The sequence below is a fragment of the Novosphingobium resinovorum genome, from assembly GCF_001742225.1.
GTDB lineage: Bacteria > Pseudomonadota > Alphaproteobacteria > Sphingomonadales > Sphingomonadaceae > Novosphingobium > Novosphingobium resinovorum_A.
The window spans coordinates 1240083-1297043 of sequence record NZ_CP017075.1 but is presented as its reverse complement, the minus strand read 5'-3'; the positions used below and the strand labels follow the sequence as shown (position 1 = coordinate 1297043).

General features: G+C 61.9%; 56 protein-coding genes, 1 tRNA gene, 3 pseudogenes and 1 other annotated feature (2 of these 61 running past the window's edge). Of the genes and pseudogenes, 14 read left to right on the top strand and 46 right to left on the bottom strand.

Going from position 1 to position 56961, the window contains the following annotated elements; translation table 11 throughout:
- The 7 genes and pseudogenes from BES08_RS06030 to BES08_RS06000 all read left to right on the top strand — a co-directional run.
- Positions 1-3392, top strand: the 3' portion of a protein-coding gene (locus tag BES08_RS06030) for a DEAD/DEAH box helicase family protein (protein WP_069707819.1). 1771 nt of this gene lie to the left of the window's left edge; only the last 3392 of its 5163 coding nucleotides appear in the window; its start codon lies beyond the left edge, outside the window; it ends in the stop codon at positions 3390-3392.
- A complete protein-coding gene (locus tag BES08_RS06025) occupies positions 3392-6181 on the top strand; it encodes a DEAD/DEAH box helicase (protein WP_069707818.1) in 2790 nt (929 codons plus the stop codon). The genes BES08_RS06030 and BES08_RS06025 overlap by 1 nt, the downstream gene beginning before the upstream one ends.
- A complete protein-coding gene (locus BES08_RS06020; RefSeq protein WP_069707817.1) occupies positions 6181-10548 on the top strand; it encodes an Eco57I restriction-modification methylase domain-containing protein in 4368 nt (1455 codons plus the stop codon). Before BES08_RS06025 ends, BES08_RS06020 begins: the two co-directional genes overlap by 1 nt.
- Positions 10532-12448, top strand: a complete 1917-nt coding sequence (locus tag BES08_RS06015; protein ID WP_069707816.1) for a hypothetical protein — start codon at positions 10532-10534, stop codon at positions 12446-12448. The genes BES08_RS06020 and BES08_RS06015 overlap by 17 nt, the downstream gene beginning before the upstream one ends.
- A 59-nt stretch (positions 12449-12507) precedes the next feature.
- A complete protein-coding gene (locus tag BES08_RS06010; RefSeq protein ID WP_069707815.1) occupies positions 12508-14454 on the top strand; it encodes a DUF262 domain-containing protein in 1947 nt (648 codons plus the stop codon).
- Positions 14451-15233 carry an HNH endonuclease gene (locus BES08_RS06005; RefSeq protein WP_069707814.1) on the top strand — a complete coding sequence of 261 codons (783 nt, stop codon included), beginning with the start codon at positions 14451-14453 and terminating at the stop codon, positions 15231-15233. The genes BES08_RS06010 and BES08_RS06005 overlap by 4 nt, the downstream gene beginning before the upstream one ends.
- A 311-nt stretch (positions 15234-15544) precedes the next feature.
- Positions 15545-15855, top strand: a pseudogene (locus BES08_RS06000) (transposase); the annotation flags it as partial.
- Between the two features lie 86 nt (positions 15856-15941).
- On the opposite strand, the gene BES08_RS05995 reads toward BES08_RS06000, so the two are convergent.
- On the bottom strand, positions 15942-16550 hold the full coding sequence (locus tag BES08_RS05995) for a hypothetical protein (protein WP_231958178.1): 609 nt from the start codon (positions 16548-16550) through the stop codon (positions 15942-15944).
- Between the two features lie 182 nt (positions 16551-16732).
- Here BES08_RS05995 and istA point away from each other — a divergent pair, with 182 nt between their 5' ends.
- Positions 16733-18286: an IS21 family transposase gene (gene istA / locus BES08_RS05990; protein ID WP_069707813.1), complete on the top strand. Its 1554-nt coding sequence runs from the start codon at positions 16733-16735 to the stop codon at positions 18284-18286.
- 15 nt (positions 18287-18301) lie between these two features.
- The gene (istB, locus tag BES08_RS05985; protein WP_069707812.1) at positions 18302-19078 is read left to right on the top strand and encodes an IS21-like element helper ATPase IstB; all 777 of its coding nucleotides are present in this window, start codon (positions 18302-18304) and stop codon (positions 19076-19078) included.
- A gap of 107 nt (positions 19079-19185) precedes the next feature.
- Here the strand turns inward: istB and BES08_RS05980 are convergent.
- Positions 19186-20187: pseudogene (locus BES08_RS05980) on the bottom strand (integrase catalytic domain-containing protein); the annotation flags it as partial.
- Between the two features lie 89 nt (positions 20188-20276).
- Positions 20277-20392: a sequence feature (AL1L pseudoknot), on the top strand.
- Here BES08_RS05980 and BES08_RS05975 point away from each other — a divergent pair.
- The 3 genes and pseudogenes from BES08_RS05975 to BES08_RS31665 form a co-directional block, all read left to right on the top strand.
- Positions 20285-21223, top strand: a pseudogene (locus BES08_RS05975) (IS3 family transposase); the annotation flags it as partial. It overlaps the preceding feature by 108 nt.
- 651 nt (positions 21224-21874) lie before the next feature.
- Positions 21875-23197 carry a group II intron reverse transcriptase/maturase gene (gene ltrA, locus BES08_RS05970; RefSeq protein ID WP_069707810.1) on the top strand — a complete coding sequence of 441 codons (1323 nt, stop codon included), beginning with the start codon at positions 21875-21877 and terminating at the stop codon, positions 23195-23197.
- A 356-nt stretch (positions 23198-23553) separates the two neighbouring features.
- Positions 23554-23745 carry a helix-turn-helix transcriptional regulator gene (locus BES08_RS31665; RefSeq protein ID WP_083274596.1) on the top strand — a complete coding sequence of 64 codons (192 nt, stop codon included), beginning with the start codon at positions 23554-23556 and terminating at the stop codon, positions 23743-23745.
- A 38-nt stretch (positions 23746-23783) separates the two neighbouring features.
- Here BES08_RS31665 and BES08_RS05965 read toward each other — a convergent pair whose 3' ends face one another.
- Together BES08_RS05965 and BES08_RS05960 are read right to left on the bottom strand one after the other, a co-directional pair.
- A complete protein-coding gene (locus tag BES08_RS05965; RefSeq protein WP_069707809.1) occupies positions 23784-25022 on the bottom strand; it encodes a tyrosine-type recombinase/integrase in 1239 nt (412 codons plus the stop codon).
- A gap of 234 nt (positions 25023-25256) precedes the next feature.
- A tRNA-Pro gene (locus BES08_RS05960) sits at positions 25257-25333 on the bottom strand.
- 236 nt (positions 25334-25569) lie between these two features.
- On the opposite strand from BES08_RS05960, the gene BES08_RS32695 reads away from it, so the two are divergent.
- Together BES08_RS32695 and BES08_RS05955 are read left to right on the top strand one after the other, a co-directional pair.
- On the top strand, positions 25570-25734 hold the full coding sequence (locus BES08_RS32695; RefSeq protein WP_156799780.1) for a hypothetical protein: 165 nt from the start codon (positions 25570-25572) through the stop codon (positions 25732-25734).
- Positions 25731-25979, top strand: coding sequence for a hypothetical protein (locus tag BES08_RS05955; protein ID WP_069707808.1), 249 nt, complete (start codon positions 25731-25733; stop codon positions 25977-25979). Before BES08_RS32695 ends, BES08_RS05955 begins: the two co-directional genes overlap by 4 nt.
- A 187-nt stretch (positions 25980-26166) precedes the next feature.
- Here the strand turns inward: BES08_RS05955 and BES08_RS34850 are convergent, their stop codons facing one another.
- The 42 genes from BES08_RS34850 to BES08_RS05770 all read right to left on the bottom strand — a co-directional run.
- Positions 26167-26316 (bottom strand): hypothetical protein, encoded by a 150-nt coding sequence (locus BES08_RS34850; protein ID WP_156799779.1) that lies wholly within the window; start codon positions 26314-26316, stop codon positions 26167-26169.
- Between the two features lie 49 nt (positions 26317-26365).
- Complete coding sequence (locus tag BES08_RS05950) at positions 26366-26758, bottom strand: hypothetical protein (RefSeq protein WP_156799778.1); 393 nt, start codon at positions 26756-26758, stop codon at positions 26366-26368.
- Positions 26755-27120 carry a phage holin family protein gene (locus BES08_RS05945; protein ID WP_069707806.1) on the bottom strand — a complete coding sequence of 122 codons (366 nt, stop codon included), beginning with the start codon at positions 27118-27120 and terminating at the stop codon, positions 26755-26757. Before BES08_RS05945 ends, BES08_RS05950 begins: the two co-directional genes overlap by 4 nt.
- Before the next feature lie 3 nt (positions 27121-27123).
- Entirely contained in the window at positions 27124-27732 is a 609-nt protein-coding gene (locus BES08_RS05940) for a lysozyme (protein ID WP_231958177.1), read from the bottom strand.
- 60 nt (positions 27733-27792) lie between these two features.
- On the bottom strand, positions 27793-30855 hold the full coding sequence (locus BES08_RS05935; RefSeq protein ID WP_069707805.1) for a GDSL-type esterase/lipase family protein: 3063 nt from the start codon (positions 30853-30855) through the stop codon (positions 27793-27795).
- 50 nt (positions 30856-30905) lie between these two features.
- Entirely contained in the window at positions 30906-31646 is a 741-nt protein-coding gene (locus BES08_RS05930) for a gp53-like domain-containing protein (RefSeq protein ID WP_069707804.1), read from the bottom strand.
- Positions 31646-32278, bottom strand: coding sequence for a DUF2612 domain-containing protein (locus BES08_RS05925; protein WP_083274594.1), 633 nt, complete (start codon positions 32276-32278; stop codon positions 31646-31648). The genes BES08_RS05930 and BES08_RS05925 overlap by 1 nt, the downstream gene beginning before the upstream one ends.
- Entirely contained in the window at positions 32275-33483 is a 1209-nt protein-coding gene (locus tag BES08_RS05920; protein ID WP_069707803.1) for a baseplate J/gp47 family protein, read from the bottom strand. Before BES08_RS05920 ends, BES08_RS05925 begins: the two co-directional genes overlap by 4 nt.
- Entirely contained in the window at positions 33480-33815 is a 336-nt protein-coding gene (locus BES08_RS05915; protein ID WP_069707802.1) for a hypothetical protein, read from the bottom strand. Before BES08_RS05915 ends, BES08_RS05920 begins: the two co-directional genes overlap by 4 nt.
- Before the next feature lie 11 nt (positions 33816-33826).
- The gene (locus BES08_RS05910; RefSeq protein WP_069707801.1) at positions 33827-34513 is read right to left on the bottom strand and encodes a Gp138 family membrane-puncturing spike protein; all 687 of its coding nucleotides are present in this window, start codon (positions 34511-34513) and stop codon (positions 33827-33829) included.
- On the bottom strand, positions 34510-35379 hold the full coding sequence (locus BES08_RS05905) for a baseplate hub protein (protein WP_069707800.1): 870 nt from the start codon (positions 35377-35379) through the stop codon (positions 34510-34512). Before BES08_RS05905 ends, BES08_RS05910 begins: the two co-directional genes overlap by 4 nt.
- Complete coding sequence (locus BES08_RS05900) at positions 35379-35672, bottom strand: phage baseplate plug family protein (protein ID WP_069707799.1); 294 nt, start codon at positions 35670-35672, stop codon at positions 35379-35381. The genes BES08_RS05905 and BES08_RS05900 overlap by 1 nt, the downstream gene beginning before the upstream one ends.
- Positions 35669-36286, bottom strand: a complete 618-nt coding sequence (locus tag BES08_RS05895) for a hypothetical protein (protein WP_069707798.1) — start codon at positions 36284-36286, stop codon at positions 35669-35671. The genes BES08_RS05900 and BES08_RS05895 overlap by 4 nt, the downstream gene beginning before the upstream one ends.
- Entirely contained in the window at positions 36286-37779 is a 1494-nt protein-coding gene (locus tag BES08_RS05890; protein WP_069707797.1) for a phage tail tip lysozyme, read from the bottom strand. Before BES08_RS05890 ends, BES08_RS05895 begins: the two co-directional genes overlap by 1 nt.
- A gap of 45 nt (positions 37780-37824) precedes the next feature.
- Complete coding sequence (locus BES08_RS32685; RefSeq protein ID WP_156799777.1) at positions 37825-38592, bottom strand: hypothetical protein; 768 nt, start codon at positions 38590-38592, stop codon at positions 37825-37827.
- A 164-nt stretch (positions 38593-38756) separates the two neighbouring features.
- Positions 38757-39296 (bottom strand): hypothetical protein, encoded by a 540-nt coding sequence (locus BES08_RS05885; RefSeq protein ID WP_069707796.1) that lies wholly within the window; start codon positions 39294-39296, stop codon positions 38757-38759.
- 9 nt (positions 39297-39305) lie between these two features.
- A complete protein-coding gene (locus BES08_RS05880; protein WP_069707795.1) occupies positions 39306-39752 on the bottom strand; it encodes a phage tail fiber protein in 447 nt (148 codons plus the stop codon).
- 12 nt (positions 39753-39764) lie between these two features.
- Positions 39765-41252 carry a DUF3383 domain-containing protein gene (locus BES08_RS05875; RefSeq protein WP_069707794.1) on the bottom strand — a complete coding sequence of 496 codons (1488 nt, stop codon included), beginning with the start codon at positions 41250-41252 and terminating at the stop codon, positions 39765-39767.
- 1 nt (position 41253) lies between these two features.
- A complete protein-coding gene (locus BES08_RS05870; protein ID WP_083274593.1) occupies positions 41254-41817 on the bottom strand; it encodes a phage neck terminator protein in 564 nt (187 codons plus the stop codon).
- A complete protein-coding gene (locus tag BES08_RS05865) occupies positions 41814-42221 on the bottom strand; it encodes a hypothetical protein (RefSeq protein ID WP_083274592.1) in 408 nt (135 codons plus the stop codon). The genes BES08_RS05870 and BES08_RS05865 overlap by 4 nt, the downstream gene beginning before the upstream one ends.
- Positions 42221-42748 carry a hypothetical protein gene (locus tag BES08_RS05860; protein ID WP_156799776.1) on the bottom strand — a complete coding sequence of 176 codons (528 nt, stop codon included), beginning with the start codon at positions 42746-42748 and terminating at the stop codon, positions 42221-42223. Before BES08_RS05860 ends, BES08_RS05865 begins: the two co-directional genes overlap by 1 nt.
- Positions 42736-43173, bottom strand: coding sequence for a DUF4054 domain-containing protein (locus tag BES08_RS05855; protein ID WP_069707793.1), 438 nt, complete (start codon positions 43171-43173; stop codon positions 42736-42738). Before BES08_RS05855 ends, BES08_RS05860 begins: the two co-directional genes overlap by 13 nt.
- A 9-nt stretch (positions 43174-43182) precedes the next feature.
- Positions 43183-43563 carry a hypothetical protein gene (locus BES08_RS05850; protein ID WP_069707792.1) on the bottom strand — a complete coding sequence of 127 codons (381 nt, stop codon included), beginning with the start codon at positions 43561-43563 and terminating at the stop codon, positions 43183-43185.
- Positions 43564-43566: 3 nt separating this feature from the next.
- Complete coding sequence (locus BES08_RS05845) at positions 43567-44601, bottom strand: major capsid family protein (protein WP_069707791.1); 1035 nt, start codon at positions 44599-44601, stop codon at positions 43567-43569.
- Between the two features lies 1 nt (position 44602).
- Positions 44603-45100, bottom strand: coding sequence for a structural cement protein Gp24 (locus BES08_RS05840; RefSeq protein ID WP_069707790.1), 498 nt, complete (start codon positions 45098-45100; stop codon positions 44603-44605).
- Between the two features lie 3 nt (positions 45101-45103).
- A complete protein-coding gene (locus BES08_RS05835; protein ID WP_069707789.1) occupies positions 45104-46381 on the bottom strand; it encodes a DUF2213 domain-containing protein in 1278 nt (425 codons plus the stop codon).
- A gap of 40 nt (positions 46382-46421) precedes the next feature.
- The gene (locus tag BES08_RS05830) at positions 46422-47222 is read right to left on the bottom strand and encodes a phage head morphogenesis protein (RefSeq protein WP_083274590.1); all 801 of its coding nucleotides are present in this window, start codon (positions 47220-47222) and stop codon (positions 46422-46424) included.
- Positions 47223-47224: 2 nt separating this feature from the next.
- On the bottom strand, positions 47225-49123 hold the full coding sequence (locus tag BES08_RS34615) for a phage portal protein (RefSeq protein ID WP_069707788.1): 1899 nt from the start codon (positions 49121-49123) through the stop codon (positions 47225-47227).
- A 149-nt stretch (positions 49124-49272) separates the two neighbouring features.
- A complete protein-coding gene (locus BES08_RS05820; RefSeq protein ID WP_197524425.1) occupies positions 49273-50781 on the bottom strand; it encodes a PBSX family phage terminase large subunit in 1509 nt (502 codons plus the stop codon).
- Positions 50778-51047: a hypothetical protein gene (locus tag BES08_RS05815; RefSeq protein WP_069707787.1), complete on the bottom strand. Its 270-nt coding sequence runs from the start codon at positions 51045-51047 to the stop codon at positions 50778-50780. Before BES08_RS05815 ends, BES08_RS05820 begins: the two co-directional genes overlap by 4 nt.
- Positions 51044-51178, bottom strand: coding sequence for an HNH endonuclease (locus BES08_RS34655; protein WP_420873464.1), 135 nt, complete (start codon positions 51176-51178; stop codon positions 51044-51046). Before BES08_RS34655 ends, BES08_RS05815 begins: the two co-directional genes overlap by 4 nt.
- 107 nt (positions 51179-51285) lie before the next feature.
- The gene (locus BES08_RS34470; RefSeq protein WP_268957457.1) at positions 51286-51417 is read right to left on the bottom strand and encodes a hypothetical protein; all 132 of its coding nucleotides are present in this window, start codon (positions 51415-51417) and stop codon (positions 51286-51288) included.
- A complete protein-coding gene (locus BES08_RS05810) occupies positions 51414-52046 on the bottom strand; it encodes a hypothetical protein (RefSeq protein ID WP_069707786.1) in 633 nt (210 codons plus the stop codon). The genes BES08_RS34470 and BES08_RS05810 overlap by 4 nt, the downstream gene beginning before the upstream one ends.
- Before the next feature lie 105 nt (positions 52047-52151).
- The gene (locus BES08_RS05805; protein WP_069707785.1) at positions 52152-52649 is read right to left on the bottom strand and encodes a DUF2280 domain-containing protein; all 498 of its coding nucleotides are present in this window, start codon (positions 52647-52649) and stop codon (positions 52152-52154) included.
- A 1-nt stretch (position 52650) separates the two neighbouring features.
- Positions 52651-53280, bottom strand: a complete 630-nt coding sequence (locus BES08_RS05800) for a putative metallopeptidase (protein WP_197524424.1) — start codon at positions 53278-53280, stop codon at positions 52651-52653.
- A gap of 49 nt (positions 53281-53329) precedes the next feature.
- Positions 53330-54145 carry a hypothetical protein gene (locus tag BES08_RS05795; protein WP_069707783.1) on the bottom strand — a complete coding sequence of 272 codons (816 nt, stop codon included), beginning with the start codon at positions 54143-54145 and terminating at the stop codon, positions 53330-53332.
- Positions 54146-54412 (bottom strand): hypothetical protein, encoded by a 267-nt coding sequence (locus BES08_RS05790; protein WP_069707782.1) that lies wholly within the window; start codon positions 54410-54412, stop codon positions 54146-54148.
- Between the two features lie 3 nt (positions 54413-54415).
- Entirely contained in the window at positions 54416-55045 is a 630-nt protein-coding gene (locus BES08_RS05785) for a hypothetical protein (RefSeq protein WP_156799775.1), read from the bottom strand.
- 570 nt (positions 55046-55615) lie between these two features.
- Positions 55616-55981 (bottom strand): hypothetical protein, encoded by a 366-nt coding sequence (locus tag BES08_RS05780; protein ID WP_156799774.1) that lies wholly within the window; start codon positions 55979-55981, stop codon positions 55616-55618.
- Positions 55978-56118, bottom strand: coding sequence for a hypothetical protein (locus tag BES08_RS32675; protein WP_156799773.1), 141 nt, complete (start codon positions 56116-56118; stop codon positions 55978-55980). The genes BES08_RS05780 and BES08_RS32675 overlap by 4 nt, the downstream gene beginning before the upstream one ends.
- Positions 56115-56942 (bottom strand): MmcB family DNA repair protein, encoded by an 828-nt coding sequence (locus BES08_RS05775; RefSeq protein WP_069707779.1) that lies wholly within the window; start codon positions 56940-56942, stop codon positions 56115-56117. Before BES08_RS05775 ends, BES08_RS32675 begins: the two co-directional genes overlap by 4 nt.
- Positions 56942-56961, bottom strand: the 3' portion of a protein-coding gene (locus BES08_RS05770) for a DUF2312 domain-containing protein (RefSeq protein ID WP_069707778.1). Its footprint extends 217 nt past the window's final position; 20 of the gene's 237 nt are visible here — the last part of the coding sequence; its start codon lies off the right edge, out of view; the stop codon is at positions 56942-56944. The genes BES08_RS05775 and BES08_RS05770 overlap by 1 nt, the downstream gene beginning before the upstream one ends.

The window sequence follows — 56961 nt, the reverse complement described above, 5'->3', positions numbered from 1 at the left end:
CTCGAGAAATCAACAAGCTTGCCGGATTGTCGGCAGAGGGTCGCAGCTCGACGACAACGCTGATCGTTGCGACCATTCTGGCCTGGATGGAGCAAGATGGCTCGCTCGCGCCATACACGCGCAAGCTGCTCGGTTTTACCGACAATCGCCAGGATGCCGCCCTTCAGGCTGGTCATTTCAACGACTTCATCTTCGTCACCTTGCTGCGCGCTGCCATCTTGCGCGCGGTCCGCGCCGCCGGGCCACAAGGGCTGAAGCCTGATCGCTTTGGTGAAGCTGTACGCCTTGCGCTCGGTTTCGATCTCGATGAGCTAAGCCGCCTCACCGAATGGATGCTCGATCCCAAAGCGAAAGGGTATCAAAATCGCCAGGAGGCCCAGGAAACGCTGTCCGACATCCTTGCACACAGGCTTTGGGCCGACCTGCGTCGAGGCTGGAGGTATACCAATCCCAACCTTGAAGAGGTTGGCCTGATCGAGGCGCATTTCCCAGGCCTCGATGACCTGATTCATGACGACGAGGAATTCCGCTCATGCCACCGGTTGGCGCAGGCGTCGCCAGATATCAGGCGGCAGTTGTTTGAGCGACTGTTCGACAACATGCGCCAAGGCCTTGCCGTTGCTACCGATGCGCTCGACCCGGGCAAGGTCCGCCAGTCTGCCGAAGTCTCTCGCAATCGGCTCCGCTTGCCATGGGCAATTGACCGCGAAGAGGAGAAGAGTCTGAGGCAGGCCGGATTCCTGATGATCACGCCTCCTCGCAGCGGTACGATCAAGGCTACAGAGGCTGCGTTGATCCTGCGGGCAGGTCGTCAGAGCAAGCTTGGCAAGGAACTGCGGCACACCCGCATCTGGAATGAGCAGGTTCCGGCCAGAGAATACGATGAGATGATCGAGACGCTGCTTCAAGCGGCTGAGGCTCATCAATTCGTTCGCCGGGTCAATGTCGGATATGAAGCGCCAGCCTGGCGGATGGCCCCGACCGCGATCCGCCTGCGCGAGGCAACTGCCCGGCGTGACGGCAAGCGCCAAAACCCATTCTTCCGCAGCCTGTATGAGCAAGTCGCGGATATGCTGGGGCACAACGGCGATCTGCCCTATAGCTTTGAGGCGCGCGAACACACAGCGCAGGTCGATCAGGACGTCCGTTCGTGGCGCGAAGACCGCTTTCGTTACGAAGGTCCGGACCGCAAGCGCCTTGTCGACAATCATGAAGCAATGCGGCAAGAGGGCGAGCCCGACACCTTCCTGCCTGCGATGTTCTGCTCACCGACAATGGAACTCGGGGTAGATATCAGCGCGCTCAACGCGGTCTACCTTCGCAATGTGCCGCCAACGCCTGCTAACTATGCGCAGCGCGCTGGTCGTGCGGGCCGCAGTGGGCAAGCCGCGCTGGTGGTCATCTATTGCGCGTCGCAATCGCCGCATGATCAATATTACTTCAAGGATCAGCCCGCGCTCGTCGCGGGTGTGGTTCGGCCACCGGCGTTGGATCTTGCCAACCAGGATCTATTGCGCAGCCATCTTCATGCTGAATGGCTGGCCGTTGCCACTGTCCCGCTCAAATCGTCGATCCCGGAAAACCTCGATATGGCCGGCGACGATAAGCCGGTTGCCCCGGAAATCGCGACCGGACTGGCAGCAGTTGCCCAAAGCGGCGCTGCCCGCCCGATCATGCGCCGTTTGATTGGCTCGATGCTGTCGGCTGTCGACCTCAAGAACGCGCCCTGGCTCGCAGATGTCGATGCTTTCGTTGATCAGGTTGATCGGCAAGCGCTGTCCGAATTCAGCCATGCCTTCAACCGCTGGCGTGATCTGCATAGCAGCGCAAGGCGCGAACAGGATTTCGCCCACGCGATCCAGAACAAGGTCGGCCTGAAGACTGGGGAACGCACCGCTGCGGCAACCCGCTACCGCAATGCTTCGCGCGAGCTCGAAATCCTTGAAACCGGGCGCGCCAGCAACGGCTCGGACTTCTACACCTATCGCTATCTCGCCACCGAAGGCTTCCTGCCGGGCTACAACTTCCCCCGCCTGCCGCTCTATGCCTTCATTCCGGCGACACGCAGCGCGGTTCTGCAGCGTCCCCGGTTCCTGGCCATCGCCGAGTTCGGCCCCAACAGCATGATCTACCACGAAGGCCGGGCCTTCCGTGTGACCAAGGCCAAGCTGCCCGCGCGCGATCGGCTCGACAACAATCAGCTGACCACATCGAAGCTGATCCTCTGCCCGCAATGCGGTGCGGCTCATACCGACAAATTGCAGGAACGCTGCCACGCCTGCGATACATCCCTGGGTGGCGCCGAGCGTTTGGATACGGTGCTACGCATCGACAACGTAGAGACCGCGCCGGCAGAGCGCATCACCGCCAACGACGAAGACCGGCAGCGCCGCGGCTTTGAGATCCAGACGGTATTTCAATGGCCTATGCAGGCCGGCGAGCCTGACATCCGCTCCTGCCTGCTCGTTGCCGATGGGCAGGAGCTGCTGCGGCTCGACTATGGCGCGGCCACCAAACTGTCTCGGATCAACAAGGGTTTGCGCCGCCGCAAATCCAAATCGATCTTCGGCTTTTTCATCGATCCCAATACCGGCCGATGGTTGGCCGATCCATCAAATGGCGATGATGATGAAGGCATGGGCGACCCCACCCAGGCCAAGCCACAACGCATCGTACCGATTGTCGAAGACCATAAGAACGCGATGCTCCTGCAATTCCGCGCCCCCTTAAGTGTCGAGGATATGGCGACGCTCCAGCATGCGCTGATCCGGGGCATCCAGCTCGTTTTTGAACTGGAAGAGGGCGAAATCCTGGGCGAACCACTGCCTAACCGTGATTTGCGCAACGCCATTTTGCTATACGAAGCGACCGAGGGTGGCGCAGGCGTTCTCAACCGCCTGATTGCCGACCCTGCCAAGGTCGCCGAAGTGGCCGCCGAAGCCCTCAAGCTGATGCATTATCAGCCCCCGTTCGACGACGAAGAGCTACATTCTACTGAAGATGCTTGCGTGGCAGGCTGCTATCGCTGCATCCTCTCGTACTTCAACCAGCCCGACCACGAGATGATCGACCGTCGCCATCCTGGTATGCTCGGCTTCTTGCGCGCGCTTACCCATGCCACTGTCGGTGACATCGCTGCCGACAGTGGCGGCGATCCTTGGCTGCACGCCGTTCTGCGCTGGGGATTCCCAAAGCCCACCACGCTGCGGCTGTCACAGGGCGAATTCTCGCTCTATTGGTCTGCCAAGGACGTCCTCGCCGTTCCCGGCGGCGCTTCAGACGAGATCAAGGCCGAAGCGGCATCGCTTGGAATTCTCGATGTGATCGATCTGCTCGCTTCGCCGGGCGATGAAGCTCCGGCCGCTTTGCGCACCGCCCTTGGAGTATCATAATGAACGCGGTTGTTTTTGCCCCCGGCGATATGGTGCGTGCGCGCGGGCGCGAATGGATTGTCCTGCCCTCGCCGGGTGAGGGAATGCTCAATGTGCGCCCCCTTTCGGGCAGCGACGACGATGCCCAGATCATCATTCCCGAGCTCGAATCGTCGCCCGTAGAGCCAGCCAGCTTCGCGGCCCCTACCGCAGACCGGCTCGATACGCAGGATGGTGCGCAATTGCTGGCAGACGCGCTGCGTTTGTCACTCCGGCGCGGCGCAGGCCCATTTCGCAGTGCCGCCCATCTGGGTGTCGAACCGCGTGCCTATCAGCTCGTCCCGTTGATGATGGCGCTCAAGCTGCATGTGGCGCGCCTGCTGATCGCGGACGACGTCGGTATCGGCAAGACCATCGAATCCGGCATGATCCTGCGCGAATGGCTCGATCGCGGGCTGGTCGATCGTTTTGCCGTGCTTTGCCCGCCGCATCTCGTCGATCAATGGGTCACCGAGCTGGCCGAAAAATTCGATATCGATGCCGTCGCAGTGACCGCGGCCAAGGCCAGAGGCCTGGAACGCGGCCTTCCCACGTCGCAAAGCCTGTTCGATGCCTATCCGTTTACGGTCGTGAGCCTCGATTACATAAAGGCCGACAGCCGTCGCGACGAATTCGCACGAGCCTGCCCGCCATTTGTCATCGTCGATGAAGCCCATAGCTGTGTCGGCAACGAACGCGGCAAGCACCAGCGCTATGACTTGCTCGAGAGGATCGCCACCGATCCTGAACGCCATCTGCTGCTGCTGACGGCCACGCCGCACAGTGGCGACGTGGTCGCCTATGACCGCTTGCTTGGCTTGGTGCATAAAGAACTGGCGGGTGGCCCGAATGGAGGCGATGCCAATGCCCGGGAGCGTTATGCGCGCCGCCTGGCGCAGCATCTCATTCAGCGCCGCCGACCAGATATTCAGGATGGCTGGGACGAGCGGCGCGCCTTTGCTAAACATGAAACCAAGGAATCGCCATTCACGCTCAACGGTGATTTTGCATCATTTCAGGAAGAAGTGCTTGATTACTGCTTCACCGTCACCGAGCGAGCAGGCACGGATCAACGGTATCGCCGCCTGGCATTCTGGGGCACGTTGGCCCTGATGCGCTGTGTCGGGTCGTCTCCCGCTGCGGCTGTCAGCGCCCTGAGCAATCGACTGAGCGGCATGGCCGAAGAAGGCGCCATCGAGCCGGTCGTTTTCGATGCCGAAGATGGCATGCTCATCGAAAGCGATATCGAACCCGCCACCGCTATTGAAGACAGCGAAGAAACCGCCGCATTGCGCGCGCTGATCGAACGGGCACAATCGCTCGCATCGCGCACCGCACAGGACCCTAAGTTGAAACAACTACTGGCCGAATTGCGCCCTTTGATGCAGGCCGGCGCCAAGCCGGTCATCTTCTGCCGCTTCATCGCCACGGCCGAGGCTTTGGGTGAAGTGCTGCGCGTAGAATTCCCCAAGGCGGCCCTGGCAGTGGTCACCGGCGCCCTTGCCCCCGATGAGCGCCGCAATCGGGTCGAAGCGCTCGACGTTTCCAACAATCGCATACTCGTAGCCACCGACTGCCTGTCTGAGGGCATCAACCTGCAAAGCTTGTTCGACACGGTCATTCATTACGATCTGAGCTGGAATCCAACCCGACATCAGCAACGTGAAGGTCGTGTCGATCGCTTTGGACAACAGGCGCCAATCGTTCGCTCCTTGATGATGTATGGCGAAAACAGCGCCATCGATGGTGCGGTGCTCGATGTAATCCTGCGCAAGGCCGACGAAATCCGCAAAGCAACAGGCGTGGCAGTGCCAATGCCCGAAGATCAGGAAAGCGTGACGTCCGCCTTGATGCAGGCCGTGATGCTGCGCCGGGGCGGTAATGCCAAAAGCCAGCTCACATTCGATTTCGGCCCCGCTGCCCAGCGCTTTGAACGGCAATGGCGCGACACCGCCGAAAACGCAAAGGCAAGCCGGTCGCGCTATGCCCAAGGCGCACTGAAGCCGGACGAAGTCCTGCCCGAATGGAACAAGATGCGCGCACTGAATGGAGGCCCCACCGAAGTCGCCCGGTTTACCGAGCGCGCCCTTCAGCGCCTCGGCGCGCCCCTGGAAAAGCTGGCCGATCATGCGCGTTTGCATATCGATTTCCTGCCCGATGCGATGCGCGACAGGTTGGGGCAGCGCGGTCTCAAAGGCACGCGCCGGATCAGCTTTCTCGATGATCCAAACCCCGGTGTCACCCATGTCGGCCGGGTTCATCCCGCAGTCGCGATTATGGCCGAAACGCTGGCCGAAGGCGCGCTCGACCCGCAAGCCGCCGAAGGCAAGGCCCTTGGCCGTGCGGGTGTCTGGCGCACCCGCGCCGTTGCCCAGATGACGACGCTACTTTTGCTGCGGCTGCGCTACCAGCTTGTGACCAGCGGACGCACCAACCGCCTGCTGCTGGCTGAAGAAGCCACCGCCGTTGCCTTTGCCGGACTGGGTACGGAGCCCATAGCCTTCGCCGATCAAGCGCTGGCCTTGCTGGAACAAGCCGCATCCAGCGACATCGATACCGACGCAAGGCTGCGCCAGATCGACAATGCTCACAGCCGATTGCCCAGTTACACCAGTGCGATCGAAGCCTTTGCGCAAACCCGCGCCGAGACTCTGTCATACGATCATATCCGCCTGACCGAGGCGGCGGGCGGTGGTGCGACGGTAAAGGTCAGCCCGGTCCTTCCGGCCGACATTATCGGCCTCTATGTCTTGCTTCCGGAGTTGAACTGATGTCTCGCGCCGCCAAACGCAGCGCCGATCTGGGCCTTGCCGCCATCACTATCGAAGGGGGCCTGATTTCCCCCGATCAGGTGCAGGCCATCGCCTCCGCTGCGCCCGACGCCAAAATGGCTGCCGACTATGGCTGCCCCAAGGGCACCAATCTGCGCGATGAAATCACGCGCTATTTCCGCATTGCTCAGGCGCATTGGCAGACGTTCAATCGCCTTGCCGATCCCACCACGACGCAGACCGCAACCTTCGCCAAAGGCTTGCTGGAGCAGGCTTTTGGCTTTGCCCTGACCGGCCCGCACGTTCACCATCGCGAGGATCGCCGCTTCACCATCGCCTGGGAAGCCAAGGACGGTCGTGTGCCCATCGTGGTCGCGCCTCCCGCGCCGCTAGTCAAAGGTGTGCCGGGTGATGGCTTCGCCCGCGCGCTGCCGGAATTTGGCGATGACGAAAGCGGGCGCATCCATCGCCGGTCACCCACTGTGCTTCTGCAAGATTGGCTCAATGCCAACGATGCTGCCCTGTGGGGCCTGGTATTCGCGGGCGACCGCTTGCGCCTGATGCGCGACAACGCCAGCCTGACCCGCCCGGCATGGATCGAGGTCGACCTTGCAAACATCTTTCGCGACGACATGTTCGCCGATTTCACGGCGCTGTGGCTGCTGATCCACGCGTCACGCTTTGGCGCGGAAGGGGCAGCACAAAGCGACAGCTCGCTAGAACGCTGGCGCGAGGCCGGTATGCGCGCTGGCACGGCCGCACGTGATCGCCTGCGTGTCAACGTGGAGGACGCCTTGCTGGTGTTGGGCCAAGGCCTTCTCGACGCCAACCCGGCCGTCCGCGCCAGGCTCGACAGCAACGATCTGCCCTTACCACACCTGTTCGAGCAGATGCTGCGCGTCATCTATCGGATGATTTTCCTCGCGGTGGCAGAAGACCGCGACTTGCTGCATCCGTCCGCCACGCCAAAGGCAACGCGCGACCTTTATGCGGCCAACTACGGCTTTGCCCATTTGCGCGATCGGTCGGTCAAACGCCATGCCCACGATCACCATCATGACGCGTGGGAAGGAGCCAAGGTTGTGTTCCGTGCTCTGGTCCAGGGCGAACCGCGGCTCGGCTTGCCTGCATTGGGCGGGCTTTTCGATCAAGGCCTAACGCCCGATCTCGATACCGTGCAAATCCCCAACCGCGCTTTCCTGACCGCAGCCTACAAGCTGGCTTGGCTGATCGACGACAGCCGTCGCGTACGCATCAACTGGCGCGACATGGCGACCGAGGAACTGGGCAGCGTCTACGAAGGCCTGCTCGAACTCGTGCCGATGCGCGAGGATGAGGGCCACACCTTCAGCTTCGCCGGTGGCGCTGAGGCCCGCGGCAACGCACGCAAGACGTCTGGCAGCTATTACACGCCCGATAGTCTGGTGCAGTGCCTGCTCGACAGCGCACTCGATCCTGTGCTCGACCGCGCTGAGGCCGAGGGCGGCGTTGATGCCATCCTTGATCTTAACATCATCGATCCCGCCTGTGGATCGGGCCACTTCCTGCTGGGCGCAGCGCGTCGGGTAGCAAACCGCGTGGCCCAGCTGCGCAATCCCGATGCGCCGGATTACAACGCCGCCATGCGCGATGCGGTGCGCAACTGCATCCACGGCGTCGACCGCAACCCTATGGCGGTGGAACTCGCCAAGGTGGCGCTCTGGATCGAGACGGTGGAGCCGGGCAAGCCGCTGGGCTTCCTCGATGCCAATCTGCAGTGCGGCGATAGCCTGCTTGGCGTGTTCGACCTTGCAGCGCTGGAAGAGGGCATTCCAGACGACGCCTACAACCCGCTGACCGGCGATGACAAAGAGACCGCCAAGCATTTTACTAAGCGCAACAAGGCGGAAAAAGTCGGACAAGGCATGTTCGATTTCGGCCTTGGGGGCGGGGGGCTCCCGCCGGCCAGATTGGCTGCACAGATGGACGATTTGCGCCACCTGCCGGAAGATACCGTTGCCCAGATCAAGGCCAAGCGGGAGAAGTTTCTGGCTTGGGCTAACGATCCGCAGCGCTATGCCACCAAGGTGGCTTGCGACCTCTACGTTGCAGCCTTCCTGCTGCCCAAGACTGGCGGTGTTCCCATCAGCAGTGGCAACGCAATGATCCCCACCACTGGCCATCTGCGCACGCGCATGGGCGGTGGCAATATCTATTGTCCGCTTGAGGGAGCGGCGGTCAATGCGGCGGAATTTGCCCGCGCTTTTCATTGGCCTTTGGCTTTCCCCGAGGTGATCATTGCCCGAGGTGGGTTTGACGTTGTGCTGGGCAATCCACCGTGGGAAGTCGTTCAGCTTAGTGAAGGAGAGTATTTTTCATCTCGCATTCCAGAAATTGCGATTATGAAGGGCATAAAGCGTAAGCGTGCTATAGCCTCTCTTGAATCAGAACAGCCAGATGTTTTTGCTAAATTCGTAACCGATAAAAGAGTATTTGACGCTGTTAATGAATTTTCTCGCGCTTCTGGGAGGTTTAATTTCACGGCCAGAGGAAAGATAAATACGTACTCTCTTTTTGCCGAGCATTTCCTCAATCTGACCCGACGCAGTGGGCAAGCTGGGCTGATTGTGCCCACTGGTATCGCCACTGATGCTACCACTGCGCCATTCTTCAGTCATTTGGTCAGCTCTCAGCGCCTTAAGGCGCTATTTTCATTTGAGAATGAGGAAATGATTTTCCCTGGCGTTCACCATGCAACGAAGTTTTGTCTTTTGGCTTATCGAGAAGCTTCGCCAACGCCGTCAGAATTTGTGTTCTTCGCTCGACAAGTAGATCATCTTGAACATACAGAACGGCGCTTCACGCTGTCTCCTGATCAAATAGAGCGAATTAACCCTAACACCAAAACTGCTCCTATATTTCGTACTCTGCATGATGCGCAGTTGACTGCAAAAATATACGATCGTGTGCCTGTCCTTTTTGAAGAAGAAACAAGATTATCTTCGATCAAGGCTCAGCTGGTTCAGAACTTCTTTTCTGGATCAAATTCAAAAGATCAAATAATTTTCGAGGCAGGTTCTATTGCGAGAGAGGAAGATCGTGTGCCTGTTTATAGGGGCTCAATGGTATGGCACTTCAACCACCGAGCTGCAACTTTTGACCAATCCCTGCAGGAGTTTAGAGAGCTGACGGAACAGGAACTGGAGGATCCAAGTTTCCAAATATCGTCGGACAAGTACGTGAAAAGATCGGATTTGAAGGCGCGTTATGCGTTAAGAAATTGGGGTCGTGGATGGTTCGCAGGATGGCGTGATATTACAAGCTCAACTAACGAAAGAACTGTGGTTTCATGTATTGCTCCTGCGGCTGCTGCAGACGATACATTTAGCCTGATTCTTGTTGAAAATGGTGCGAAAGAGGCAATTTTACTTTGCTCTGCGCTAAATTCACTCGTGGTAGATTTCTGCGCACAGCAAAAAGTTGGTGGCTCCCATATTAGGAAATATACACTTCAACAATTTCCTGTCCTCCCCCCATCGGCGTACTCCATGGAGGACCTCGCCTTCATCGTCCCGCGCGTGCTGGAACTGACCTATACCAGCCACTCTATGGCTTCCTTCGCCCGCGATTTGGGGTATGACGCCCCACCTTTCGCGTGGGACGACGACCGGCGCGGCCAGTTGCGCGCCGAACTCGATGCTTGGTACGCGCTCGCCTATGGCCTGACGCGCGACGAACTGCGCTATGTGCTCGCCCCCAAGGACGTTATGGGGCCTAACTACCCCAGCGAAACCTTCCGCGTCCTGCAAAATAACGAGATCAGGAAATACGGCGAATACCGCACCCAACGCCTCGTCCTCGCCGCTTATGACAAGCTGGCCTCTGCTGCCCCGGATGTCAGCTCCGTGGCCGACAGGGCATGGGATCACCGTGTCGACGCGGCAATTGATGTCCGGCATATCTTCGCGGCCATCATGAAGAAGACAGTCGGCCCGGTAGCGCCGCTCGATGTGTGGCTGGCCGCCTTGTTCGCAGCCAAGCCGCATCTGTTGATGCACCATTTGACACTAGAGATGCAGGCTCAGTGGCGGCGGCTTGTTGGCGATCAGGTTAACCTGCAAGCCACTCCAAACGTCGCGGCCTTCAGTGCGGCCACGCCGCAGGCTTTCCATGATGCCGTTGCTCAACTGCGCGCTGAGCGGTCGATCCACTATAACGTGCAAAGCCGCATGTGGGATCGTGGTGCTGAAATATACCATTATGCCCCACTAGCCTGGGCCGATGGGCGCGCTGCCTTCGTGCTTCATGCGATACGCAGTATCGTAATCCAAAACGCAGTAGCGGCGTTGCCGCAGGAAGAAAGGGAATGGATTGCCGCAGCAGCCTGATCTCCTCGCCATCTCGATCGACGATGTCCAACCCGCAGTTGGGCAAGCAGGCCCGCGGCTTTGGGTGCGGCGCCTGGTCATTTGGCGCGGCGTGGGAGACCCAATCCGGGAGGTGACGCTTAGACCGGGGCTGAACATCATCTGGTCGCCAGACTCAGGTAATGAGAACGAGGCGATGGGGCATGGCGGAGGAAAGACCACCTTTTGCCGCCTGTTGCGCTACTGCCTCGGCGAAAACAGCTTTGGCTCGCACGCTTTGCGGGAAGCGGTGGTCAACAAAATACCCGACGGGTATGTCGGGGCCGAGGTCGTTCTGGATGGAGAGGCATGGGTCGTACTCCGACCAATTGGTATCGACAACCGGCACTATTGCGCGAAGGGCGAGGAGCTCGAGGCAGCATTTGGCGGTGAAATGCCCCATACCGGGCTTGGCGCACTGCGCGATGCCATCACCCAGGCGTTCATGCCAGAGGCTGCGAGCCGCATGCCCTTGGCGAACCCTGTCGAAGAGGCCTGGGAAGTCGCGCTGGCGTGGCTGACACGTGACCAAGAGTGCCGTCTGCTTTCGGCACTCGAATGGCGATCGGCACAAACCGAGTCCCACTCTGCTTCACGTCAGCGGCAATTGTCGCAGGCGGATCGGCTTGTGATTGTCAGGTTGCTCGTCAACGCCTTGTCGGCGGGTGAAATGGAGGCCTCACGCTTAACCGAAGAGTGCTCCGTCAAAATTGAACAGACAAGGCGGCAGCGCCGACGTTTGCAGCATCTCGTCGAGGATATGCAGGCGGACCTATCCCAGAAATTTGGCGCATCGGACGCGCAGGCCGATTTTTGGAAAGCCCAAGCGAGCGAGGCCGTTGCGCAAGCAGAGGCCGCAGCAGATCCACAACTCTATGAGAGGCTCACCAAAGCTCGGGAAGACAAGGATGGAGCTGAAAGGGCGCTGACCCAGCTCGGGAACCAGTTAGCTGGCTTAAACGCAGATCTCGCTACCAAGACGGAACTGCGGAAGACCATCGATAACAATTCTGCGAAAGCCCACACCCACGTCTGCGATGCTCAAAACCCAGTCTGCAAGACGTGCGGCACGCGGATGGACCAGAAAGCCTTGGATTTTGTCCGGGAGCGGGAACAGGAAAGAGATGACCTGATCGGCAAAATCGCTGAGATCGCAGGCGACATAGGGGCTTTGGAAGCAAATATCTCAGCGGTGAAGTACCAGATTGCTGCCGCCCAACAGGCGGCTAAGCCGCTTGCCGAGGCTGTCATAGCGCTGGAGAGGGCGCTGGTCGACCAATCGAGGCGCCTGTCTGCGGCCAAGGGCGACATCACCATGAGCACGCGCTACGCTACCCACTTGGGCGAGCTGAAAACCAGCACTAATGCCATTGAACAATTGCTCCAGCTCCAGAGCACACACCTAAATGCAGCGTCAGAACATCGCGCGGCAGCGCTGCAGAACGTAGACCGCCTTTCGCTCCTGTTCGACGGGGTCCTAAAATTCCTGATCCCGGAAACGGCGAACGGTAAAATCGACCTTGAGCAGAACGAGTTGAATCTCCGCTTTCAAATGGGGGGAGATCGCTCAACAGCGGCTGTGGACTCTCTGAAGATCGTCGCGTTCGATCTTGCCGCGCTGCTTCTCACAATCGAGGGGCGCACCCAGCTTCCGGCCTTCCTCATCCATGATAGCCCGCGCGAAGCGGACTTGGGCCTGTCGATCTACAACAGGCTGTTCACGATGAGCCAGAAACTGGAAGGGATCGGCGGAACTCCCCTCTTCCAATACATCGTCACCACCACGACAGCACCACCGGAGGCATTCCAGAAGGAACCCTGGCAACGCTTGGAGCTTCACGGCGCGCCTGCTGACAAGCGCGTGTTCGGGATGGATTTCTGATCCTTTAACCTCGTCTCGTACTTAAGATACTTGGAAGCCGTCACGGAGGGGGCTGGGCAGTGCAAATCGCTACCATTCTGAATTACATCGACAACGGCCACATGGCACTGCCTGAATTCCAGCGCGGCTATGTCTGGGGCGGTGATCAAGTGCGCGGCCTGTTCGGGTCGCTCTATCGGCGGCATCCGGTCGGCGGCTTGCTCGTCTGGGCCACCCAGTCCGAGGGGGCACAGCACCGCGGCGATCACGAGCTTGCACCGGGCGTGGTCAAGCTGCTGCTCGATGGCCAGCAGCGGATAACATCGCTCTATGGTGTAATCCGGGGGCACCCGCCGCAGTTTTTCGACGGCAATGAAAAGGCCTTTGCCGGCCTGCATTTTCATATGGGTCGCGAAGAATTTCAATTTTACCAGCCCATCATGATGCGCGACGATCCCCTTTGGATTGATGTCACCGCGCTGTTGAAGGCGGGTAACGATGGTTTGGGTTCCATAATCACCTCTCTCTCCACCAGCCCTGAACACGCGCCGCAACTAAGCGACTATGTCAGCCGCCTCAGCAAACTGCTCGGCATTCGCGACATCGATCTGCATATCGAGGAAATCACGGGCGGCGACATGACGCTCGACGTCGTGGTCGACATCTTCAACAAAGTGAACAGTGGCGGCACCAAACTTTCAAAAGGCGATCTGGCGCTGGCAAAAATCTGCGCCGACTGGCCGCAGGCTCGGACCGAGATGAAAGTCCAACTGGGTAAATGGCGCCAGGCGGGGTACGATTTTTCGCTCGACTGGCTGCTCCGTTCGGTGAACACCGTGTTGACCGGCGAGGCGAAATTCCTGCACTTGCACGGCAAGACTGCGCCCGAGGTGCAGGATGCCTTGAAACGCGCCAGTCGCCATATAGATACCGCGCTGAACCTGATTTCGGGTCGACTTGGACTGGATCATGATCGGGTGCTGTTCGGCCGCGGCGCGGTTTCGGTAATGGCGCGCTATCTCGATCAGCGAACCGGACCGATGGACCAGAAAGAGCGCGACAAGCTGCTGTTCTGGTATGTGCAGGCCGGCATGTGGGGGCGCTTTTCAGGTTCGACCGAAAGCTTCATCGATGCCGATCTTGAAGCACTGGATGCCGGTGGGCTCGATCGCATGCTGGACATTCTTCGCCTTTGGCATGGCGGCTTGCGGGTTGAGCCGGGGCACTTCACCGGGTGGAACCTGGGCGCGCGATTCTACCCTGTACTCTATCTGCTGACGCGCATGGCGGAGGCAAAGGATTGGGGGAACGGTCTTCCCCTCAAGGCCGGGATGCTGGGCAAACTCAGTCAGCTGGAAGTCCACCACATTTTCCCCAAGGCTCGCCTCTACGAGGCTGGCTATGGCCGCGCTGAGGTCAACGCGATCGCAAACTTCTGCTTCCTGACCAAACGCGCCAATCTCGACATTCTGGATGATCGACCTGAAGCCTATTTTCCCGCCATCGAGGAAAGGCACCCCGGTGCCCTTTCTTCGCAATGGGTTCCGATGGATCCGCAACTGTGGCGGATTGAAAATTATGCCGATTTCCTGGCCGCTCGCCGCGAACTGCTGGCCAAGGCGACAAACGACCTGTTGGCTGACCTGCTCCATGGGGAGACCGAACGGTGGCTCGCCACCGCAGCGCCCGTTCACACGTCGGCGGCCATTGTTAGCGGGCCAGCAGACGCCAATGAAGAGGCGGCCCTGTCGGCGCTGCAACAATGGGTTGCCGATCAGGGGTTGCCGTCAGGGGTCATGGCTTATGAGATTGTGACGGTGGAATCTGGCGAGCAAGCCGCCGTTCTAGACGTGGCTTGGCCTAATGGCCTGCGGCAGGAACTGACAGAGGCGGTAGCCCTTGTCGTAGGCGCTGATCCGGCGGTGATTACATTGGCAAATGCAAACGGCTTCCGCTGCTTTGCTGATGCAGACGCGTTCAAAGCATACGTCACCAAGGAAATCGTAGGTGAGCCGGTGGCGGCATGATCGACACCGGCGACCGCCTACGCATCTACCCATTCGCCTTGGGGTCCGAGCTCGAAGATGCCGCAAAGGGGCAAGGCTATCGCATTCCGATGGGCCAGGCCGCCGGGTGGCTATTCTTCACCTCGTCCAGCGCTCCGGGCGAAATTGCCGTCGCAGCAACAGCGCGGGGCATGGAAGGGCCATTCTTCCTGTCAGTGGCCCATCCTGGTGCTGCGCGGGAACTCTCCGCGCCGGCTGCCACTCCGTGCGCCAAAGGGCACGCCGCCGCCTTCGCATTTCCCACGCGGGACGCACTGTTTGCTGCCGTCAGTGCAGTCTACCGCCTGTCCATCAGCCTACCGACGCTACCATTTGAAGAATTTTTGCGAGAAACCGCGCATCTGGGTGACACAGAAGCTGACCGGGTACAAAAAGTCCGCGTCGGGCAAGATCGCTTCCGCTCAGCCGTACTCAACTACTGGAACAGCGCATGCCCCCTGACCGGAATCACCGTCCCGGAATTGCTGCGCGCTTCGCATATTATCCCGTGGTCCAGATGCGAAAACGATCAAGAACGGCTGAACGTCCACAATGGCTTGCTGTTGTCATCCCTGTGGGACGCGGCATTCGATGCGGGCCTGATCACATTTGACGACAATGGCGTCGCTGTAGGATCGCCCCGATTAACCCGTGCAGAGATTTTGGCACTCAACTTGGATAATGCCGCGCCGCTGACATTGACCGACGACCACCGCAACCGTTTGGTGTGGCATCGAGAAGTCGTGTGGTGCGCAGATTAGGAGCCGCTAGCCCTCGCACGTTCACGTCCAAGTCGGCGAGCTCGGATGCGTCAGTCAGCTTCACGCGGTTTCCCATGAAGTCTATCCTGGTGCATCCCCGCCGGCCTGACCATGGCGAACGCAGCGGCGAAAACAGCATGGGCAGCCAGCGCCACATGACAATCTGATCGACGCGGGGTAGGGCACTCAGACATGCGTGCGCTGCTTAAGGAAGGTCATTCTGGCGAGTTATGGATGAAATTGAGGTAGAAGGCGTTTGAACCGCCCCGAGATTGCCGGAGGCCCTAACTCCTGAGAGAATAGGGTCCACGATGAGCAAGACGACGAACAAGTTTGCCCCTGAGGTTCGGCAGCGAGCGATCCGCATGGTTTTGGATCATGAGGGCGATTATCCCTCTCGCTGGGCGGCGATCACATCGGTGGCCGGGAAGATCGGGTGTTCCGGACACACGCTGCTGGAATGGGTTAAGAAATCCGAGGTGGACAGCGGCAAGCGCGGTGGCGTGCCGACGGAGACCGCCGAGAAGCTCAAGGCATTGGAGCGTGAAGTCCGCGAACTGCGGCAAGCCAATGAGATCCTGCGCAAGGCGTCGGCATATTTTGCCCAGGCGGAGCTCGACCTGTTGCGCGGCGATCTGGACGAGAAACGTGTTGCCTCATTAAGCGATGTTCCCGAGCGGCATAGCCATTGCCTCACGTAAATGCTCCCTACAGGAGATCACCCTCACGGACTATTCCTTGCGCGACTGGGGGCCGCGCAGCGGAGCCGGAGGCGACGCGGAGCGGTACCCAGTCGCGCGGCAACGAAGAGACGGTCTCTGCCCCCAAGCGCCTGCCAGCGGGGGCAGCTGACGGGTTGAATACCAAGGCACGCGCCTGTTCTGATCGCCACACCTTCAACCGGCGCTGCACGGTCCGCAGCAGACCATCCGGATAATCGCCAGGCTGCTCAGCCTGTAGCTTCTCGAGCAACTCCCGACCGGTGCGCCATGGCTCCTCCTCGAACCACGCCTTCAACTGTTCAGTCACCGTCGCAAGCGGATCAGGACGGCGGCGCCAACGCTTCTGCGGGGCCTTTGCGGTTGCTGTCGGCCTTGCCTCGCCTTCGTGCCACAAGGTCCGCAGGCTCGTCATGAACGCATCCAGCGTTGGCGGCGAGGGTTCCGACGGATTCATTACGACTGCCCCGTCGGCCAGTCCCACCAACTTTTCTTGCGCCGTTCGGATGTCCCGCAACAGCCGGACCGGATCGAGATCGGCGAACGCCTCGCGGAGGTTTCGGCGCGTCTCCTCGGAGGTCCGTGGGTCGGCCAGCAACCGCTGGAACGGTGTCGCTGCGTGTTTCGGAAAGTCCCGGACAGCGATTCCGGTAAGTCGCGGACAGTGATTTCAGAAAGTCCCGGACAGGCATTTCGCTAAGTCCCGGACAGTTTGTGCGGTTGGTCATTGGGTGCGCCGGTTTGGCATGAACGTCCCCGCAAGCGGAGCTTGGAGGGACCATGCCGAGACGGAAGCAACCGAGACGAGCGGACGTGAAGGACATCAGATCGATATTGCGGCTGACCCATGAGAGTGGGCTCTCGGTGCGCGAAGTGTCGGAGCGGCTTGGGCTAAGCAAGTCGACCGTGTCGACTTACCTGCTGCGGGCGCGTGAGGCGGGGCTGGACAGTTGGCCGATGCCAGATGACGGCGGCGATGAGGCTGCGCTGGAGCGCAAACTCTTCCGGCAAATGGGACGGCCGCCGCGGGATACGAGCGAGCCGGACTGGCAACTGGTCTCCCGTGAGATGAAGCGCAAAAGCGTGACGCTGCTGTTGTTGTGGCAGGAATACCGCGAGGCTCATCCCGACGGCTTTGGCTACACCTGGTTCTGTGACAAGTTCGGCGCGCACGAGAAGCGCGCCCACCCGACCTATCGGCATCGGCATGCCGCCGGTGCGGTGATGCAGACTGATTACGCCGGTCAAACGATCCCGTTGATCGACCCCGGCACCGGCGAGATCCACCAAGCACAGCTGTTCGTCGCGGTGCTTGGGGCCTCGAGCTACACCTTTGCGGTGGCGAGCCTGCACCAGCGGCTGCCTGACTGGATTGAGGGCCAGGTCCGGGCGCTGGAGTACTTCGGCGGAGTGCCCGCTTCCATTGTCTGCGACAATCTCAAGGCGGGGGTGGCCAAGGCGCTATGGTTCGAACCGACCCTGACTACGACCTTTGCTGCGATGGCAGAGCATTACGACACGACGGTCCTGCCGACCCGGCCGGCGAAGCCGAGGGATAAGGGGAAGATCGAGGGCGCGGTGCTGATCGCGGAAAGGTGGATCATCGCGCGCTTGCGCAATCGGCAGTTCTTCGACCTGGCGGTGCTCAATGCCGAGATCGGCCACTTGCTCGAAGTTCTCAATGGCAAGACGATGCGTCACGTCGGTCGTTCGCGCCGCGAGCTGTTCGAGGAGATCGAACGCGCGGCGCTCAAGGCGCTGCCGGTTACCCCGTTCGAATACGCTGAATGGAAGAGCGCCAAGGTTCATCCCGATTACCACGTTGCCGTCGACCGCAACTTTTACTCGGTTCCGCATGGTCTGATCGGCCGCAAGGTCGATGTGCGGCTGACCCAGCGGGTGGTTGAGATCTTCCAGGATCACAAACGGGTCGCCAGCCATGTTCGCAGTTCGCAGCGCGGGTTCCACATCACCGTCAACGCCCACATGCCCAAGGCTCACCAGCGTTATGCCGACCGGACGCCGGCATCGCTGATCGAGCGCGCGGCCAGGATGGGCACCAACGTGGCGGTCATGGTCGAGCGCATGATGCGTGATCGGCGCCATCCCGAGCAGGGTTATCGCTCGGCGATGGGCATCCTCTCGCTAGGGCGCGGCTATGGCCATGTCCGTCTCGATGCGGCCTGTGACCGCGCGCTGGCAATCGAGGCCACCACATATGCCTCGGTCCTCTCGATCCTCAAATCCGGGCTGGATCAGGCCAGTCCTGCCCAAGAACCGATCCGGCCAGCTCCATCGCACGGCAACATCCGCGGTGGGGTCTACTATCAGTGAAAGGAAGCGACGATCATGCTGACACACCCCATGTTGGACCAGATGCAGACGCTGGGGCTCGCCGGGATGGCGAGTGCTTACCGTGAACTTGCCGAACAGGCGGGAAGCGAAGGGCTCGCCCGGGACGAATGGCTCGGGCTGATGCTCGATCGGGAGATGGCGATGCGCTGTGACAAGCGGCTCGCCAACCGGCTTACGGCCGCGCGACTACGATTCAGCGACGCCTGTATCGAGAACATCGACTTCGCCGCGCACCGCAAGCTGGATCGCCGCAGCGTCCTGGCGCTTGCGCAGGGCGACTGGCTCAAGGCGCATGAACATCTAATCATTACAGGGCCAACCGGTACGGGGAAAACCTGGTTGGGGTGTGCGTTCGCCCGTCAGGCAGCCCGGCTCGACTACTCGGTACTCTACGTTCGCATGCCCCGACTGTTCGAAGATCTGGCAATGGCCCGGCTCGACGGCCGCTTCCCGCGCCTGATCGACAAACTCACCCGCATCCAACTGCTCGTGCTCGACGACTGGGGCAGCCATGGGCTGACCGAGCAGCAGCGCGGCGATCTGCTTGAAATCTGCGAGGAGCGCTACAAGCGTAAATCCACCTTGATTACGGCTCAGTTACCGGTCGCTCAGTGGCACGAAATGATCGGTGCCCCCACGATCGCTGACGCCATCCTCGACCGCCTGGTACACAATGCCCACCGCATAACACTCGAAGGCGACAGCATGCGCAAAACCCGACCCGCGCCCCTCTTGACCGACATAGAGAAAGCCGAAATCATAACCGCCTGAACCACAACAAGGCACCTATGACCAAACTGCGCCGACTGTCCGGGACTTAGCGAAACGCCTGTCCGCGATTTTGTGAAACGGCTGTCCAGAACTTCTGAAATACGCAGTGTCGCGGGAGCATGGTATCGCTTGTAGACCTTGGCGCCATCGCGTTGCTTCTCGGCAAGCTTGAACGATGGCTGGAAAAAGTTCACGAACAGGCGGGCAGCCGTGTACAATTCCGCTAACGCGCCGGTGGCTGCCAGGCCCTCGAACCGGCGATAGCCCGTCAGGCGCCGAACGACGGAACCGTTTTTCTGCTCAACCCAGGCCTGATCATTCTTGCGATAAGGACGGCAGCGGGTGAACGCGATCCCATGAGCCACGCAATAATCGCGCACCGTCTCGTTAATAAATACGCTGTCGTTGTCAGAGTCGAATCCCAGCAAGGGGAAAGGCATCAGCCTGCGCAGTTCGGTAAGCACAGCCACCAGCAGCGTCTGCTCGCGCACCAGCAACGGTGCGCATTCAGTCCAGCCCGTTGCGATGTCGGTTAAAGTGAACGTCCAGGCCCAGCTACCTTTTGCTGCCGGTCCGCTGTGCGAAACCAGATCGACCTCCATGTGCCCCGGCGCCGGATCACCCCAGTCGTCGAATGTACGGATCGGTACGCTGCGCCGGAGCTACGTTCCAGATACGCCACGCCGCCGTTTTTTCGTCTGGCCTGCCTCGCGTATGGCGCGCAGTGAGCGGTCGATCGTCGCCGCGCTCATCCGGAACAGACTGGCCTTGACCTGCGGCGCCAGATCGAGGTGACCATGACCTTCCATCGCTTCGACAAGGATCGGAATGAGCGGCTTAAGCCGCTTGCCGCATAAACGGTCGCTCGCCTCCCACAACACCACTAGTGCAGTGCGCACAGCCTCATCGTAGACCCTGCGCCCGACACGCCCAGGAGTTCGGTCCGATGCCTCCTGCCGGAGAACCCGCATCGCATGTTTGCGATGGAAACCCGTGACCGCAACGAACTCGTCGAGCACCTTGCCTTTACTTGACCGATCGCATGCCCGGTATCGAGCGCCGACCGCCTCGATCAATTCTTTCCGCGTTGCCATGCTCACCTTCCTCATCGTTCCCTCCCAACCGTTGCCGGGAGCAGTCTAGATGAGGCAACAGCCCGTCACTCAGGAGCAAAAACGGTGAGGCAATGCGGATCATCATCCAATTTGTCGCGCTACAGCTCGACCGCCCGTTCAAACGATGATCGCCTTTATCGACGAGCATCGCGATGCCTATGGGGTCGAGCCGATCTGCCGGGTTCTGCCGATCGCCCCATCCACCTATCACGAGCGCCTTGCCAAGCGGCGAGACCCGGCTTTGCAATCCGCTCGCGTCCGGCGGGATAAAGAGCTGAAGCCCGAAGTTCTGCGGGTCTTTGCCGAGAACTTCGGCGTCTACGGTGTGCGCAAAGTATGGCGGCAGATGAAGCGCGAGGGCTTCGATGTTGCACGCTGCACCGTGCAGCGGTTGATGCGAGATCTTGGTCTTCAAGGGGTGATCCGGGGCAAGCCGGTGCGTACCACGATCGCGGACAAGACCGCGCCATGCCCGCTCGATCAGGTCAATCGCCAGTTCCATGCTCCGGCGCCGAACATGCTCTGGGTTTCCGACTTCACGTATGTCGCTACCTGGGCGGGGTTCGTCTACGTCGCCTTCGTGATCGACGTCTACGCCCGTTACATTGTGGGTTGGCGGGTCAGCAGGACAGCACACGCCAGCTTCGTGCTGGATGCGCTGGAGCAGGCTATCCACGACCGACGGCCCGTTCACCGGGGCGGCTTGGTCCATCACAGCGACCGCGGATCACAATACGTGTCCATCAAGTACACTGAACGTCTCGCTGAAGCCGGCATCGAGCCATCTGTCGGCAGCGTCGGCGACAGCTACGACAACGCTTTGGCCGAGACGATCAACGGCCTTTACAAGGCCGAAGTGATCCACCGTCGAGGACCTTGGCGCTCGTTCGAAGCCGTCGAATACGCCACGCTGGAATGGGTCGACTGGTTCAACAACAGGCGCCTGCTGGAGCCGATCGGAAACATTCCGCCGGTCGAAGCCGAGCAACGTTACTACGCTATGCTGGACGACGTCCCGCTAGCTGCCTAATTTAAGAAAACTGGCCTCCGGCAATCTCGGGGCGGTTCAGCTATCTGGGTTTGTACACCCGTAACCGGACAGTCACCTACCGGCCATCACAGGCTCTGAAGTCCGGTAAGCAGACGGTCAGCACCTGGGGATGGAAAATCGACCGCTGAACGGCCGATTTGGGTGTGCGCCGTGCAAAGGCGGCACTTTCTAGTGGGTGAGAGGCCCACCCGGCGATGCTCCAGCCGGAAGCAACCGGGGCAGGCGTGGAGGTGACGAAATGTCTGAAGCCCCCGGATAACGGTCACGTAGGTGACCGTGCGAGCGTACAGGCCGTAACGTGAGTGAACGCTGAGCAATCCTCGAAAAGGACGATGTGCAGGCCGACCCGTTAACCCTTACGGGGAAGGTTGATATGGACGGGCGAGTTTGAGCGACGTTGAACCCGTCTGCTGCACCGGGGTAGTGGCGACAGCATGTACGCAAGGAAAGTGCTCGCAACACGGGAAGCCCCATCGCGTGCCGGGTGATCGGCAACTGGACGCCCGCGAGGGAGGGAAGGGCGCAATGGGGTGGCGGAGAGGCCCGTAGTACCGAGGAAGCCGGGTAATGTCGGTGGAGGGAAGGAGCCTCAGTTCAAGATGAACGCAGCAAGTGGTGAGGGGCAGGAGATTGGGTAACCTATCAACTCCGATAAGCGTCCAGAAACTGCAGAAGGCGTTGCACGCGAAAGCGAAGGCAGAAGTCGGCTATCGGTTCTACGCGCTGTACGACAAGATTAGCCGCAATGACATTCTGGCTCATGCCTATGCCCAGTGTCGTTCCAACAGGGGCGCGCCGGGTGTGGATGGTCAGGACTTTGCGGGTATCGAGGACTACGGCGTCGAGCGATGGCTGGCGGAACTGGCGCTTGCGCTCAAAGAGGAGACGTACCGACCGGAACCGATCAGACGGGTCTACATACCAAAAGCCAACGGCAAACTCAGGCCGCTGGGCATTTCCACCGTGCGGGATCGGGTCTGCATGACGGCAGCGATGCTGGTGCTGGAACCGATCTTTGAAGCCGACCTCCCACCCGAGATCTACGCCTACCGAGCCGGGCGCAACGCCCAGCAGGCCGTGGTCGAGGTGGAGGAGCAACTGTTCTATGGCCGACCGGATGTCGTGGACGCCGACCTTGCCGACTACTTCGGCAGCATCCCCCACCTTGAGCTGATGAAATCGGTATCGCGCCGGATCGTTGATCCGCGCGTTCTGCATCTGATCAAATCCTGGCTGGAATGCGCTGTCGAAGAAACGGATGACAAGGGCAGGAAGACACGAACGACGCAGGCCCGCGATCAGCGGCGCGGCATCCCGCAAGGATCACCCATCTCACCACTGCTGGCAAATCTCTACATGCGCCGGTTCGTTTTGGGGTGGCGGAAGCTCGGTCTTGGGCAACGTCTAGGCGCGCGGCTCGTCACCTATGCTGATGATCTCGTGATCCTGTGTGCGAAGGGCAATGCGGAAGCTGCGCTAGATCACATGCGCAGGATCATGGAAAAGCTGAAGCTGACAGTGAATGAGGAAAAGACACGTATCTGTAAGGTGCCGGACGAGACGTTCGACTTTCTGGGATACACGTTTGGTCGGATGTACTCCGCGAAAACCGGCAAAGCCTACATGGGCCACCGGCCATCAAAGAAAAGCATCCAGCGCGTGATCGCTACGACCCACGAGCTGACAGACCGAGCGCGTACATGGCAGGATACCACATACCTTGTGGCCAAGATGAACCGGGTGCTGCGCGGATGGGCCAACTACTTCTCGGTTGGAACCACGAGCAGGGCATATCGGGCTATCGACAGTTACACAGTGGTGCGGTTGCGCCGGTGGCTGCGGGCCAAGCACAAGACCAGACGAAAGCGCGAGGGAGCCTATCACGACCCTGAGCTGTACGAGCGCTTCGGCCTCGTACGTCTGGCGAACTTGGCCGCAGCCCGCCGTGGGTGAAGGCGTGATATCTTGTCCGAGAGCCGGATGCGGGAGATCTGCACGTCCGGTTCGATGAGCAGGGAGTGGAAACGGATCGTCTGGCAAGCCCCACAGGCGCGCCGCACGACACCGCGCCACTTCCTGACTCTACCGCGAGCCGCCGATACCATCGCTCGCTTTTAGAGACAGGCTCCCCGGCAACGGTATCTCATTCATTCAATGGCTAGCCTCCGCGGCTTGGTTAGCTGCTATTGGTGGCAGCTTTCAACTCATTCGCGGCCAGCCACGGCCGTTCGATCCTTGCAGGCTTGTGATTCGAACGGCCTCTTTCATTGTCGATATGATGCAGCATCGACATTGTGAGGCGCACATAGATGGACACAGTCACAACAGACCGGATTCTTCGCCGTCAGGCAGTTTTAGCGCTTACTGGTTTCTCAGCATCGACCCTCTACCGCAAGATTGAGGATGGAACTTTTCCTCGCCAATTGCGAATTTCGACGCGCTGCAGTGGATGGCGCGAGAGTGCCGTCAAAGCTTGGATCGATGCTCTCGAGGATGACTGAAAGCTGGCGTGCATCAAGTCTGGGGGATTGTCTGAAAATCAGCCAGCATTGGAACCAGACCGCTCGGCATCATCAAGGTAATTGGCCCACCAAACCATCATCTTGCGGCGGTGAGTGAGGTAACGGGCAGAGTTATAAGCTGCACGAACTCCTCGCGCCGCGTGCGCCAGTTGAAACTCGATCCAATCAGGCTCGAACAGTCCCGACTCGTTCAACACTGTGCTGGCTAGGCCCCGGAAGCCGTGGACGGTAGCTTTGCCGCGCAGGCCGACGCGATACATTACGTCAAGCATGCGGTTCTCGCTGATGACGAGTGATTTCGAATAGTGAACCGGGAAGAGGAAGGTGCCGAGCTTCTCGTTGCCAGCGGCAAGATAAACATTCCGTTCCCGAATTTCGTTCAGCAGCGTAATCGCTTGCGGGGGCAGGGGCACGATGTGCTCGGTACTCATTTTCATCCGCTCGGGCGGTATACGCCAGATCGGCTCATCGGAGCCGAGGCCCTCGAATTCCGCCCACTGCGCGAAACGGGTTTCCTGTGTCCGCACCATCGTCAGCATCGTCCAGCGAAGCGCAAGGTGACTGGTCCGGTCTCCTCCGTCCAAGTTCAGCTTTTTGAAGAACTCCGGTAGGTCCTTCGCTGCGACCTTGGCGTGATGCTTCACTGGCGCTGGTTTGGCCATGCCAGGGGCCAGATCGCGACAAGGATCGCTCTCACATCGGCCATCCGGAATGGCGTAGCGAAAAACCTCGCTGCAGTGGTTCCGCACCCTATGCGCCATTTCGACAGAGCCGCGGGCCTGAATGGCGCGAAAAGCTTCCAGCATCTGGCGAGGGGTGATGGTCGCGATCGGCAACGCCCCGACGAACGGGAAGATATCCGCCTCTAACCTGCGCATCGTTATCGCCGCATAGCGCGGCGTCCACGCTACCTTGCGGGTATCGAACCACTCCCGTGCAACCGTTTCGAACGATTCGCCGATGTTCGCTATGTCGTTGGTGGAGGAACCCGGCTCCAGATTGTGCGGAGTAGCTGTCGGTGCCAAGCCCAGGGTTAATTGAGCTTTGACGGTATCGCGCCACGCCCGGGCAAGTTTGACGGTGACGTCAGGATAGTGGCCGCCGGTAAGGAACTTCTGTTTTCCGTCCACCCGAACCGCGAGGCCCCAGACCTTCTTGCCAGTTGGGTGGATGGTTACGAACAACCCCTTGCTGTCCGATTTCTTGTACGCGGCCTTTTCGGGCTTCAATGCGCGTAGGGCGATGTCTGTCAGCATGGGGCCTCCGATCGCGAAGTGTTGGTTGGTTTTCGCCTTAATGTTGGTTGTTGGTTTGGGTGTTGGTTGAATGTTGGTTTCTGTTGGTTGCAACCAACAAATAACCAACAAAGGCCTCGTGACGCAAGGCGACGCCATGGCACAGTAAGGTGCGGAAGGGCGCTGATTTATCAGGATAAAGCGCGGTGCAATGAGCCAGAATGGCTCCGTGTGAGACACCGTGGAAAAGGAAAATGGTCGGGGAGACAGGATTCGAACCTGCGACATCTTGCTCCCAAAGCAAGCGCGCTACCGGGCTGCGCCACTCCCCGACGCGCCGATGCCCTTAGGTTCCGCCGCTTTATAGCGCAAGCGCTTATTGCACTAAGTGGCGGCAGGTGACGGAACGACTCGGGAACGCGGTAAACCAGTCCCGAAATAGTCCCGAACATGATTCATGATCTGTTCCGCGTCCGTGAACTGCGTAGGTCGTACCCTCCAAGCCGACACTGCACCAATCCTACGGAAGCAGTTGGGGCGACTCTCCGGGTGGTGATACGCTGCTCTCATGAGCACTGCCGAAAGCCTCCGTCAGACAAACGAGGATGACGTCACCGAAGCGCTCAAGGGCGCCTACGTGTCGTTGCCCCTGACGACTGCGGCCGAGGTGCTGGAGGCGTTCAACCTCATCCTCGATGCGAAGCTGGGCGAGGGGGCTGGCGAGGTCGAGTGACCACCGACGAAGCTCTCGCCATAATCGATGAGACGGCAGACCGGGCGTTCGAGGTTCGCGGGGCAAACGACAGGGTTGTCGCCGCCTTGAAGCACCTGACCGATCTCGGCATCGAGCGCGAGACGCTGGTGTGGTTCTGGGAATCGCTCAAGGGCGAGAACGACATCGGGCGCGATCAGAACGCAAACGCATCTCGGAACAGGATCAGGCATCTAGTGGGGCAGTTGCGGCGGGAACCCCACTGATGTAGGATTCGGCGGCTGCGGCGGGCCATTGGCCGCCGATGGAGTAGGGGCCAGCAAGTCGCAAGCTAGGCTGGTTTACGAAACGTCCCATGTGCGTCTCTCCGCTTGCGAAGGGGAGATCGCCGCAGCAAGCACCCCCTCTGCAAAGGGAAACGAAGTGGTCGAGGCCGCCGCTGTGCAAGAAGGCCTATTCCACCGCCCGAGCCCTTGCATCATGCTCCCGAATTGCATCGACCTTCGCTGCGCACTTGTTGAACGCCTTGATGTAGATGCCGCGGCTCTCGATGATCGAGGCCACCGTTTCCTGCGGAACGTCCTGTACGGTGCAGCGCTCCATCAGCCCAGCGGGGATGCCCTCGTACGCCAGCGGAGGCGCAGAGGCGATCTCACTTTTGCTGTTCGAGCAGGCGGCGCAGGTCAGCAGGCAAGCGACGAGACATGAGTTCACGAACTTCCGCATTGCTTTCCTCCAACTGTTCGATCTGCGCTGAGAGCGCGGTGTTCTGGCCATCGATCAGCGTGAGCTTGTCCTGAAGAAGGATCACGTTGCGCTGTTCGAGGTCGCGCAGCTGGTCGCGGCGCTTCATGTAGGTGACCCAGCCTTTGTTCGCCTCGGCGAGGTCGCCGATATAGCGATCCTTCGCCGCGATCTGATCGTTCTGGCGCTGGATATGTAGGTAACCGATTATCCCGGCTCCGACGCCGCAGACGGCGAGCACACCGACCATGGCGAACAGTTCGGACTTGATCGGGGTTAGTAGATTTCCGAGCCACTTCACGGCCGTTCCTCCTCTTGGGCCTTGGCGGCCTCCACGCGCTTGTCGGTATTGGCGCGGAGCTTGATGCCGAGGCGTTCGTAGACGATGCGCTCCAGCAGCCGGATCGACACGTTCGCCCCAAGCCAGCCAAATATGCCAACGATGAAGCCGGTCCAGAGCGGGTCGATCTTCATGGCCTGGCACAGCAGCATCACGAGGAAGCCGACCAGACCGGACGAGGCGATCTCGGTCAGGGCACGCCAGGCGTTCAGCGGGTTACCCTTGTCGTTTTCGCGCATGACGTAGCCTAGGCCGCCCGCGATGCCCGCCAGCAGGCCATAGCCGAGCGAGGTGAGCCAGTCGGAAAGCGAGAAGTGTTCCACCCGTCACTTGCTCCCATAGAGCTTCGCCTCGTCGGCGCGGCGGTTGACGAGGCCTTGCATAACTTTCCCGGCCGCCTTGTTCCAGACGGCGAACTGCGCTGCGGCACCGGCGTAGTCGCCTGCCACATGCTTCTTGAGCAGCGTGGACTTGAGGAAGTTCGCGACACCGATGTTGTAGGCCAACGACACCATCGCATCGAACTGACGCTGCGTCGTCGGCGCGCTGCCGATGCCCTTGCGGACGGCGGGGGCGGCCTCCTCCTCGATATGGGAGGCGAAACGCTGCTGGGCCTTCTCCCTTGTCCAGATGGTGCCCTGCTTCACGTCGGTGCCGGTGCTGCCCCAGCCGATCGTCCACGGTGCTCCGCCGGTCGCCGGGTCGGGATACGCCTGCACCCGGCCATCGCCGAGGTCTTTCTTGTAGCCTTCCCACTTCTTGATGAGCGTTTCGCCTTCCGGGCCGAGATGAAGGATGGTGGGCATGCGCGGTGCTCCAAATGCGTCTAGGAGATTGTCGAAGGCGAGGACGTTGCCGAGATCATTGAACAGGCCGCGGCGCGAGATCGCGCGCACTGCATCGAATGCGGACTGACGGGGGTCTACCTCTGGCACTTCAGCCCCCTATGCCTTCGCGCATCAGGTCCATCCAGTGATCGGCGGTGGCGAGGGTCATCAGCCGACCTCCGCAGCCAGCATATCTACGCCGACACTTTGCAAGACTTCGTTCCAATGGAGTCCGTCCTCAGTGAGATTGCCGTTGTTGATGCCGGGAGTGGTAGGCGCGACGTAAAATGGCTCAAGGCTCATATCGATCGGGTATTTGCCCTGAATGTCAACGAAGGGCATCTTGAGCAGCTTGGCGACTTCGATGACGGCCTGTCGCTTGCGTTCGTGGTTGGCGGGCAGCGAGAACGGATTTGAGGCGTCACCTCGCTGCTGCGGAAGGTCAGTGATCCAGACGATCAGCGTCTTTTGTACCGCCGCCAGCTTTGCCGACTTCTGCGCCTCCGTATCGCCGCCGACGATCCCGGCGCGCGTGCGGATATCCTTGTAGAAATCGCGCAGCTTGGCCCCGGTGATGTAAATGTATTCGATGAACGAAAGACCGGTTGGGGTGGCAGGGTAGGGCGCTGTGGGAATGGTTTTAACTGCCTCGCCTGCTACGCCGTTGGGGCTGGACGCGGAGAAGGTTCCTACACTGCCTGCCGCGCCTGCATCGTTACCTCCCGGCAGGATGACAATCATGCGCGGATTGGGAAGCGCGCTGGTGACGGTGCTCAGATAGGTATCCGCCGAAGTGGTCTGCACCGTTGCGCCGGGGAGCCCGAGTTGCTGAACAGAGCAGCCAAAGCGATTTTCAAGCAGCGTCCGATAGGTTGGGTACTGCGTCGAACTGCGGCTGTCAGGGATGGTCCCGATGTTTGCAGTGGGCGCGATGACCGGGGCGCCGGTCGCAGGCTGCTGAATGAGGTACTGGAACGTTGCTGGGTACGCAGCCGCATGGCAAAGGTGGACGGAAACCGCCGTATCAGGAACCTCGAAAGTGCCCTTGAACTGCGTAAACGAACCGGAGCCGAGAACCGAACCGACAACAGTTCCGCTGCCGTCAACGGCAGAAATCAGGCTCATGCTGTTACTGCCGCGCGCCTCATACGCGATGTAACGTTTGCCCTCACCGGCAGCGCGCATCGTCAGGCGGGAAGGGGTGCGTCTCCAGTTGGCATCGGCATTAGGCGTCGTGCCCGTAGACGTGACGAAGCCGTTGGCGGTGATGTACGTCTTGAGGTTGTCGCCCACCGCGATTTCAAGCGTGGACGGAGCAGCCAGCCCGGTTGATGCCGCAGGACCGTACTTGATCGTGTTCGGCATCGTCGGGGAGGTTGCCGCAGCGCCCAGCGCGCCGGGGTTTCCAGCGGACATTTGCGCGAACTGCGCTGCGGGTTGGGTTAGCGCGCCGCTCGCCAATGTCTGCGAGTTGTTGACGGTATAAGTGCCAGTTCCGCCAGTGCCGGTGCCAAGCGCCGTGATGATCGTCCCGGCCGACGCGCCGCCAACCACAGAACCTACCGAAAGCGTGCCTGACGCGATCGCCGTGACCGTCAGCGTCGTTCCGAAAATCGACCCGGTATAAGCAGCCGCTCCTGGGACGATGGCGTTGATCGTGTTGCGCGTATTGGCCGCTGTCCCCAGAACCCGACCCGCATAGGCGCCCGACGCATCGGTGTAGCGAAGGATAGAAACGGTCGTCGAGGCATAGGCGTCATAGCTAATCTGGTAGCCCGGAGTTACCTTGATCGGGTCCGAATTGATCCAGTTGGGGTCGGCCACCAGCACGGGCGGCGATGCGTTATTGTAGTAGCCCGGTGAGCGCAGCAGCGTGAACAGGTTGCCGTTGCCCATCAGCCCCGCATCGGGTTGGCCGTCGAGGAACTTGGCGGGCTTCACCGCTACGAGAAGCCGCTGAGATCCTTGCGTGGCGCGGGCAGACAGGGCAGCCCACGCGGCATTCGACGGGATAGCTGGGATGGTGTTGACGTAAGCGTCATTGCTCGATGCTGCCACGCCCGAAATAAGCGCAAAAGCGCTGGTATAGTAGGCGATAGAATAGGCCCCGGTGCCTCCCTGCAGGTTGATTTCGGCAAGGTTGATCTCGTCCAGATCAAGGTAGCCGGTGTTGACGTAGACGCCGGGGGTTGTCGTCGTGTCGATGCGGCCATTGTCAGAACGCACGAAGCCGGGGAAGACGAAGTACTTGGCGAAAGTGGCGTTGGAAAGGTTGGTGGATTGTGCTTGTGCCTCCCCCGCCCATCCCTTCGCGCTCTTGCTCGTCGGGTCGAGCGGGTCGGGTGCGGTGGGGGATTGGGCCCAGGATTCGGCCGCATCTACAACCTTCTCAGCGCCAGCGGAGACAAAGACCTTTACTTGGTCTCCGGTGGGATCGAGAACGGGAGACGGTGATCCTGCCACATTGCTGTAGAGGTCAAGCGTCGAGCCGTCGGTGGAGATCGCCCAATAGCTGGATGCCTGGGCAATCCGGGCGGCAACAGTGGCGGTCGGTACAACGGCGCCAGTGATGGATCCGCTGCCGTAGCTCAGCGTCGGCGCGGTGGTGTCGGTGCTGATACCGGGGCTGGTGATCTCGTAGGACGCGATTTTGCCATCAAGCCCGATCGAGTATTCCCATGAAAAACCGTTTGGCCCCCCCGTCACGCCGCCAGCATACGTACCGGGCGTGCCACCAGAGCCGGTGGTAATGCCGTCGTTCGAAAGATTGATTACGCCCTGTGGGACAGTGCTCGCATAGGTGTTCGGATAGACGGCCTCACCGTTGACGACCGTCTTGCTCCCGGCCTCGACGATTGCGCGGTCAGCAGCAACCTGGGCGGCATCTATCGCAACCTGCTCGGCCGCTGCCACTGCAGCATTGCTTAACTGGACGGCGTCGAGATCTTCGGAGAGCGCGACGAAAGCGATCTGGGCATTCTGCCTGAGGTTGATCGCGGCGCCGCCATCGCTCGAATCGATCGGCGTTCGGATGAACTGCCCCGTCGCGGACATGAAGGTGCCGCGACCGAACTCCCATGCATCTCCATCTTGGATCGAATAGCTGTAGACCTCGCCGTTCGTCAGCGCCTCGAAGCCGCGATATCCCGCAACCGATGATCCCAGCGTGATCGCGCCGGTTCCAGTGCTATTCGAAGTGATTTTTACCAGGTCGACAAGCGTTGAAGCCATGAGCGCAATACCTCCGTAATCTAGGATACGGGTTGGCGATCAGGCGGCCATCAGATGCCCCATGCCCTCCAGCGGAAGCCACCAGCGCGGTCATGTGAGCCCGAGCCTTGATCGGATTGCACGAACAGTCGGATCGAGGTTGTGGTCGCGGAAATCTCCTGGAAGGTGGTATCCCCGTCGTTGCTGCTGGTCGTGTTACGCGTCATCGCGGTCATGCCGAGGAACTCGTTCGGGAAGCCTCCGAAGGGGAAGGTGAAGGTGATGGCAAACTCACCGCCGCTGCTGATCGGACCCGCATAGATGCCGCCCATTTCGATGTATCCGTCGGGGCTAGTGCGCTTCCAGTTGCCGGAGGTGTCCCGCTCGAACGACTGGGTGCCATATTTGACCCAGTTCTCGGGCGAATAACCATCAGGGTCCGTCGTGTTGTTGTCCACGGTCGAAACCCAGCGATTGCGAGGGTCTACCATCGAGGTGAGGATGGCGCCCTTGGGGTAGCCGCCGATCGCGACCGAGAAACCCGCATTGAACAGGGAGGGGCCGCCAGCGGCTAGCCAGCGCAGGGCCGCCGTCATCTGGTTGAACAGGCCATTGAAGTCCGCGCCGCTCGGAGGAATGCCGCCGCTCGCGACAGGCTGAAACGTCTCGGGCGGAAACCCATCAAACAGGCTGGCAGGCGCGTCGGAAGTCGTAGGCGTTTGATGCGCCTGCGGAATCTGACGGATGTAGCTCGCGCCGGCGTTGTTCGCGAACGGAATATTGAAGCGGGCGGGAAGATCACTCTGCTGCATCAGGGTTGCTCGACTGTGAAGGAAACGCCGATGGGCTTCGGCAGGGCACCGGACTGGGAGACGATCGCGTAATCGACCTTGGATAGGGGCGCGCCGAACACGTAGGTGATCGTCATGTCGAGGTTGTCCCGCACGTAGACGTTCCCGTGGTCCGGAAAGAGAGCCATGAGGATGGCGTTGATCGCCGGGATCGAGGCGTCGGTGATATTGAGCGCGGCCTTAGCCATGATCAGGCGTCGGAACGCATCATCGCTGAGCTTGTAGTTGGGCGTGAAGTTGCCGCCCCCGTAGAAGATGCCCTCGCCGAACGGGAAGGCGTCGCTGGCTTCCGAGAATCCCAGATAGTCTTCATCCGAGACATATAGCGCGCGCGTGACGCCGACGATGCGACCCCAGATGTCGAGGCCGAAGCCTTGAGCGTCGTCGATGTTCCAGACAGCGTCGTAGAAGGCGTTGAAGAACGCCTGCGGGTCGAGCGCTTGGCTGAAAGCGTCGATGAGCGCGATCATCACCGGGCTATTCGCGTATTGCGAGAGAAGCACCTGACGGCCGTTGAAAAACAGCGCTTGGCCACCATCGTCGGTCCCGGTGAAGCCGAGCGGTTGACTGACGAAGGGGACGAGAGTGGTCATGTGAGGGTCAGCGAGATGTTGTCGGCGGAGATCGTGGGCATGCGATCAATCGGAACGTCGACCTCGGATCCGGTCGGGCTCGCTGCGGTGCCAATGCTGATCGAGACGACCTGCGACCATGCTCCAGCTGACTGAACGGCCGTTGCGAAGCGGAGGGCATAGATTTTGCCGCCGATGCGCGCGCGAGGAAGCCCGTCGCCACCGTTGAAGGCGCTGACGACGGCCGTGCGGATGGCGTCCTGCGCATCGGCAGGGACAAGGCCGTTGTCTGCGATCGAGATCGCGATGAAGATCGGGAGCGGCGTGGCGCGCTGGAATTTGACCGGGTAGGTTGGATAGGGCGGGCTATACCCGGAAGCGCGGTCGGCGACGTTGATGGTCGTCCCTCCGGTGTAAGCGCAACCCGGCTGCTTCTTCGACCAGATCGCCGCGGCGACATCGACGTCGAGGCCGCCGTAGACCGCCACGTAGAGCGAGCTCGGGGCGATATCGACGGTGCCCTCGGTTCGGACGTCGTCGGTGTCGTTTTCGGTGACGAAGGCGTCCACCACGCCGTCTACCGACAGGACCGCGCCGCGCACGGCGGGAAGGATGCCCGTCGCATTCACGGCGACCGAGGCGGATCGGCGCTGCTCGAACTCGGCGGGGGTTTCAGCCATGCGGCCGACGACGCCGTCGGCGGGGTTCGTGATCGAATCCCAGCCGGGGACGACTCGGTAGATCGTGTTCAGCGTCCCGGCCGGGCAAGCGATCGGACCCGTCGTGATCGCCTGGAAGGTGGCACTGATGCTTCCGGTGCTCGGGATCGTGATCGACGAAAGGCACTGGTAGATCGTGCCGTCGCTGGCCTGCGCGAGAGAGCCAGCCGGGATCAGGGTGCCGTCCGCGCCAGTGCAGAGCACGCCGACGACAGTAGCGCGGGCCGAGATGCGGGTCTGGTAATAAATCCGGCCGATCCCATCCTGCATGCGGCCGCTCGTGAACGCCGGGTCAATCAGGTTCACGTACTGCAACAGCAGATCGTTGCGCGCGCCGATGATCGCGGTGAGCGCGGCGACGAGCTGGCCTTGCCCGGTCGCGTCGCTCTCATTGAGGCCGCCGCCGAACGCGGCTTGGAAATCTGCCCAGACGCCAGCCTTGACGGCCGATTCTGCAGGGACAGACAGGCCGGTGGCAGCGAACACGGGGGAGGGGACGTTGCTCATATTGTCGCCACTCCGCGCGAGAACTGGACCTGGCCGCCGAACGAGCGGGGCGTGAGCTCGTTGAGATAGACCGTGGCATCGCCGACGCCGGGCACGCGCTTGGCTGCCGTCACGAGCGACTGCTTCAGCAGCTGGACCGGGGCAGGGCGGCCGAGAATGTCGAAGAAGGCGATGCCACGGGTGGTGTCGTAGTAGCACTCGCCCTCGAACACGCGGCACTCCGACGCCACGTCCTGCTCGATGCTGTAAGGATCATCGGCAACGGCTATGTTGCCGTTTGCATCTAGCGCCAAATCCCAGTTCGCGCGGTCGAGGAGAAGGGTCGTCGTCATCGTAATCTATTCTACGAGGCGATCAGACCGTGTGCCCTTAGTGCCGAAAGGATGCCCCCGATCGCGGTGCGCGCGCCGTTATCGACGGTCGAGCCTCCAGTAGGGTCCGTGATCGCGCTCTGCTGCTCGCCGACGACCTTTGTGCCGCCCACCTGATACTCGCCGGAGGCATCGACGATCCCGGTGATATCGACCTTGTCGGTGACCGCCATCTTCACGGCCGGGGAGATGATCAAGACGTTGCCGTCGCCATCGACCTCGATGATGGTCGTGGCCGCCTGCTTCGGCAGAATCGCGCCGTAGTAGATCCCGTCGGACCAGTCGAAGCGACGGCGGGTCGATGGGTTCGCCGGCGCCTTCGTCTTCTTCACCGTGGAGATGTCGCTGCTGCAGAACTTTACCTGCCCGATATCGCCGACGCGCGGGTTGATGCGGATCACGCACGGGCCGCCGCGAAGCGAGAAAACGGGTAGACCATGGATGATGCCATGCGGGATGCCGGTTCCGGCGCCGTCGATCTGATGCACCATCGGTTGCACGTCTACCGTCACGTCCTCGCCGTTGGTGTGGACGGCCTTAACCTCGACAATGGCGGACGTGGCCATGCCGTTCATGATCTGGCGCGCGATGAAATCCGCGACGGAGTAATCGTCTTGCGTCTGGGCTATGCCGCCGAAGCCGGTGTAGTTCTCGGTCATGCCACGTAATCCAGATAATTGCACTCGACGTCGGTGAACCACTGTCCGTTCGGCACCTCTGATTCGAGGCGGTGAGCGATATGGTAGGCGGCCCACTGCCCGCTCGCCGGGGTGAACTGGCTCTCCAGCTGGAGAGCCGCCCCGAAAACGATGTTGGGGTTGTAGATCGAGGAGAACTGGACGCCGCTTTGCGTGTAGCTAGGGTAGCTGACGAGGCCGGTATCCTTAGAGATCAGGACCGCCTGCGCGCCTCGCGCCTTACCCTTCGGCCACACTGCGACGACCTTGGTTGAATCATCGACGTCTGAGAGGCAGTCGATATCCCGGCAGATGGACGCGATCTGAGATTTCGCCGAACCGGGCTTGTAGGGATCGACGAGGGTGGCCGTGACGCCGCTGTTCTCGAAGCTGTAGCCCATCTGCCCCGCAATACCGGACAGCATGAGGGCCGCGTCTACCGATCCCCGGAAGCTGACCGGCCGCACCGGCTTCATCAATTCGAACGCACCAGACTGCGCAGACACATGGAACGCCACGTCGGGAGCTTGGCGGCCGTCTGCCCATGCCTCCATGATCGTCCCGCCAAAGCACATGGCCATGCCAGACTGCTCATCGCCCGCGCTGACGATTACCTGGTTGTATCGCTGGTTTTCGAAGAAGAACTTCTGCGTCACCGTCAGCTTGTTCATCAGGTCCAGCTTCATGCCGTAGACCGTGATATCTGCCTGCGCATAGCCGATGCCAGCGCGGACGATGTTCACCGAGCATCGCAGGTCGTCGAGCGTGACCGTGTCCATGCCCGCCTCGCCGAAGTCGCCTTGCCCCAGCTGAAACTGGAGCGAAATCTTGCGTTTGGAGAAGGCCATCAGCCGTTCCAGACCAACTGGTAGCGTCCAGCGAGCCCCGTGTAGTCAGGCGCGCTGGCGCCCTGCGTGTCGATGAACGTGAAGTCGCCGACGAAGCCGGACGCTGGATCACGAATCAGCCAGACGCGGTCGCAACACAGGATGCCCTGCGCTACCACGAGATCGTTCACCAGCAGGTCGAGGTAGAGCCCGGTGCGCTTTTGGTAGACGCGCAGGCGGCAAGACTGCTGGCCTAGACGGATGCTCAGTTCCTGCGACGGCGACGCGATCAGGGGGACCTGCAGGACCGTCATCGCACATCACCCGTTGCGGCCGTCGAGGCCTTAGGCTGGTTGCTGCCATTGTTGACGGCATCGGCGCTGGCGGCGTCGCGCGTGTTCGAGAAGCTCGAAGACGCGGTCTGCCGGATCTCCTGCAGGACAATTTCAGCCCGCACCATCCCGGCGCCCGCCTCCAGGCTGCGGTCGATCGTGACGCGGGCGATGTTGACGTTGATGAAGATCTGCTCCGGGGTGACCACGGAATAGAGTTCGGTATCCGGCCGAATGGCCTCGATCGAGGCGCAAAAGGCTGAGCGTTCCTCGCGCGTGCCGCCCTTGGTCAGGACGACCCGGTTCATGAAGGGCAGGGCGATCTTGTCGTAAGTCTCGAAGCCACCTTCTTCCAGTGGGTAGTCGGCGAGCCGGTATTCGGCATCGTAGCCGACCGACACGACGCTGTCCGCTTCGAGCGCAAGTTGCTTGGTGCCGACCTTGTAGATGCCCCACTCATAGTCATCGTATCCGGCGACGGTGATCTCGTCGCTGGTCAACTGCTCCTGCGTTCCGGTGCCCGGGTTTTCGGCGGAGCGCTTGACGGCCGGGACGCCGCCTGCCTTCGGGACGTCAGGGTATTCGGGGCCAGCCATCAGGGGGCCACGCCCTGATCAGCCTTGGCCACGGTGTGGCGGCGGACCTGCGCGCGCATGTCGCGCTGGAAGCTGGCGGCATCCTTCGTCTGCACCGTCATATTCTGGATGGTGATGTTGCCACCGCCGCGGCTACTCATGTAGTTCTGGGCGCGGCGAAGATCGCTCGTCGTCTCGTAGCCCTTGGCGGGCCGCAGGAACTTCTCGATCATCGTCCGTGCCGTGCCTGCCGCAGTATTCTGACGGAGCACTGCCTTCCCGCCGTGATCACCGCCGTTCAATTCCCACCACAGGAATTCAAGCTGCTGCTGCAGGTTGGCTGTGGGATTTCCGTTTTTATCGACGCCGTAGCGGCGGCCGAGCTCTGCCTTGCGAGAGCCGAGCCACTGATTGATGCCGAATGCGCCCGAGGTCGGGTTAACGGCCTTGGGGTCCATCTTACTCTCAGCGAACAAGGCCCCCATGATGCCGAGCGTGCGCGCACTACCGACGCCCTTGTTCGTCAGGAACTGCTTGATTTGGGCTTCATTGCCGGAGTTCAAAGCGCCGACCGGCGCCTGACCTCGTGATTGCGCAAGGTTCTGACCACCTGGCTTGGGTGCCTTGTCCGCGTATATCGTGAACAGCCCGCCGAATACCTTGTCTTCCCAAAGCACCTTACGGCCCTCGGAAGAAGACCTCGTCTTCGCGTCGCCGCCGCCAGGAAGGATCGATAGAATTTTTTCGAGACCGTCTGCAACGCGCACGAGAACAGGAACAAGCTTTCCCTGAATGCTCGTGTTAAGCTCGGCCATCTTCTGCTGGACGTCCTCGGTCTTTTTTGCCAGTTCCTCCTGCTGGTCCGCACTTTCCTCGTACTTGTCTAGCAGCTGCTCCACGCTGCTTTGGCCCTTCATCAGGAAATACGTGACAGGCCCACTCAAGCCGATCTGCGAGAGCAGGCTGGAGAACAATTCCGGGTCCATGCGGGACTGCGCGCCCGAGAGTTTGCGCATGATGTCGCCGGGGTTGCTGTTACGCAGGTCATTGCCGCTGACACCCAGGCGAGACAGTATACCAGAGGACGCCGGATCAATCTGCCCCTGCTGGAATGCCATCCGCAGCTTCTGGATCGACTGCAGCGCCGCGTCGGCATCTCCGTTCTGCCCCCCGACGCCCTTCATCGCCTGGCGCCAGGACCACACCTGACGGGTGGTCATACCCATTGTGGTGCCCAAGCGCTCCGCCGACGCTGCGCCGGTCATCATGTTCCCGATCATATCCGTGATCGAGCGGGCGCCCATGAATGCGAGACCCAGGCCAACGACCTCGTTACGGACGTTCTTGATTGAGGAGCCGAACTTCTTGCTCCCGGCCTCCATGCCGTCGAAGGTCTTCTTCGAGTCCTCCCGCAGGCGCTTGGAGCGGTCGCGGATATCGCGCTCGCTATCCTCGAACTCGCTGGTTTCGATGCCGAACTTGATCAGGAATGCGTCTAGGATATGCGTGGCCATGGGAACCCCGAGGTTGTAACCTCAGGCTATCATGGGAACTGACGCCTACGGGCTCGCCTGGCTGCAATCATGCCAATTGTATTGCGGCGGAGCTATGGCTGGGTCGCTGTAGGCCCAGCAAACACCTCGGAATTTCAAATAGTCGTAGGCTTTATCTCGGCGTCTGCACACAGCATCGTCCGGCGCGTGAGCTCCTCCACGGCATTGCTCATCGAGAGACAAAGCCAGAGACTTCATGCCCTCCATCTCTTGATCGGGAGGGCTTGCGTCCGAAGGGGCATCGCTGGCGGGTGATGCATCGCCTTGAGCAGATGGTAACGCCTCCGGCTGGAGATCCTCCTCTGCCGGCGTCGGGTCGCGCGGTTCCACGAATTGCGATGGATATGTCGCAAGTGGAAAGGGCGCTTCAGTTATATCATCAATCGGCTGTTCCGCGTTGATCGTTCCGGCGAAGTACAACCCTATTACGATCGCGACCAATGCGCCCAACGGACCGGCATAGTTAGCCACGTATTGAATGAATGTCGGAGCCGGTAAGGGTTCAATTTCATGCCCGCAATATCTGCAGACGACAGCCTCATTCCGAATGGCTTCCGCGCAGTACACACATCTGCGCATCTTTCCGCTATTGACCGACCTGCGTTCCAGCGCATCTGTATCGGTAGGCATCAGTGCAGTGACGATAACCCACAATGGACCAAACAAAAGTCCCAGGAGGGAGTGAAGGCAACCGCTTCTGCCTTTCGCGTTGGCCATTATTTCGCAGGCAAACGCGCAAAGTAGCCAGAATATTAATAAGCCGATGAACCCCATGTCGTGCTTTTCAGCACGAACGCTATGTTTCCACAAGGCGACGAATCATCCACCTGGATCGCGTTTTGCCGCCTCCGTGGCCCGTCGCTCGTTCTGGTTGCCGACGGCCATCACCTCCAGCAGGTCGTACACGTCCTCAAGGCCGTACACCGTCTGCAGGTCGATCAGGCTGGCTCGACCTGCTCCAATGGCGGCTCCGCAGGATCCGGGGACGTTTGCGTACGGGGTCGGCTCGAATTGCGCGCCGTCATGGCCATCAAGGTCGAGATGGCGGCGCTGATCGAAAAACCCACGTGCAGCTCAAGCGCCTCCGCACGCAGCTTGAGCAGGGTGGGCACTTCCTCGATGTCGCCGTCATTCACCTCGGTAGGCATGATCAGGCCGCGCGTCATCGGGCGGCCGGTCATCGGGTCCTTGGCGGCCGCGTCCGGGACGAAGTGGATGCAGGCGACCATCTCGGCGAGGAGCGGCTCCGCTTCGTCGAAGCTTAACTGCCGGAAGGCGTCGAGGCCGATCGCCAGCAGGCCGATGGCCCCCGCCTGCATGACATCGTCCGGAACCTCCACGCCCGCCTTGGACAGCGTGAGCAGGGCGCGCGTGGCCCATTTCTCGCTGTCCCAGGCGGACTTCTCGACGATCAGGAACGACTTCCCCTTGTCGCGACCCTCGGCGTCGATCGTGACGATCTTGTGTTTGCGAGCCATGTCCGCCCCTTAGCCGATGTAGGGAGCGGGGTAGTGACGCTCCCACTCGATGATGAACGGGCGAGGCTGGGACGTCTTGCGCAGGGCCGGGATGGGCTTGTAGCTGCGCAGGAAGCCCCGGTAGAGCGTGTGCTGGCGCTTCACGCCTGGGATGATCAGCGTGCCCGATGCCGCGGACTTCTCGCGGCGGTTGCGCTCATAGGTCGCCCACACGTCGAAGAAGTCGTTGCTCTCGCTGTCCGCCTGCAGGTTGATCGTCTGACGGAATGAGGTGGGCACGTAACCGGCGCTGAGACGGCCGTCGACGCCCATCACCATCTCGCCCGGCTCGACGGCATCGATGTCGGTGATGTCGTCGGTCGAGAACCCCTGGATGCGCTGGGCCACCGGGAAGATGAGGTCCACGGCGATCAGGAGGATCGCATTGGCGCTCGTGAGGGTGCGATTGTTCGCCATGTTCGATGCCCCTTACTGGACGAGGACGCTGGAGAGCGTGATGGTCTGGACCGACTGGCCATCGGTGTAGAACACGTAGCAGGGCGGTGAACCGCGCTGAGCGCGCACGGCCGGGCTCGCATCCGAGATCTGGATGAACCAGCCTCGCTGTTCGACGGTGTCGGCAATGTCGCCGCCGGCCATGGTGTTGATCTCGGCCTTCTGCTGCGCGCTCAGGGTCACACCCGCGCGGATTGCGCCGAAGTTGACGGCATCGTCCACCACACCTCGCAGGGATGCCTCGATCAGTGCATAGCCATCCGCGTTATACGGGATCGAGCCGACCGAGGTCAGCAGGTTCATCAGGGCCAGCTGGAAGGCGTTGTTCATCCAGACCTGACAGACCCAGCTGTCGATCCAGTCGAAGTCGCCGGTGACCTGGCCGGGGAAGAAGAACGTGAACTCGTCGTTGGCGGTCGAGTAGGAGCCGACGAAGTTGTACCCGTTCGCCTTCAGGTTGGCAGCGACGGTGGCGTTCGTGACGCCCGGGTTCACGGATCCGGTGCGGAATGCCAGCGTGGCCCGGCCGTTTGCCGCGGTGAAGTTGATTGAGGCGATGGCGCCCATGAGGAAGGCCGCGACCGACGCGCCATTGTTGGGGTCGTAGATGCCGACGATCGAGCCGTAGCCGTCGGCGATCGCCTGCGCGAGTGCGCTGGTCGTGTCGCCCGTGGCCTTCGCAGCCGGATTGTTGTCCCACGACACATAGAGGAACCGGCTGTTCTGCCCGTCTGCCCACGCGCCGAATGCGAGCTTCTCGCTGTCGGTCGTGGTGAACGTGGTCATGAACGACACGAAATCCTGCGTGTTGTCGATGACCTCGGCCATGCCGGTAGCGGGCGTCTTCGCTGCCTGACCCTGGCTGATGACCGCGCCGGCCGCCTGAGTAAGGCGCAGGGGCGTGGAGAGCGTGCCCGTTGCGTACACGGCCGTCGCGGTGGCGCCGGTTGCAGTCGAGGTGAAGACGAAGGCGCCGGAAACGCTGTCATAGGTGACGGCGAAGTTCGGCGTGGTGAAGCCCGCCTGGATCAGATCCGCCGCGTTCGAGAAGCTCGTCGCGCCCGCCAGATTGATCGCTGCCGACGTGGCCGCGACGCCCCCGAAGTTCACGGTGAGCACGCCGGTCAGCGCCTGCAGCTGGGCGAGCGTCAAATCATCGACGCGCGCGCTGCGCAGGAAACCCGGAATCGCCGCCTGGGCGTAGCGCCAGAAAACCAGCGAGGCGGGCTTGACCGTCGAGTTGTCGTAGCCGGCGAAATAGATCGCAGCCAGCGTCGCCTCGGTCGAGAGGGGGCCGAAATAGGCCGCGACATCAGGTGCCGACGCGAACGACAGGCGCGATCCTGCCGGGACACGGCTGCTGTCGGTCAGCATCAGGCCGATGATGTCCAGGCCCGAGCCACCAGCAGCGATGACGGCGGGCAGGACGTTCACGATTGCCGATGCGGGAATGCTCGTCATCTTAGGTGACCTCCACCAAGGTTGTAATCAGATTGTCGGCGAATTCGGCCGGGAGCGTCACTGCGAGGTTGGTCTGCAGCACGCCGCGCATGGTCCAGCGCTGGAGATACTGCTTCTCGCCGGTCACCAGCGGCATCTGCGCGCCGTCGTCGCAGAAGAGGGGGGCGAGGCCGAAGGGGCGAAGGAAATCGACGCCATAGGCATCCCGGAATAGCGTCGTGATGACCTGCACGTTGTCCGAGGCGTTCGGTCCGTAGGTGTCGAGTTGGAAGTGCATCGAGGTCGATCGGCTGATTTCCTTCTCCCCCTCCTCAGGGTCGTAGGTGTGCACCGTCTGCGACAGCTGCTGGCGCGCCGATGCCGTCATGACCACGAAGTTTTCGCGCGTCGGCATCGGCACGTTGTTGTCCTGGCCCTGGAAGACTTCAACATCGTCCGCGAGCACGTTGAGCAGGAACGCGCGCAGGCCGGTGAATATCTGCTCCTCGGTCAGCGAGACGCTCGGCTTCTGGCTGACGACCTCGCCCTGAGGGAGGTAGAGGTGGCCGTTCCACGTATCGCTCATGCCTTCTGCCTCGTGAGGCCGACCTTGCACCATCCGGCCGTCACCCATCCCTCAAGGACGGCGGTGACAAGCCACTTGGAGCCGCGAAGGTCAGCGGGAATTGTGAGATCGGTGCCGATGGTGATGACGTCGGCGCCCTTGTTCTTGACCGCGTCCACGCCCGACAACTGCATGTTCGCGAAGGCGGACGTCTCGGTGCCCTGGATATTCAGCGCATCGAGATGCTCGATCTCCGGCTTGGTCAGCGCCTGCATCTGGATCGTGATGGGCACGGCATCGGCAAATGCGGGCTCGCGCTTACCCGCCGGCGACGTGATGTAGCCCGTCGAAACCTGCGCCGCGCCCTCTACGTTCGGGTTCATGCGACTGGTCGCGCGGTTGGCGATGGCCCGCAGGTTCACCATCACTCGACCTCCGAGGCGACACTGCTGAGCATCTGGCCGGACCAGACGAGCGGCTTGCCAGGTGCCGCTACCTCGCCGTTGGCGACGTCGATACGAGCCTGCTGCACGTCATCGAACTTCACGCCGACGCCAGTGGGGAACCGCTCCTTCAGGAGGTCGGTCACCGGCGAGTTGGGAACGCTGTCGAAACCGATGATCTCGGTGCGAAGCTGATCGGACATTCCGACGCCCATCAACTCGAGCGCGGCCTTCACGTCATAGTCCGTCGACTGCAGCACGACAGCGAACTTCTCGCCCCATTCCGGCGAGCAGCGCAGGACCATGTCGGTGAAGAACGGGCGGGCAGGGATGCCAGCCTCGGGCGCGCCAAAGTTGTTGATCGCGGCGACCGTGGGCACGTTGAGGTCGCCGTCGGGGTAGGAGGCGCCTTCGAGGAAACCAACGCGGACCTCCTGCGCAGACAGGACACGGTCGCGCAGCGCGGCCATGGCCTCCGCCAGCTTATCGCCGCCGGTTACCTCCGCCACCGGGCGCTCCTCCACGGATCGGTGATGCGCGGCGGGGCAGGGACGTACATGGCGCTGCGCAGGCCCTTGGTCGCCTGCCAGAATGCAAAGCCGTAACTGGTCTGTTGGAACCACGCCGCGGTGCCTGCCTCAAGGCCGGTGTCGAAGCTGACCGTCACGCCGCCCTCGGTCGCAGAGCTCACGCGCCCGACCATGCCGTCGGGCGTGCCGCCTGGCGACTGGGCGCCTGCACCCACCGCGATATGCGCGGTCAGCATGTTGAGCAGCAACAGGCGAACGGTGACGTCCCCGACGGGCGAGGCGTCGGTGTTATCGAGGTACAGCCCAGCCTCGGCAAAGAATAGGGCGGCCCGCTGTTCGCCGACCGCCCCAAACTCAGGATACCGAGTGATCCAGGCGGTATAGTCAAATACCGCGATGGCCATGTGCGATCCTTACTTCTTGTCGTCGGCGACGACCTCGACACCGAGTTCCTCGGCCGACTTCTGCTCCAGGCCGGTGGCGACCTCGCCATTCATCTCGGCCGCTTCCGCTTCCGGATCCTTGGAAGTCGACGAGAAGATCGCGCCGGTCTGCAGCGGCTTGAAGTCGCCCACGGCGTCCGACCATGCCGCGAACCAGTCGGCATCGACATCGCGGGTCAGGCCGTAGCCGCCGGTGAGGTACGGCTCGCGGGTGACCGGGTCGATGGCCTTGCCGCCCTTGAAGACGACGGTTTTCCCGCCGTGCTCGGCTGCGAAGTCGAACGGCAGCTTCGAGCACACGGTGAGGGTGGCGGCCGCGACGGCAGCGGCGGTGTTGGTGGCAGCGGCCATGGATCAAGCTCCCAGCATCTGGACGATGGCGATCGGGTAGCGCAGGACATTGCCCCACGTACCGGCGGACTTCTTCTGCTCCCAGCCCGAGGCCATCACGAGCACCGGGTGGAGGCGCATCTTCTCGGTGAATGCGGACTTGGTGACCGGCATGCCCTTCACGTCGCGCAGCTTCAGCTGCATCAGGTTGCCCGAGCCGGTGACGAACTCGGGAATGACCGTGATATTCACGTTCGGGAACGACTGCTGGATGATTTCCTTCACCGTCTTTCCGAAGTCGTTCGTCTTGGCGAGCGCCGGTTCGAGAGTGTTCGGGATACCCCAGTCCATCGCCGAGGACATGTTCACGAGAGCAGGCATCTGGACCTGCAGCTGCTTGTACATTTTCATGAAATCGTTGTAGATTTCGATGACCGTACCGACATCCCAGGTCAGGCCGCCGGCGGCCTTGGTGCCCGGCGAGATCGCGGCCGGGAGCGCAGGGTCGTTGGTACCTCCGTACAGCTTCAGACCAGTCACGCCGTAGAAGTAGCTGGCGTTGAGCGCGCGATTCAGGGTCTCGCTGCTAGCCTCGCTCTGCAGCGATGCCCAATCGATGCGTGCCTCTCCATACTTCTCCAGTTCACGCTCACCCCAGCGGGTGAAGGTCTGGAAGTGGAAGGACTGGCGGCTGACCCAGTTGGCGTTCGCGCCCGACTTGCCGTTGTTGTTGAAGTCGCCGTATGCCGACGTGAAGCCGGTCAGCTCGGTCAGCGGGAACGACGCGGTGTCCGTGGTCCAGTCGCCCATCTTCTCTTCGCCGTAGAACTCGGCGGCGACGGTGGGCTGGAACACGACCTTGATCTGGCGCGGATCGATGTACGTGGTGAACAGCGACGGCACGCCAGCGTTCGGCACGCTGAACAGGGCGGGCTGCGCGTCCATGGCAATGTCCGCGTTCTCGCGCCAGCCCTCGGGCATGTATTCGAGGCCGGAGGGCAGGATGACGCCGCCGCGCGCCAGGCGATTGCGATGTTCCGAAAGGCGAGGGGTGGTCATATCAGAAGCCCTTGTCCGAGATGATGATGACGTCGCCGGAAACACCGGCGGTCATGGCGAAGAACTTCTTCTCCTCGCTGCCGGCGACGGTGGCGCCAGCAGCGGCGAAGGTGATCGCGCCGGTCGTGGTGTTGACGAACACCTTCTGGCCGATCGTGACGGTTGCGGTCGCGCGCACGAAGAAGTCGCCGCCGTTGTAGAGCGTGACCTCCATGCCCGCATTGATGGTCATCGTGGATTCGGCCATGTAGCCGGTGATGACCGCGCGCTGCTTGAGGCCGACAAAGCCCTGGCGGTTGGCGTTCGAGCCCGGCTTGGCATTGGTGACGACACCGGTCGTGTCATCGGCCCATGCCCATGCGGCGATCAGGACGCCCAGCGGGCCAGCCGTCAGTTCGCCGGAGAGCGCGGGCACGCTCGAATAGGGGTTCGCGGTCGCGAAGTCGCCGGGCATGCCAAGGGCGAGGTTGCGGGCGACGCTGGTCTGGAAACCGGTCATGGCTTACTTGCTCCCGTAGAGATCGGCGAAGCTGTCGTTCGCACGCTTGGTGGCGGCACTATCGAGCGCCAGCGGCTGCTTCGGCTTTGCCAGTTCGACCTCGCGTGCGACCATGGCGCGCAGCGTGGAGACTTTGGCACCCTTGAGGTCGGCCTTGTCATAGCCTGCGGTGTCGAGGGCGAAGGCGTAGATGGCCTGCGCGCTGTCCATGCCGACGACTTCGCCGACGAGCGGCTTCACGTCCGCGCGCGCCTGATCGAGGGCGGCAACGCGGCGAGCGCCGCGATCTTCGGCCTGCGAGATCAGCTTGCGCACGGTGGCGGCGTCCATGCCCTTGGGCTTGTCGTCGTCATCCTCGTCTTCCGCGCCGTCGGGATCTTCATCCTCGGCAGCGTCCGGATCGTCGTCTTCGGCGGCCTCCGGGTCTTCATCCTCGGCTTCCTCGATCTTGTCCTCGTCGAGGGCCATCGGAGAAATCGAGGCAATCACAGCGCCGATGCCGTCGAGGTCGATCGACTTGTCGGCCGCGAGGTGAGGGGCAACCAGTGCAAGCACCTGCTCGGCGGCCTTCTTGCGGCCGCTGGCCTTGCCGAGCGACGCAGCATCGCAGGCCATCAGGGCGCTGCTCAGGTCCACCTTGGCGTCGGCGGCGAGCAGCGGGCGGACCGTGGCCTGCAGAGCCCCGGAAATCATAAGCGCGGTGCGCGACTTGAGCTTCATCAGTTCGTCTCCGACAACAACGTCAGGACCAGCGCGCCCTTCAATGACGAGTGCAACGTGGTTGCCCATGATGTCCCGCATTACACCGTCGTAATGCAAACCGTCGGCCGTCTGGCCGGGGGTCATGTCGGCGCGGTAGCGGTAGCCGCAGGAGAGCTCTCGCTGCGTCTCGTCGTCGATCGCCTGCTGGTAGCGGGCAGACCAGACAACCAGGCTGTTCTGCAGGTACGGGATCACGAACACGGCGTCGGTGCCGGTGCTGCCGATCTTCACCTCATTCGGGATTTCGTCGTCCCAGAGGTCGGGGTTGACCGGTAGGTGCTCGGACAGAAGCGGGATGTTGTTGAAGGTGTGGGCGCCGCGCGCCAGTTCCTCGGGATCGCGGTAGAGCCGATAGACGCGATCCGGCTCAAGCCCCAGGTCGCGCCAGTTCGGGATTTCCGAACCCATGTAGGGGCAGATGTTCGCTTTCGAGAGATTGCTGATCTCGACGTGGAGGTAGCCGTTGGCGTCGCGGCGGCGCACCGATGCGCGATCCATAGCGAGGAGAATGGTAGTCATCTGCGGCGGCTCCGAGGCTGTAACCTCAGGTTAGCGCCTGTCAGGTGAAGCCGGGGATCACGGCGCGCCAGGTGCAGTGGCAGTTGATGGCCTGACCGGGAAGGACATGGCCGAACCCGTCCCCAAAATCATGCCCCTCTGCCAGCTTGAACCGTTTGCCCGAGAACGCCTTGTGGCTGGCACGGGGCTCGCGGCCACCGCCGCTGTGCATCCAGATGCCCTCGGTTACGCCAAGCTCGCGCTCGCGTACGCTGCGCATGGTGGCGGTGGCCATGTTGTTCTGGTGCATGGCGATGTGCGCGGCGCGGCGCTTCGTGATGCCCGTCTGCTTCTGCAGCTGGGCGGTGAGCGTCTTCAGGTCCCGGCCGGTGCTGACCGACTGCATCACGAGCGTCTCAACATTGGACAGGTGCTGCTCACCTATCGACCGGATCAGGCCAACGTTCTCTGCGCGCACGGCGTTGTAGGCGTCGCGCATGGTATCGGTCATCTTGAACTTGACCGAGAACCCGCCGCGCCGGAGGCTGGCCTGCAACGTGGTATCGCACCGGTCTTTGATGGCCTGCGCGAAGTAGTCCGCCAGATTGTCCGACAAGGTATCGAACCGCTTGAGCCACTTGCGCGCAAGCAGGTTGAACACGCGCTGCAGGGCCGCCGTGGACGTCTCGTCCGAGCCGAACAGGACCGTCTCCGGCGTGTTCCGCTTCCATGCGGCGCTGATCTCACGCACGATGTCCTTGTGCATGCGCTCGACCTCGGCGACGGCCCGAGCCTCGTACTTCTCACGGATCGGCGCAGATGGCCTGATCGGTGCCAGCGTCACCGGGGCAGGGCGGCGCATGGTCACATGGCCTTGAGCGTGGCGGCAACTCCGGGGTGCAGCTGGCCGGGCACGTCAAGCGGATGAGCCCAGACGGCGGCCGTGTGCTCACCGTTCAACTCAGGATCGAACGGGGCGGAAAGGTCTGCGCGGAAAGTGATGAAGCCGTCACGCACGTCGACGGGAAGGCCGAGCATGACGTCATCGAAGCCCGTCTCTTCGAACAGTTCGCGCATGGCCGCTTCATAGGCGTCCTCGCCAGCATCGATCTTGCCACCTGGCCAGCACCACTTGCCGGGGTGACGGTCGCTGTCGTCGGAACGGCGGAGGAACAGCATGCGGCCATCAGGCAGCGTGCACATGACGCCGGCAGCATGGGCGGTGCGGGCATCCTGCGCGCCGGTGACCTCGTCTTCGTCACCTTCGCCCTCAGTATCCTCGTCGTTGTCCTCAGGGGCGGCGCCTTCGAGGTTCACGCCGTGGTACATGCTGGTTTCGTCGTTGCGGAGGCGCTCGCGCTCCTCCTCGGCATCGACCACGCCATGCTCCAGGTAGATCGCGGCAGCATCGGCATCGGACTTGCGGATGTCCGCCTTGTCCTTGTCGCTCATCTCCCACAGGGATTCGAACTCGAAGGTGATCTCCGGGTCGATGTCACCCCACAGGGACAACTGGACCATGTCGATGATCTTGCGGAGAGGATCGGCGACGACCTTCTCATTGTAGCCGAGAATCGCATCGTAGAAGACGCGGAATTCACCCTCCGAGGACGCATTCAGGCCTTTGGGCGTGATGCCCAGCAGGATCACGAGCGGGATGCTCGACACCGACGACATCTGCTCCTGTGACTGCGCCTGCAGTTCGTGCAGCCCCGCGATCGGTGCCGAGACGTTGGAAAACTCCTCGCTGTTCTTGTTGAGCGCGAAGATGCCCCGGTTGTCGCGGGTGGCGTTGAAAACGTCGAGGCGCTGATAGAGGTTCTGCGTCGCCGTCAGGTTCGCCTGCAGCACCTGGTCCATGTCGGTGGCGAGCACCATCACAGAGAAGGCGTTGACGAGGTCGGACACCGCCTGCCGGGTGCGAAGCCAGTTATCGACGTAGGGCTTGCACATCTGAGTGAGGGATACGCCGCCGAACGCATAGGCGGGCTTGAGCATGTTGGGCACATCGTGGCCTACGAGGGTCAGAAGGCGCGAGGAATGGACCCGGCGACCCGAGACATACCATTCCTTGGGCTTGTAGAAGTCAGGTGCAAGCGGGTCGGTCGAGCCGTAGACGCCCGGATAACTCCACATGGGCTCGACGAGGCGGATGGCCTTGAGGGGCCGCTTCTGCGTGATCTTTTCCTTGCGGATCGCCAGCGGCGCCGCGATCTCGATGTCATCGTTCCAGTCGCCGAAATCGACGAATATCTGCATCCGGCCGAAGTGACATTCCTTCTCGATCGCCTCCCGGAACAAGTCGCGGACCTTCAGGTCTTCCAGTTTTGCGGTGAGTTCCTTCACCTTTTCGTCATCGCCGTGAATCTTGATCCACTTGCGGGTGCAGTGGTCCGCCCAGATCGAGGCGACTTTGCGGTACTCGGCACGCTGGCTGAGCTCGGCGAGGTACGGATATCCGAGGAACCCGAGGCCCTCGTGGAACATCTGGTCCATCCCGTAGGCGGCGAGCATATCGAAGGACGGGGAGACGGCGTCGAAAGCCATGCCCTCCGGCAGAACGCCGGGCATCGGCTCCAGCGCGCGGAACAGGGCTTCCTGATCGAATGCCTGCACGCCGCCGCGATCGGCCTCCCACAGTGCGGCGCGGTGGACCTGCATGGGCTTGCGGTCCTCTGGCGCGGGCGAGGGAAGGGCGATGGCGGCCGGGGCAGTGGTGCCGTTCCAGAAGGCGCGCCACGCAGCGCGAATGCGGTCGAACATGGTCCCTCACAGCGACGGTGTAAGGTCCATGTTACCGGGCAGCGGCACGTGGTATGGCGCGGGCATGGGAATCAAGGTGTCCGATCTCGCCGACGCGCTGGAGCAGTTCATCATCCAGGAGCAGATCCGCAAGCAACTGGCGGAGCAGGTCAGCGACGCCCCATTGCCATCTTCAGAGCATCCGGATGCATCTGGATCGCCGCCTGACCCGGTCCATATGCCATGATGAAGGCGTCGGCGAGGTTCGGGGACGGGCGGGGGCCGCCTACTCGGTTCGGCTTCGCCAGGTCCTTCTTGCTCTCGACCTTGACCTTGCCCGCACCGTCGAAGTCACGCTTGGGCGTGCATAGCTCGTCGATGATCTTTGACAGGTTCGGCATGCCCCCGTCGATGAAGATCATCTCCGACTGATCGAAGCTGTCGGTGCGCACGCCATCCTCGCCGAAGCCGCGAATAGCATTGTGGACGTTGCGCAGCCGGTCGGCGACGCCCCACCATGCCTGCGCCTTGATGTTCGAGAACATGTCCTTGTTGGTGCGGGGAGGGTGGGACCGTGCGTAGATGTCATCGGGCCGGTGCACGGCGCCGCCGGCGTTGAACCCCATGTGGTTGACGTAGCGGCGGGCCGCCTGATGCTCGCGCATGCCGTTCAACTCGTTGATTTTGCCGCCCACACCTGCGCCGACGCCGATGCTGTCGAACATGAGCTCGGCTTCGTGCTCGACCGCGACGTTCCATGCGCGCGTCGCCGACTTGAGCAGTTCGTCTTCGCCGCCCTTCCATAGGTCGGACCACATGGCGAGCGGGCCGTGAGCAAGCACGAGGGCATTGCGATCCGGCCCGTCGTCGGCGACGTCGAAGCCGAGGCGCTTGCGGCCGCTGACCTCGATGCCGAGCTTGGTGTGCGCGTCGACGGCCGACATGACCCACGAGCGCTTGATGACCACGGCGTCATCGTCGTCGCGCGGGACACCGAGGTAGATATGGTTGAACTCCTCCTCGTCCTCGGCTGCCGCTGCGGCGATCACCGCGAGCATCGTCGTGGAGAGGAAGGGGTTCTCGTTGTAGTTGATGCCGCGCACGATCGTCCCCGGCGGCGGGTTCACGACGAACCGGCGCCAGGCGAAGTCGGTGGACAGCTGCGGGTTGAAGATGATCCAGAACTGCGAGCCCTCCTTACGGATGGTCGGCTCCAGCACCTTCCACTGATCCTCGGTGACGGCATGCGCCTCTTCGAGCCAGCAGATGTCGATCCCTTCGAGGGACTTGATCTCGCTGATGTGCCGCCACAGGCCGTAGAACAGGAACTCGCTGCCCGTCCGCTTGTGGACGATGCGGTTGTCGAGGATCCGGAACTGCTCCTGCAGGCCGAAGCGCTCGATCTGGACCTTGAGCAGGGCGTAGACCGATTCCTCGATCTTGTTCTGGAACTGGCGGGCACAGAGGACACGGATCTTGATGTTGCAGGCGAGGAAGATCGCGAAGCCTGCAGCATCCCACGACTTCGACGACGCGCGGCCGCCGTAGAGCACGCGGTTGCGGATAGGCTCGCCACGCTCATTGTTGGCGGCGAGCCAGAACGGCTGCAGGACGGGATTGAGGGTAGGTCCGCCGTTGTGCCCAAGGCCGGGCAGGGGAATGGACGTATGCGCGTTCACAGGTGGACGCGTTTCTCGCGCAGGTTCTGCGCGGCCTGTCGCAGGTAGGCGTAGTGCATCCCGGCCCGGCCGTCCTTCGGTATGAGGCTTTCGATCATGCGCGCGGCGACGAGGTGCGGGGCGCTGGCGAAGCACCGGCCGTCCATGGCGCAGCGGCCCTGATCCGAGCACGAGGGCGCGTAACCCTCGCACGCGAGGATGGCGTTGCCGAAGCGCACCGAGTTGGCACCGTGGCGCAGGTCCCGCTCGGTGACCTTGACCCTCATATCCGCGTTGCCTGTGCGCGGCGCTGGTTGCAGATGCGATGGGCCAGCACGAGGTTATCGAGGTCGTCAGAACCGCCTTCCGATCGCGGGGTAATGTGCTCGATGGTCGGGATCAGCTTATGATGACGCATCCGAAGGCCGAACAGCATCGGTAGCCAGCACCAGCAGCAGGCGTCTCCGTCCCGTTCTCTCAGTGCCTTACGAAGACGACGGCGCCGGCTGGTTAATGCCCAACCACTCATGCGCGCCACCATTTGCGGGTTCCGCAGCGGGTGCAGATCAGCTTGCTGATGCCGCGCTGTCTGTCAGTGACGCGCCCAGTCCGATGCCATGCGTGGATGCCGATCATGCAAAGCAGCTTGCCGATCATGCAGTGCCGTCCTTTGCGGACAGGGCCGCGACCCGAACTGATGCCACGAACCGTGCAAGGTCCATGATGGCCTCGCGCCTCCAGCTTGAGGGCGGATAGTGACGCTCGGCCTGCGCAATGTCCCAGGCGGTAACTTCGGCCTCCTCACCACCCGTCGCGGGCGCTTGCTGGGCGAAGACGAGAGGTAATGCCGCGTCCAGTACAAGCTCTGCGAGTTCGCGGGGTTTGACCGCCGTCATCTGGCGAACTTTACCACCTGCGTAATAGCGATCGGTAATTGCGCGGCGGGCGGCGTCGATCATCGCGTTACGATCAGCCACCACCAACTTGCAAGGATCGCTTGCAGGTTCGGCGCATTCACACGGCTCAACCTTACCGAGACAGCTATCGATGTCGCCGTTCAGCGAGCAGCTGTCGTTGTCGCAGTCGTCGGCATGGCCGAAGATTTCGCCACTGTCGCCGCAATGGAAGCACTTCGGATCCTGACATTCCGCCGCCGGGGCTGGGGCGGGCAGGGAGGCGAGGGCCGCTTCGAATGCTGCACCAGCTAGCTTGTCGTAGACCGTAAGCACCTCGATCGCGTTCGTAGCGATCTTGTGCAGCGTCTCGCGCTCGTCGTTCGTGCTCATGCCTTGTCTCCCAGGTCATCCAGTTCAACCCAGGCAACGACGTGCGCCTCGTGATGCCACATCCACGCGCCGGTCATCACCGCCATCACGGCGATCGTCAGAAAATCAGCCATCTGCATTGCCCTCCTGCGCCTTGCGGAGCCCGCCGTAGAAGTCGTTCAGCGACGGCGGGCTCATGGTCCCATCGCTGGACTGCAGGTCGATCTTGTTCGTGAAGGCGTTGCCCATCTCCTTCGCCGCCTGCTCCAGCAGCTTGGACACCATCGCCATGTTCCCCATGTGCTCCGCCTTCGTGGCCATGCGCTGCAGCGCGCGCAGGCGGGCCGACCGGTTCGCGATCGGGATCGAACTCGCGTCTTCGAGAAACGCCTTGCGCGCCTCCTCGAACATCGTCTTCCACTTGTCGGAGAGATTGCGACCCGCCCGCTTCGTCGGGTTGTAGCTCTCGACCAGCTGCGGGCTCGCATCGACGCCAAGGTCTTCCTTCAGGCTCTTCGACACCATCGTCGGCGTGTCGAACATGGCCAGCGCGTGCACGATGTAGGCCTTCGCCGTGTCGTCGAGACGCCGCTCCGGGCGCTTCCGTTTCGGTTTCAACGCCATATCAAGCCGCCTTCAAATGACAGGTGCCGCACGCGCGAGCGACATCGAGGCGGCTGGTTCCACGGTCCCCGAGCGCGGCCTCCACCATCCGCGACACCTCTGCGGTCGGACCATATCGGGCGACGACACCGACGAACTCTTCAACGTCGTGTCCACGAATCCCGAACGATGGCAGGCCCGCCTGGGTAAACTTCGGCTGGCCGTGATCGTCCTTCTTCTGCGCGCAGTGGTAGAGCTCGTGTTCCACGAGCGCGCAGAAGCTGGCGTCGTCCATGATCGATGCCCACTTGGCGTGGAAGGTCAGGACGAACGTGGGCATGCCGTCGAACCAATCGGCGATCTGCTGCTCGGCGCGGGCGCGCTGCCACTTCCCCATCGCCATGGGCGGCATCAGTTCAGCCTGCCCAATGACCGTCCGCATGTTCCGGCTGTTGTCGACGTTGGTCCACAGGACACCGATGTCCGCGAAGCGCAGGTGCTGGTGATCCGGGTTATGCAGATGCCCCTCGCCATCGATGAAGGTCGAGACGATCCAGTCCCGGAACTTATGGTCGGGAACGAACTGCTCATCATGGGCTTCCATTAGAGCGGCGGGCGGCTGGGGCCTCGATTTCACTGCCGTTTTCTTCATGAAAAAATCTTTGCCTGAGTTGGTTCAAAATTGTTCCGGCTATGCGCAGCTAGGAATTCAGCCGCTTTCCGAGGCTCTTGCGCTCGGCGATCGAGACGTCAGCTTCCCGTAACCAGCGTATCACGGTGCCCTTCGATACCTGGTAGTGGTCGGCCATGGCGCGCAGGCTCAGGCGTCCGGATATCGTCGTCAGGTCGGTCGGCGTATCCTTGCGGCGCGCACCACGCGGGGCAGGGCAACGCTCGCGCTTCCACTGGGCGACCGTGCGGCGGGACAGGCCGAAGAACTTCTCGGCGTTGCGCACGCCCGTCTCCGCGACCGAGGCGAACCCGGCGGGGACTTCGCCGGGGGCAATGTCGTACTCGTACCGGAAGCCCAGGTTGATCGCGATCTTCACGATATGGTCGGAGGTCACTACCCGGTTGTTCCGGCGCCAGTGATCGCCCTTGGGGTTGAAGCTGCCATCGTGGTTGCAGCGGTGGATCGAGCCGTAGCGGCGCAGGTAGTCCGCAGACCGTCCGACGAACGACATGTCGCGGGCATGCATCAGCGGGCGCTCGGCAAAGCCGGTGCGGCGCATCCCGGTCCCGGCCGAGGGCTTGGCGCGGTGGTGCTTGGCCATCCCGCACTCGCGGCGCCAGCGGGTCAGCGTGCTCAGCGAAGTCTTGTAGTGCTTGGCCGCTCCCTGCGATCCGAGGCGGCGCAGGATCTCGGCAAAGTCGTCGGGAACACCGCGGCGCATCTTCGCGTGCCCGCACTTGATGCACGAGCCGCGTGAGTGCGGGCTGATCGGCGTGCCGCAGGCGCAGATGTTGGCAGATGATACCGGCGCGGCATCGGTGGTGGTGACTTCCCCCGCGTACATTCAGGACCTCGCGTACTTGAGATTGAAAATGCTGGTGGTCGACAAGGTCGCCAGCCAGGTATCCTTCGCCAGGACCGTGGCGATGCGCCTGCCAGTGATGACGACATGCTGGCCGGTCCCGAGCTTCACGTAGGGCGCTCCAAAGTCTGCGGCTTTCACGAACGCAGGACCCGAGAGCGCGGCGACGATCTCGCTATCCGGCATGTCGCGGACCCGCTCGCGGTAGCGCGCAATGGCGTGGCGCGAGACTATGACCCCCAGCTCCATGGATTAGGCCTTTGCAGGGATGCGCGAAGTGTACCGGCCGCCGTCCTCGCGGCGCAGGTGGCCGCGCGTCTCGGCAACTTCGAGCCAGGACACCGGCAGGCCATCGATCTCCGACTGGTCCACGTCGCCGGCGGCGAGGCGGGCCATCATCTCCTCGAATCGGGCCTGTCTCTCCCAGCGTGCGGCGACCGTGGCTTCGCGGCGAACCCGCACTGCATCGTCGTTCCGCTCCCAGCCTTCCGCCAAGCGCAGGCACTCGGCGATCGAAGGGAACCACTCGCATTCGGTGATGGCCCGGTCAGCGATGAAGCTGATCTGATCCTTCGGGAGGTTGCCGAGCTTCTTCTGGTAGGTTGAGATCAGGAGCTTTCCGCTGATGTCATCGGAATTGCGCTTCGGCAGGTTCGCCAGCAGCACACGCAGGCACTGGTTGAAATGCTGGGCGTCGCACGGCTCAGGTGCGGGCAACGGAGCGGCCGCGAGAGCCTGGACCGCCGCCAGCATCCCATCGTCCAAGCGGTTCGCCAAAGCCGTCGAGCCCAAGCTGGCGATCGAGCTCAGCGATAGCTCCGTCACGAGGGCGCCCGGCATTCCGGGGAGCAGGCGACCTACCGTCGTTCCGATGTGTTCCATTGCCGTACCGTCCTTCCTCTTGTGCTCGGCGGAGCCAGTTCCGCCAGGTTGCGTCCCAATCGGACTTCACGCCCTTCACGCCGGGCGCGCCCTTGGCCCAATCCCGGAATTTCGAGAGTTCCCGCTCGATCGCACCCACCGGCCATGCCGAAACCTCGTCGGCTGTCGGGCCATCCAGAGCGGCGGGCTCCCAGGCTGCCGGAAGCCGGGTTCCCTTACGCGCGGGCGGGGTTGGGTTTTCCGGGTGGGTAGGGGTGGTGGGGTTAGAATTATTTTCATTGGGGAGGAGGGGAAGGGAGGGTTCGTCCTGGACAATCCCGGGACCGTCCGTGGATTGTCCTTGGACCGTCCGTGGATTGTCCGTGGACTGTCCTTGGACATTGTCGGACACAAAGCGCGCGGCTTGGCGTTCGGCGCGCTTGCGGGCTGCATCCTTCGCCTTCTTCCCGTCCAAGGCTTCATCACGCGCAGCAATCTGCGCCTCACGCTCTTCAATGGCGCGGACGGCGATGAGGATCGCCTCCATGGGGGCACCGGCATCGCTCATGGCCTGCATGAGTTCAGAGATCTTCACCGAGGGGCGCCACCGATCTGGAAGAGGAACCGGCCGTTGATAAGCGGAATGAACTCTACCGTCGGCGCAGCGAACAAGCGGTCGTTGAAGCCGAGGCGGTCAGCGATCCCGTCGAGGTAGGCCTTGGCGGCAGCAACCGTGTTGTCACGGTCGGGGTAGACGCCAGCGGCCTTGCGGCTGACGATGATGTGCACGGGCACACTGGCGCCGGGCACGAAGCTGCGCCAGGCGGGATCCGCCATGGTGGCGTGAAACGCCCACGTCCGGTGTTGGCTTACCCGGGCCGATGCCGCCTGCTTCGTCGCAGGGCGTCGGTTCGGCCACAGGTAGGCATGGGGATAGGGGAGATCGACCTCGATCACGCGCGGCGCTCCGTACGCAGCAGGTCGCGCATGCCGTACCGTACAGCCTTGCGCTCCAGCATGGCCAACTTGCGGCGCGTCGCCTCGATCTGCCCGGGCAGGTACTTCCGACGCTCGTATTCCTGTTTCGGCGTCACGAGAGCACCGCCTGTGCGCGTTCAACGGCGAGCGTGACCTCGGCGAGCGCATTGCGCGCGCGGGAAACATGCTCGTCGGCCGCGAGCTCGGCGATGGCGCGGCGCACACGTTCCCGCACGGTCCACGAATCAGCCTTCTCCGGCAGACCGAGGGCGGACAGCAGGGGCACCAGCTGCTTGCGAAGCTCCTCGGCTTCGGCATGCGCGTCGACAAGGATCTTCTCGGCCTTCTCCCGCGCGTGCTTCGCCGGGTCGATGCCCTCCGCCATGTCGGCGGCAAGCCGGGCGAGCGCATATCCGATCTCGTTGCCGCGCGCCCTGGTGAACCGGTCGCGGGCGTGGCGGGCGAGACCATCCTGCTCGTACTTCGGTAGCTCCGGCCGGGGCTCCTGCGACGGATGGCAGGTCAGCAGCTTCGCCATCGCCTGGATCGAGCAGGCGGAGCCGATGTTGGTCGCCCGACGCTCGGTGCGCCAGCCGCGACCGGTGCGGAACATGACGCCGCACTCAGCCGGGATCTCGTCGGCCTTGGCGATACCGTGGGGCATCGCGAACGTCACCGACTGGCAGTGTTCCTGGTACTTGCGCCACTTGCCGCTGTTGAGGTCGCTCAGCAGGTCCGAGCGCGAAACCTTGATCTCGTAGGCAAGGATTTGCGGGCAGTCGTAGCGGTAGCGCGGAAACGCCATGATATCGGGGCGCGGCCCGGACCATGCGCCGATGGTCGCATTGAGCCATGTCCAGCACTTGCCGTCGTTGCGCAGCTTGCGCGCGAGATCTGCGGCAAGGGCGTCATGCCCCCAAGGGGCTAGAGCCGTAGCCATCAGTCGATCCCCAACGCGG

What these genes read in the sequence shown, in the direction of transcription:
- BES08_RS05815 (WP_069707787.1), bottom strand. Translation starts at nt 51,047, where the DNA reads ATGAGGGTCAAGGTCACCGAGCGGGACCTGCGCCACGGTGCCAACTCG.
- BES08_RS05830 (WP_083274590.1), bottom strand. Translation starts at nt 47,222, where the DNA reads ATGCGCCGCCCTGCCCCGGTGACGCTGGCACCGATCAGGCCATCTGCG.
- BES08_RS06025 (WP_069707818.1), top strand. Translation starts at nt 3,392, where the DNA reads ATGAACGCGGTTGTTTTTGCCCCCGGCGATATGGTGCGTGCGCGCGGG.
- BES08_RS05805 (WP_069707785.1), bottom strand. Translation starts at nt 52,649, where the DNA reads ATGGCGTTGAAACCGAAACGGAAGCGCCCGGAGCGGCGTCTCGACGAC.
- BES08_RS05935 (WP_069707805.1), bottom strand. Translation starts at nt 30,855, where the DNA reads ATGGCTTCAACGCTTGTCGACCTGGTAAAAATCACTTCGAATAGCACT.
- BES08_RS34615 (WP_069707788.1), bottom strand. Translation starts at nt 49,123, where the DNA reads ATGTTCGACCGCATTCGCGCTGCGTGGCGCGCCTTCTGGAACGGCACC.
- BES08_RS05785 (WP_156799775.1), bottom strand. Translation starts at nt 55,045, where the DNA reads ATGGAACACATCGGAACGACGGTAGGTCGCCTGCTCCCCGGAATGCCG.
- BES08_RS05855 (WP_069707793.1), bottom strand. Translation starts at nt 43,173, where the DNA reads ATGGCCATCGCGGTATTTGACTATACCGCCTGGATCACTCGGTATCCT.
- BES08_RS05775 (WP_069707779.1), bottom strand. Translation starts at nt 56,942, where the DNA reads ATGGCTACGGCTCTAGCCCCTTGGGGGCATGACGCCCTTGCCGCAGAT.
- BES08_RS05915 (WP_069707802.1), bottom strand. Translation starts at nt 33,815, where the DNA reads ATGACGACGACCCTTCTCCTCGACCGCGCGAACTGGGATTTGGCGCTA.
- BES08_RS05965 (WP_069707809.1), bottom strand. Translation starts at nt 25,022, where the DNA reads ATGCTGACAGACATCGCCCTACGCGCATTGAAGCCCGAAAAGGCCGCG.
- BES08_RS05875 (WP_069707794.1), bottom strand. Translation starts at nt 41,252, where the DNA reads ATGACGAGCATTCCCGCATCGGCAATCGTGAACGTCCTGCCCGCCGTC.
- BES08_RS31665 (WP_083274596.1), top strand. Translation starts at nt 23,554, where the DNA reads ATGGACACAGTCACAACAGACCGGATTCTTCGCCGTCAGGCAGTTTTA.
- BES08_RS05920 (WP_069707803.1), bottom strand. Translation starts at nt 33,483, where the DNA reads ATGAGCAACGTCCCCTCCCCCGTGTTCGCTGCCACCGGCCTGTCTGTC.
- BES08_RS05895 (WP_069707798.1), bottom strand. Translation starts at nt 36,286, where the DNA reads ATGGCTGGCCCCGAATACCCTGACGTCCCGAAGGCAGGCGGCGTCCCG.
- BES08_RS05890 (WP_069707797.1), bottom strand. Translation starts at nt 37,779, where the DNA reads ATGGCCACGCATATCCTAGACGCATTCCTGATCAAGTTCGGCATCGAA.
- BES08_RS05810 (WP_069707786.1), bottom strand. Translation starts at nt 52,046, where the DNA reads ATGAGCACGAACGACGAGCGCGAGACGCTGCACAAGATCGCTACGAAC.
- BES08_RS06020 (WP_069707817.1), top strand. Translation starts at nt 6,181, where the DNA reads ATGTCTCGCGCCGCCAAACGCAGCGCCGATCTGGGCCTTGCCGCCATC.
- BES08_RS05845 (WP_069707791.1), bottom strand. Translation starts at nt 44,601, where the DNA reads ATGACCACCCCTCGCCTTTCGGAACATCGCAATCGCCTGGCGCGCGGC.
- istA (WP_069707813.1), top strand. Translation starts at nt 16,733, where the DNA reads ATGCCGAGACGGAAGCAACCGAGACGAGCGGACGTGAAGGACATCAGA.
- BES08_RS05800 (WP_197524424.1), bottom strand. Translation starts at nt 53,280, where the DNA reads ATGAAGAAAACGGCAGTGAAATCGAGGCCCCAGCCGCCCGCCGCTCTA.
- BES08_RS05865 (WP_083274592.1), bottom strand. Translation starts at nt 42,221, where the DNA reads ATGGTGAACCTGCGGGCCATCGCCAACCGCGCGACCAGTCGCATGAAC.
- BES08_RS05795 (WP_069707783.1), bottom strand. Translation starts at nt 54,145, where the DNA reads ATGTACGCGGGGGAAGTCACCACCACCGATGCCGCGCCGGTATCATCT.
- BES08_RS05840 (WP_069707790.1), bottom strand. Translation starts at nt 45,100, where the DNA reads ATGACCGGTTTCCAGACCAGCGTCGCCCGCAACCTCGCCCTTGGCATG.
- BES08_RS34850 (WP_156799779.1), bottom strand. Translation starts at nt 26,316, where the DNA reads ATGGAGCGCTGCACCGTACAGGACGTTCCGCAGGAAACGGTGGCCTCG.
- BES08_RS05835 (WP_069707789.1), bottom strand. Translation starts at nt 46,381, where the DNA reads ATGACTACCATTCTCCTCGCTATGGATCGCGCATCGGTGCGCCGCCGC.
- BES08_RS05925 (WP_083274594.1), bottom strand. Translation starts at nt 32,278, where the DNA reads ATGACCACTCTCGTCCCCTTCGTCAGTCAACCGCTCGGCTTCACCGGG.
- BES08_RS05885 (WP_069707796.1), bottom strand. Translation starts at nt 39,296, where the DNA reads ATGGCTCGCAAACACAAGATCGTCACGATCGACGCCGAGGGTCGCGAC.
- BES08_RS05905 (WP_069707800.1), bottom strand. Translation starts at nt 35,379, where the DNA reads ATGGCCTTCTCCAAACGCAAGATTTCGCTCCAGTTTCAGCTGGGGCAA.
- BES08_RS05930 (WP_069707804.1), bottom strand. Translation starts at nt 31,646, where the DNA reads ATGCAGCAGAGTGATCTTCCCGCCCGCTTCAATATTCCGTTCGCGAAC.
- BES08_RS32695 (WP_156799780.1), top strand. Translation starts at nt 25,570, where the DNA reads ATGAGCACTGCCGAAAGCCTCCGTCAGACAAACGAGGATGACGTCACC.
- BES08_RS06005 (WP_069707814.1), top strand. Translation starts at nt 14,451, where the DNA reads ATGATCGACACCGGCGACCGCCTACGCATCTACCCATTCGCCTTGGGG.
- BES08_RS05910 (WP_069707801.1), bottom strand. Translation starts at nt 34,513, where the DNA reads ATGACCGAGAACTACACCGGCTTCGGCGGCATAGCCCAGACGCAAGAC.
- istB (WP_069707812.1), top strand. Translation starts at nt 18,302, where the DNA reads ATGCTGACACACCCCATGTTGGACCAGATGCAGACGCTGGGGCTCGCC.
- BES08_RS05880 (WP_069707795.1), bottom strand. Translation starts at nt 39,752, where the DNA reads ATGGCGAACAATCGCACCCTCACGAGCGCCAATGCGATCCTCCTGATC.
- BES08_RS05790 (WP_069707782.1), bottom strand. Translation starts at nt 54,412, where the DNA reads ATGGAGCTGGGGGTCATAGTCTCGCGCCACGCCATTGCGCGCTACCGC.
- BES08_RS32685 (WP_156799777.1), bottom strand. Translation starts at nt 38,592, where the DNA reads ATGGGGTTCATCGGCTTATTAATATTCTGGCTACTTTGCGCGTTTGCC.
- BES08_RS34655 (WP_420873464.1), bottom strand. Translation starts at nt 51,178, where the DNA reads ATGCGTCATCATAAGCTGATCCCGACCATCGAGCACATTACCCCGCGA.
- BES08_RS05900 (WP_069707799.1), bottom strand. Translation starts at nt 35,672, where the DNA reads ATGACGGTCCTGCAGGTCCCCCTGATCGCGTCGCCGTCGCAGGAACTG.
- BES08_RS05870 (WP_083274593.1), bottom strand. Translation starts at nt 41,817, where the DNA reads ATGAGCGATACGTGGAACGGCCACCTCTACCTCCCTCAGGGCGAGGTC.
- BES08_RS05850 (WP_069707792.1), bottom strand. Translation starts at nt 43,563, where the DNA reads ATGGCCGCTGCCACCAACACCGCCGCTGCCGTCGCGGCCGCCACCCTC.
- BES08_RS34470 (WP_268957457.1), bottom strand. Translation starts at nt 51,417, where the DNA reads ATGATCGGCAAGCTGCTTTGCATGATCGGCATCCACGCATGGCATCGG.